At 66.8% G+C, this 43,927-nt stretch carries 44 protein-coding genes; 18 read left to right on the top strand and 26 right to left on the bottom strand.

The features are described from left to right. Positions 1 to 154: 154 nt before the first annotated feature. Positions 155 to 577: a hypothetical protein gene (locus ACF8LI_RS11605; RefSeq protein ID WP_016453927.1), complete on the bottom strand. Its 423-nt coding sequence runs from the start codon at positions 575 to 577 to the stop codon at positions 155 to 157. A gap of 131 nt (positions 578 to 708) precedes the next feature. Between ACF8LI_RS11605 and ACF8LI_RS11600 the strand changes: the two genes are divergently transcribed. From ACF8LI_RS11600 to ACF8LI_RS11590, 3 genes are read left to right on the top strand one after another with little or no spacing between them, the layout of a single operon-like run. Next, the gene (locus ACF8LI_RS11600) at positions 709 to 1,539 is read left to right on the top strand and encodes a helix-turn-helix domain-containing protein (protein WP_392412884.1); all 831 of its coding nucleotides are present in this window, start codon (positions 709 to 711) and stop codon (positions 1,537 to 1,539) included. Between the two features lie 43 nt (positions 1,540 to 1,582). Beyond that, on the top strand, positions 1,583 to 2,107 hold the full coding sequence (locus tag ACF8LI_RS11595) for a zeta toxin family protein (RefSeq protein ID WP_012204357.1): 525 nt from the start codon (positions 1,583 to 1,585) through the stop codon (positions 2,105 to 2,107). Further along, entirely contained in the window at positions 2,104 to 2,307 is a 204-nt protein-coding gene (locus ACF8LI_RS11590; protein WP_012204356.1) for a hypothetical protein, read from the top strand. The genes ACF8LI_RS11595 and ACF8LI_RS11590 overlap by 4 nt, the downstream gene beginning before the upstream one ends. A gap of 163 nt (positions 2,308 to 2,470) precedes the next feature. Here ACF8LI_RS11590 and ACF8LI_RS11585 read toward each other — a convergent pair whose 3' ends face one another. The 7 genes from ACF8LI_RS11585 to ACF8LI_RS11555 form a co-directional block, all read right to left on the bottom strand. Then, positions 2,471 to 2,782, bottom strand: a complete 312-nt coding sequence (locus ACF8LI_RS11585; RefSeq protein ID WP_392412881.1) for a type II toxin-antitoxin system RelE/ParE family toxin — start codon at positions 2,780 to 2,782, stop codon at positions 2,471 to 2,473. Then, the gene (locus tag ACF8LI_RS11580; RefSeq protein ID WP_012204354.1) at positions 2,779 to 3,030 is read right to left on the bottom strand and encodes an antitoxin; all 252 of its coding nucleotides are present in this window, start codon (positions 3,028 to 3,030) and stop codon (positions 2,779 to 2,781) included. Before ACF8LI_RS11580 ends, ACF8LI_RS11585 begins: the two co-directional genes overlap by 4 nt. 148 nt (positions 3,031 to 3,178) lie before the next feature. Continuing rightward, the gene (gene acnB, locus ACF8LI_RS11575; protein ID WP_016450204.1) at positions 3,179 to 5,770 is read right to left on the bottom strand and encodes a bifunctional aconitate hydratase 2/2-methylisocitrate dehydratase; all 2,592 of its coding nucleotides are present in this window, start codon (positions 5,768 to 5,770) and stop codon (positions 3,179 to 3,181) included. Between the two features lie 63 nt (positions 5,771 to 5,833). Beyond that, positions 5,834 to 6,415: a hypothetical protein gene (locus tag ACF8LI_RS11570; RefSeq protein WP_016450203.1), complete on the bottom strand. Its 582-nt coding sequence runs from the start codon at positions 6,413 to 6,415 to the stop codon at positions 5,834 to 5,836. A gap of 31 nt (positions 6,416 to 6,446) precedes the next feature. Next, entirely contained in the window at positions 6,447 to 7,466 is a 1,020-nt protein-coding gene (locus ACF8LI_RS11565; protein WP_012204351.1) for a CoA ester lyase, read from the bottom strand. Beyond that, entirely contained in the window at positions 7,463 to 8,269 is an 807-nt protein-coding gene (gene tam, locus ACF8LI_RS11560) for a trans-aconitate 2-methyltransferase (RefSeq protein WP_013803434.1), read from the bottom strand. Before tam ends, ACF8LI_RS11565 begins: the two co-directional genes overlap by 4 nt. A 14-nt stretch (positions 8,270 to 8,283) precedes the next feature. Further along, positions 8,284 to 9,270: a malate dehydrogenase gene (locus tag ACF8LI_RS11555; RefSeq protein ID WP_012204349.1), complete on the bottom strand. Its 987-nt coding sequence runs from the start codon at positions 9,268 to 9,270 to the stop codon at positions 8,284 to 8,286. Positions 9,271 to 9,488: 218 nt separating this feature from the next. On the opposite strand from ACF8LI_RS11555, the gene ACF8LI_RS11550 reads away from it, so the two are divergent. The 10 genes from ACF8LI_RS11550 (at position 9,489) to ACF8LI_RS11505 (ending at position 18,462) form a co-directional block, all read left to right on the top strand. Then, on the top strand, positions 9,489 to 10,277 hold the full coding sequence (locus tag ACF8LI_RS11550; RefSeq protein WP_016450201.1) for a GntR family transcriptional regulator: 789 nt from the start codon (positions 9,489 to 9,491) through the stop codon (positions 10,275 to 10,277). 134 nt (positions 10,278 to 10,411) lie between these two features. Next, positions 10,412 to 10,834, top strand: a complete 423-nt coding sequence (gene sdhC / locus ACF8LI_RS11545) for a succinate dehydrogenase, cytochrome b556 subunit (protein ID WP_016450200.1) — start codon at positions 10,412 to 10,414, stop codon at positions 10,832 to 10,834. Between the two features lie 35 nt (positions 10,835 to 10,869). After that, positions 10,870 to 11,235, top strand: coding sequence for a succinate dehydrogenase, hydrophobic membrane anchor protein (gene sdhD / locus ACF8LI_RS11540; RefSeq protein ID WP_012204346.1), 366 nt, complete (start codon positions 10,870 to 10,872; stop codon positions 11,233 to 11,235). 33 nt (positions 11,236 to 11,268) lie between these two features. Continuing rightward, a complete protein-coding gene (sdhA, locus tag ACF8LI_RS11535; protein WP_016450199.1) occupies positions 11,269 to 13,074 on the top strand; it encodes a succinate dehydrogenase flavoprotein subunit in 1,806 nt (601 codons plus the stop codon). 27 nt (positions 13,075 to 13,101) lie between these two features. Then, positions 13,102 to 13,806 (top strand): succinate dehydrogenase iron-sulfur subunit, encoded by a 705-nt coding sequence (locus ACF8LI_RS11530; RefSeq protein WP_012204344.1) that lies wholly within the window; start codon positions 13,102 to 13,104, stop codon positions 13,804 to 13,806. After that, positions 13,806 to 14,105 (top strand): succinate dehydrogenase assembly factor 2, encoded by a 300-nt coding sequence (locus ACF8LI_RS11525; protein WP_012204343.1) that lies wholly within the window; start codon positions 13,806 to 13,808, stop codon positions 14,103 to 14,105. Before ACF8LI_RS11530 ends, ACF8LI_RS11525 begins: the two co-directional genes overlap by 1 nt. 25 nt (positions 14,106 to 14,130) lie before the next feature. Further along, positions 14,131 to 15,441 (top strand): citrate synthase, encoded by a 1,311-nt coding sequence (locus tag ACF8LI_RS11520; RefSeq protein ID WP_016450198.1) that lies wholly within the window; start codon positions 14,131 to 14,133, stop codon positions 15,439 to 15,441. Positions 15,442 to 15,681: 240 nt separating this feature from the next. After that, positions 15,682 to 16,344, top strand: coding sequence for an N-acetylmuramoyl-L-alanine amidase (locus ACF8LI_RS11515; RefSeq protein WP_392412878.1), 663 nt, complete (start codon positions 15,682 to 15,684; stop codon positions 16,342 to 16,344). Beyond that, a complete protein-coding gene (locus ACF8LI_RS11510; RefSeq protein WP_392412876.1) occupies positions 16,341 to 16,853 on the top strand; it encodes a hypothetical protein in 513 nt (170 codons plus the stop codon). Before ACF8LI_RS11515 ends, ACF8LI_RS11510 begins: the two co-directional genes overlap by 4 nt. Positions 16,854 to 17,145: 292 nt before the next feature. Then, positions 17,146 to 18,462, top strand: a complete 1,317-nt coding sequence (locus ACF8LI_RS11505) for a DEAD/DEAH box helicase (RefSeq protein ID WP_096915707.1) — start codon at positions 17,146 to 17,148, stop codon at positions 18,460 to 18,462. 11 nt (positions 18,463 to 18,473) lie between these two features. Here ACF8LI_RS11505 and ACF8LI_RS11500 read toward each other — a convergent pair whose 3' ends face one another. Next, positions 18,474 to 19,511: a GlxA family transcriptional regulator gene (locus ACF8LI_RS11500; protein WP_141829274.1), complete on the bottom strand. Its 1,038-nt coding sequence runs from the start codon at positions 19,509 to 19,511 to the stop codon at positions 18,474 to 18,476. A gap of 238 nt (positions 19,512 to 19,749) precedes the next feature. Between ACF8LI_RS11500 and ACF8LI_RS11495 the strand changes: the two genes are divergently transcribed. Together ACF8LI_RS11495 and fghA are read left to right on the top strand one after the other, a co-directional pair. Then, entirely contained in the window at positions 19,750 to 20,859 is a 1,110-nt protein-coding gene (locus ACF8LI_RS11495; RefSeq protein ID WP_012204334.1) for an S-(hydroxymethyl)glutathione dehydrogenase/class III alcohol dehydrogenase, read from the top strand. Positions 20,860 to 21,001: 142 nt separating this feature from the next. Further along, positions 21,002 to 21,874, top strand: coding sequence for an S-formylglutathione hydrolase (gene fghA, locus ACF8LI_RS11490; protein ID WP_392412875.1), 873 nt, complete (start codon positions 21,002 to 21,004; stop codon positions 21,872 to 21,874). A gap of 144 nt (positions 21,875 to 22,018) precedes the next feature. Here fghA and phnX read toward each other — a convergent pair whose 3' ends face one another. Genes phnX through phnD form a run of 5 tightly spaced genes read right to left on the bottom strand, consistent with a single transcriptional unit; the run spans position 22,019 to position 26,653 of the window. Continuing rightward, a complete protein-coding gene (gene phnX, locus ACF8LI_RS11485; RefSeq protein ID WP_392412873.1) occupies positions 22,019 to 22,864 on the bottom strand; it encodes a phosphonoacetaldehyde hydrolase in 846 nt (281 codons plus the stop codon). Positions 22,865 to 22,918: 54 nt separating this feature from the next. Further along, a complete protein-coding gene (gene psrA / locus ACF8LI_RS11480) occupies positions 22,919 to 24,007 on the bottom strand; it encodes an iron-containing alcohol dehydrogenase PsrA (RefSeq protein WP_016450191.1) in 1,089 nt (362 codons plus the stop codon). Between the two features lie 47 nt (positions 24,008 to 24,054). Then, entirely contained in the window at positions 24,055 to 24,900 is an 846-nt protein-coding gene (gene phnE / locus ACF8LI_RS11475) for a phosphonate ABC transporter, permease protein PhnE (RefSeq protein ID WP_013803443.1), read from the bottom strand. Further along, a complete protein-coding gene (gene phnC / locus ACF8LI_RS11470) occupies positions 24,900 to 25,778 on the bottom strand; it encodes a phosphonate ABC transporter ATP-binding protein (protein WP_017406122.1) in 879 nt (292 codons plus the stop codon). The genes phnE and phnC overlap by 1 nt, the downstream gene beginning before the upstream one ends. Further along, the gene (phnD, locus tag ACF8LI_RS11465; protein ID WP_043792232.1) at positions 25,775 to 26,653 is read right to left on the bottom strand and encodes a phosphonate ABC transporter substrate-binding protein; all 879 of its coding nucleotides are present in this window, start codon (positions 26,651 to 26,653) and stop codon (positions 25,775 to 25,777) included. Before phnD ends, phnC begins: the two co-directional genes overlap by 4 nt. Positions 26,654 to 26,834: 181 nt before the next feature. On the opposite strand from phnD, the gene ACF8LI_RS11460 reads away from it, so the two are divergent. Beyond that, positions 26,835 to 27,686, top strand: coding sequence for a LysR substrate-binding domain-containing protein (locus tag ACF8LI_RS11460; RefSeq protein WP_016450187.1), 852 nt, complete (start codon positions 26,835 to 26,837; stop codon positions 27,684 to 27,686). Positions 27,687 to 27,702: 16 nt separating this feature from the next. On the opposite strand, the gene ACF8LI_RS11455 is transcribed toward ACF8LI_RS11460, so the two are convergent. After that, a complete protein-coding gene (locus tag ACF8LI_RS11455) occupies positions 27,703 to 28,845 on the bottom strand; it encodes a PA0069 family radical SAM protein (protein ID WP_392412869.1) in 1,143 nt (380 codons plus the stop codon). Positions 28,846 to 29,139: 294 nt separating this feature from the next. On the opposite strand from ACF8LI_RS11455, the gene rnk reads away from it, so the two are divergent. After that, on the top strand, positions 29,140 to 29,544 hold the full coding sequence (rnk, locus tag ACF8LI_RS11450; protein ID WP_026062607.1) for a nucleoside diphosphate kinase regulator: 405 nt from the start codon (positions 29,140 to 29,142) through the stop codon (positions 29,542 to 29,544). 73 nt (positions 29,545 to 29,617) lie between these two features. On the opposite strand, the gene ACF8LI_RS11445 is transcribed toward rnk, so the two are convergent. Further along, a complete protein-coding gene (locus tag ACF8LI_RS11445; RefSeq protein WP_392412867.1) occupies positions 29,618 to 30,775 on the bottom strand; it encodes an acyltransferase family protein in 1,158 nt (385 codons plus the stop codon). Positions 30,776 to 30,964: 189 nt separating this feature from the next. Here ACF8LI_RS11445 and ACF8LI_RS11440 point away from each other — a divergent pair, with 189 nt between their 5' ends. Then, positions 30,965 to 31,561, top strand: a complete 597-nt coding sequence (locus tag ACF8LI_RS11440; protein ID WP_209801075.1) for a GbsR/MarR family transcriptional regulator — start codon at positions 30,965 to 30,967, stop codon at positions 31,559 to 31,561. Between the two features lie 199 nt (positions 31,562 to 31,760). Here the strand turns inward: ACF8LI_RS11440 and cydX are convergent, their stop codons facing one another. From cydX to ACF8LI_RS11390, 10 genes are all read right to left on the bottom strand, one after another. Then, positions 31,761 to 31,886, bottom strand: a complete 126-nt coding sequence (gene cydX / locus ACF8LI_RS11435; RefSeq protein WP_012204319.1) for a cytochrome bd-I oxidase subunit CydX — start codon at positions 31,884 to 31,886, stop codon at positions 31,761 to 31,763. A gap of 50 nt (positions 31,887 to 31,936) precedes the next feature. Further along, positions 31,937 to 33,088: a cytochrome d ubiquinol oxidase subunit II gene (gene cydB, locus ACF8LI_RS11430; RefSeq protein WP_374005715.1), complete on the bottom strand. Its 1,152-nt coding sequence runs from the start codon at positions 33,086 to 33,088 to the stop codon at positions 31,937 to 31,939. An 18-nt stretch (positions 33,089 to 33,106) separates the two neighbouring features. Continuing rightward, positions 33,107 to 34,693 (bottom strand): cytochrome ubiquinol oxidase subunit I, encoded by a 1,587-nt coding sequence (locus ACF8LI_RS11425; protein WP_034391473.1) that lies wholly within the window; start codon positions 34,691 to 34,693, stop codon positions 33,107 to 33,109. A 41-nt stretch (positions 34,694 to 34,734) separates the two neighbouring features. Next, the gene (locus ACF8LI_RS11420) at positions 34,735 to 36,420 is read right to left on the bottom strand and encodes an amino acid ABC transporter ATP-binding/permease protein (protein WP_257762455.1); all 1,686 of its coding nucleotides are present in this window, start codon (positions 36,418 to 36,420) and stop codon (positions 34,735 to 34,737) included. Next, positions 36,417 to 38,057 (bottom strand): thiol reductant ABC exporter subunit CydD, encoded by a 1,641-nt coding sequence (gene cydD, locus ACF8LI_RS11415; RefSeq protein ID WP_392412886.1) that lies wholly within the window; start codon positions 38,055 to 38,057, stop codon positions 36,417 to 36,419. Before cydD ends, ACF8LI_RS11420 begins: the two co-directional genes overlap by 4 nt. 292 nt (positions 38,058 to 38,349) lie before the next feature. Continuing rightward, positions 38,350 to 39,309 (bottom strand): NAD(P)H-dependent flavin oxidoreductase, encoded by a 960-nt coding sequence (locus tag ACF8LI_RS11410; protein WP_392412864.1) that lies wholly within the window; start codon positions 39,307 to 39,309, stop codon positions 38,350 to 38,352. 60 nt (positions 39,310 to 39,369) lie between these two features. Next, complete coding sequence (locus ACF8LI_RS11405; protein WP_272207132.1) at positions 39,370 to 41,160, bottom strand: acyl-CoA dehydrogenase; 1,791 nt, start codon at positions 41,158 to 41,160, stop codon at positions 39,370 to 39,372. Positions 41,161 to 41,257: 97 nt separating this feature from the next. Continuing rightward, positions 41,258 to 42,400, bottom strand: coding sequence for an ABC transporter substrate-binding protein (locus tag ACF8LI_RS11400; RefSeq protein ID WP_392412861.1), 1,143 nt, complete (start codon positions 42,398 to 42,400; stop codon positions 41,258 to 41,260). Between the two features lie 155 nt (positions 42,401 to 42,555). Next, positions 42,556 to 43,488, bottom strand: a complete 933-nt coding sequence (locus ACF8LI_RS11395; protein WP_392412859.1) for an electron transfer flavoprotein subunit alpha/FixB family protein — start codon at positions 43,486 to 43,488, stop codon at positions 42,556 to 42,558. A 13-nt stretch (positions 43,489 to 43,501) separates the two neighbouring features. Then, positions 43,502 to 43,927: electron transfer flavoprotein subunit beta/FixA family protein (locus ACF8LI_RS11390; protein ID WP_392412721.1), on the bottom strand; the 426-nt coding region annotated here is incomplete at its 5' end.

Here is a 43,927-nt window from a genome sequence, read left to right as displayed (position 1 = left end):
TTGTACTGATGTGTCACCTATGAGTGTGAGTCGTACCGGCCGCCTTCTTTGATCTGACCTTTCTTGGCGAATCAAGAAAGGGCCGTCGGCTGCCGGGCCGAGACCCGGCCTCGAAAAACAACGGCCCGGCAGGGTCAAAACAAGCCCGCTGTAGTCATGACATGGCAACACGCGCACCGCCAGCCACATCGCGCGTGCGCCGCAACCCAGTCCACTGCAACTCAGCCAACACCACAACCACCAACGCCTGAGCCAACACCCACGCCACCCCCCAGGCAGACAACCCCAACCCACCAAACGCCAACAGCGCAACACAGCCCACAGCCCACCCCAAATTCCCCACAACCACCAGCCCGATCAACCGCCGCGGCACAGGCGAGCGCGCCGCCATCCACGCAGCCAGCAGCGCATAGCCCAGCAAAAACCAGCCTGTGGACTGCAGCAGCGCCAGAGGCAACCCCGTCACATCCGACAGCGGCTGCCCCGCCACCAGTTGCAAGGCGCCCGAGGCGGCGCAGGAAGCAGCATCGGCCCACATCACGCGGGGCAGGAAACGGGGGGAAGCGAACATCGACATGGCGAACTCCTTGAGAGCAACAGGCACACACCGTGCATGCCATGGACTGCATGGTCCGCCGCAGGCTGCACAGGGTCGATAACCTCGCAGGTCATGGCCGCCACGCCGGCCCCGCCGCTACGATGCGGACCATGACCTCCACCGCCCATCCACCGTCCGCGCGCTCGCCCTTCGGCGACCATCTGCGCCACTGGCGCCAGCACCGCCGCCTGAGCCAGCAGGGCCTGGCACTGGAGGCCGAGATCTCCACGCGCCACCTGAGCTATGTGGAAACCGGCCGCGCCCAGCCCAGCCGCGAGATGGTGCTGCGCCTGGTCGAGCGCCTGGGCGTGCCGCTGCGCGAGCGCAACGCGCTGCTGGTGGCCGCAGGCTATGCGCCCATGTACCAGGCCCGGCCGCTGGACCACCCGGATCTGGCCGCCGCGCGCCAGGCCGTGGACCTGGTGCTCAAGGGCCACGAGCCCAATCCGGCCCTGGCCGTGAACCGTCACTGGAACCTGGTGGCCGCCAACGCCATCGTGCCGCTGCTGCTGGCCGGCGTGGCGCCCTGGCTGCTGGAGCCGCCCGTCAATGTGCTGCGCCTGAGCCTGCACCCCGAAGGCCTGGGCCCGCGCCTGGCCAATGCAGCCCATTGGCGCGCGCATCTGCTGCACCGCCTGCAGCAGCAGATTGCCGCCACGTCGGATGCGCAGTTGCAGGCGCTGCACGACGAGATTGCCGCCTACCCGTTCAAGGAAGATGAAGCGGACTCACATGGCGCAGCACCTGCCAGCCACATCGCCGTGCCCTTCGCGCTGGACACCGACCATGGCCGGCTGAACTTCATCAGCACCATCACCATCTTCGGCACGCCGGTGGATGTGACGCTGCAGGAGCTGGCCGTGGAGTCGTTCTTTCCGGCGGATACCGCAACCCAAGTGTTGCTGAGCCAATTGAGATCAGGAACTGCAACGCACCCGTGAAAGAGCCCGCTTTCGCCGCAGGGGCGAGGTGGAGCGAAAGACCATGCCTATGGACAAGAAAATCATCATCATTGCGGGCCCCAACGGTGCGGGTAAAACCACGTTCGCCCGCTCTTTCCTGCCACAGGAGGCTCAGTGCCCCCGCTTCATCAATGCAGACCTGATCGCGGCTGGACTATCCCCCTTCGCACCAGAGACGGCCGCCATCAAGGCAGGACGCTTGATGCTGGACGAAATGGCCGCTTGCGCTGATCGTGGTGACAGCTTTGCTTTCGAGACCACTCTTTCAGGCCTGGGCTACCTGCGGCATATCGACCATTGGCGCTCGCAGGGCTACCGCGTTGATCTGTACTTTCTGGCCTTGCCCAACGCGCAGGCCGCTGTGGATCGCGTTGCGGAGCGTGTGAGCCAGGGCGGGCATGACATCCCAGAGCCAGTCATCCGCCGCCGTTTTGCCGCCGGACGTTCCAATTTCGACCAGCACTACAAAGCCAAAGTCGATACATGGGCTTTGTACGACAATGCGGGAGCCATGCCAGTGCTGCTCGAATGGAGAGAGAACACATGAAGACACCCGACATTTCCACAGCCAAGAACCCCGACCTGCGCGCATCGATGGCTGCGTTGCAGCGCGCCGCTGCGCTGGCCCGCAAGACAGCCATCCAGACGGATACCGGCATCGTCATCGTGCGTGATGGGCAAATCGTGCACGTATCGGCGCAGGAGCTGCGGCAGAGCGCCGAAAGCACGGAAAAGCACCCGGGCTGAATCCACTCAGCCGGCTAGTGCGATGGGCACGGCAAGGCCACAGTCACCAAAAAGCCCGCCAAGGCGGGCTTTGCTCATGGAGCCGGATCAGGCTGGACTCAGGCGCTCACGCCCTTGGCCACGTCCGCGTACTCTTGGAATCGAGACTCCAGCGTGCACTGCCTCAAGGCTTGAGCCTGTCGGCAAGCCGCGTCATCAAATCCATGCGCTCGTGCAGTATGGCGACCACCAAGGCGGGCGCATCTTCGCGCAGCAGACAAAACACATGGTGATGTTCGCAACGAGCCACGCGCAAACCGGGGAAGACTTCGCCGAGGTCCTTGACGCTAGCCTTTCCTGCCACCAGGCCGGCAATCCCCCGCTCCAATGCACCGATGTATTGCCTTACCTGTTCATCGCCCCATTGCCTGCGCGTATGGCGGATGATGTCGCGCAGGTCGGCTTCTGCCGCAGCGGTGAGCCGGTAATGTCTCAACGCCGCCCCTCGCCCAGCTCTTCATCAAGAATCTCTCCAATGCTCTTGCCGGAGACCTTGCCAGCAAGTCCTTCATTGATGCGCTCTCCCAGCACGGCCGCCAGTTCCTGCCACGCCTGACCGGCATCCGCGTCGCCGGGAAACAGTCGCTCAAGCGTGTATTGCTCGATCGTTTTGCCCTGCAAAGCGGCAGACGCCTGGAGGCTTTGGTGCTGCTGCGGGGTCATATCGATGGTCAGGCGGCTCATGGCGAGGCTCCACTGGTTCACTTGGTTTCCACGTTAGCACATGGTCAAAAGCATGCTTGCAGACATGCCAGATGCCCAGACAGACCCATCGCAAAAAGACAAAGCCCGCCGAAGCGGGCTTTGCTCATGGAGCCGGATCAGGCCGGACTCAGGCGCTCACGCCCTTGGCCACGTCCGCGTACTCTTCGATCTGGTCGAAGTTCATGTAGCGGTAGACGCTGGACTTGTCGGCATCGATCACGCCCATTTCCTTGAGGTATTCCTCCTTGGTGGGCAGCTTGCCCAGGCGCGATGCGATGGCGGCCAGCTCGGCCGAGCCCAGGAACACGTTGGTGTTCTTGCCCAGGCGGTTGGGGAAGTTGCGGGTCGAGGTGGAGATCACCGTAGCGCCTTCGCGGACCTGGGCCTGGTTGCCCATGCACAGCGAGCAGCCCGGCATTTCGGTGCGGGCACCGGCCGTGCCGAAGGCGGCGTAGTGGCCTTCCTTGATCAGCTCGTTCTGGTCCATCTTGGTGGGCGGAGCCACCCACAGCTTGACGGGGATGTCGCGCTGGCCGCCCAGCAGCTTGGCTGCTGCGCGGAAGTGGCCGATGTTGGTCATGCACGAACCGATGAAGGCTTCATCGATCTTGGTGCCGGCCACTTCGGACAGGAACTTGGCGTCATCGGGATCGTTGGGGCAGCAGACGATGGGTTCCTTGATGTCGGCCAGGTCGATCTCGAACACGGCAGCGTATTCGGCGTCCTTGTCGGCTTCGAGCAGGTCGGGCTTGGCCAGCCAGGCTTCGACCTTCTCGATGCGGCGCTGCAGCGTCTTGGCGTCGGCGTAGCCGTCGGCGATCATGTTCTTCATCAGAACGATGTTCGAGGTCAGGTACTCCTTGATCGGCTCGGGGTTGAGCTTGATCGTGCAGCCGGCAGCCGAGCGCTCGGCCGAGGCGTCGGACAGCTCGAAAGCTTGCTCGACCTTGAGGTCGGGCAGGCCTTCGATTTCGAGGATGCGGCCCGAGAAGATGTTCTTCTTGCCGGCCTTGGCCACGGTCAGCGCGCCTGCCTTGATGGCGTACAGGGGAATGGCATGCACCAGGTCACGCAGGGTGACGCCAGGCTGCATTTCGCCCTTGAAGCGCACGAGCACGGACTCGGGCATGTCCAGGGGCATCACGCCCGTGGCGGCGCCGAAGGCCACCAGGCCGGAACCTGCGGGGAAGGAGATGCCGATGGGGAAGCGCGTGTGCGAGTCGCCGCCCGTGCCCACGGTGTCGGGCAGCAGCAGGCGGTTGAGCCAGGAGTGGATCACGCCGTCACCGGGACGCAGGGCCACGCCGCCGCGGTTGCTGATGAAGGCAGGCAGCTCACGGTGGGTCTTGACGTCCACGGGCTTGGGGTAGGCAGCCGTGTGGCAGAAGGACTGCATGACCATGTCGGCCGAGAAGCCCAGGCAGGCCAGGTCCTTGAGCTCGTCGCGGGTCATGGGGCCGGTGGTGTCCTGCGAACCCACGGTGGTCATGCGCGGCTCGCAGTAGGTACCGGGGCGCACGCCCTGGCCTTCCGGCAGGCCGACGGCGCGGCCGACCATCTTCTGGGCCAGCGTGAAGCCGGCGTTCGAAGCAGCGGGCGCCTGGGGCAGGCGGAACACGGTGGAGGCAGACAGGCCCAGGAATTCGCGGGCCTTGGCGGTCAGCGAACGGCCGATGATCAGGTTGATGCGGCCGCCGGCGCGCACTTCGTCGAACAGCACGTCGCTCTTGAGCTGGAACTCGGCGACGGTCTCGCCGTTCTTGACCAGCTTGCCGTCATAGGGCAGCACGTCGATGACGTCGCCCATCTCCAGCTTGGAGACGTCCACTTCGATGGGCAGCGAGCCGGAGTCTTCCTGCGTGTTGAAGAAGATGGGGGCGATCTTGCCGCCCAGGGTCACGCCGCCGAAGCGCTTGTTGGGCACGAAGGGGATGTCCTGGCCCGTGGCCCAGACGATGGAGTTGGTGGCCGACTTGCGCGAGGAGCCGGTGCCGACCACGTCGCCCACGTAGGCGACCAGGTGACCCTTCTTCTTGAGGTCGTCGATGAACTGCATCGGGCCGCGCTTGCCGTCTTCCTCGGGCTTGAAGGCCGCGTCGGGACGGGTGTTCTTGAGCATGGCCAGGTAGTGCAGCGGGATGTCCGGACGGCTCCAGGCATCGGGTGCAGGCGACAGGTCGTCGGTGTTGGTCTCGCCGGGCACCTTGAAGACGGTGACGGTGATCTTCTTGTCCACTTCGGGGCGCGAGGTGAACCACTCGGCGTCGGCCCAGCTCTGCATGACTTCCTGGGCCTTGGCGTTGCCGGCCTTGGCCTTGGTGGCCACGTCGTTGAAGAAGTCGAACATCAGCAGCGTCTTCTTCAGCGCGTCGGCAGCGACGCCGGCGACTTCGGCATCGTCCAGCAGCTCGATCAGGGGGTGCACGTTGTAGCCGCCCACCATGGTGCCCAGCAGCTCGGTGGCCTTGGCCTTGGAGATGAGAGCCACCTGGATGTCACCGTGGGCCACGGCTGCCAGGAAGCTGGCCTTGACCTTGGCGGCATCGTCCACGCCCGGAGGAACGCGGTGCGTGAGCAGGTCGAGCAGGAAGGCGTCCTCGCCAGCGGGCGGGTTCTTGATCAGCTCGATCAGTTCGGCAACCTGCTTGGCATCCAGCGGCAGCGGGGGGATACCGAGCGCGGCGCGTTCGGCCACGTGGTCACGGTAGGCTTTCAACATGATTCTCTCTCCATGGTTTTCTAAAGTGGGGCTGCTTGCGGGACGCTCAGGTCCGGGCCTGGATTACTGGCCGGCGGGCTTGGGTGCTTCCAGCAGGCTGGGAGGCGGGTTCTTCTTGATGGCCTCGGCCACCTGAAGCTGGTCAGGGCTCATGCATTCGTCGGCCAGGCGCTGGCCGACCTTCTGGTTCATGAGCATGGACTTGTTGGCGATCTGCAGCCAGACGGCGCCGGCATGCTTGTCTTCCAGGCGCACGGTGCCGGTCGAGGTCTTGACGGGCGCCATGTGGTACTTGAAGCCCTTGCCGTCGATGTTGAAGTAGCCGGGGTTGGACTGGTCGGCCGTCACATTGACGAAGGCGCCCAGCTCGCAGGGAATGCGGCCGGTGTGCACGCGCTCCGAGATGGCCAGGTCTTCGGCGGACAGCGGCTGCTGGGCAGCAGCTGCCACGGCCGCCGCACCGCCGACTGCGGCAGCGCCGGCAGCGGCCTTGGCCGCAGTGGCCTTCTTGGCGGGAGCCTTCTTGACCGCAGGCTTGGCGGCGGCCTTGGCCGGAGCCTTCTTGGCAGGTTCGGCGGCGCTGGCGCCCAGGCCCATGGCCAGCAAGGGGGCTGCGATCAGGATGGAGGCGATAGCTGTCTTCATACGTTGGGCTCCTGCAAATTCCCGGTGTGGGCTAAGCAAGTGATTCTGATGCAAACCAGGGCTGCACCTGCGGGGGCAGCGCCTGGCCGGTCTGGTGGGCACGTGTGAGCAACTGCCAGAAATAGCGGTAGCTCGCCCGGTCATGTAATACACCATCCACGCTGACGGGCGCCCAGTCGGCGGCCTCGGCGGCGGTAAGTATTTGTGCGGCCTGCGCCACTTCGTCGGCCTGGGGCGCGAACGCGGCGAGGATGGGACGGATCTGGTCCGGGTGGATGCTCCACATGCGGGTATAGCCGAGCCGCCGTGACGCCTGTGTGGCAGCGGCCTGCAGCGCCTGTGGATTCCTGAACTCGGTGACCACGCAGTGCGAAGGCACCTTGCCGTGCGCGTGGCAGGCAGCTGCGATCTCCAGCTTGGCACGCACGACCAGCGGATGGTCGAACTGGCCGGCCGAGCCCATGGCCGAGGCGGGAATCGCGCCGCCATGGGCCGAGACGAAGTCCATCAGGCCGAAGGAAATGCTCTGCACGCGCGGGTGTGCGGCGATGTCGAAGGCACGGTGCACCGCGGCGGGCGATTCGATGAGCACATGCAGCGGCAGTTCGCGGCAGCCCAGTCGGCCCAGATGCCGCTCAGCCAGCAGCACGTCGTCCACGCTTTCCACCTTGGGCAGCATGAGGTGGCACAGGCGGTCGCCGGCCTCGCCGACGATGATGTCCAGGTCCTGCGCGAAGCTGGCGTGGTCCACGGCATGCACGCGCGCAGCCACGCGGGCGCCGGGCGCGGCATCACGCGCCAGCGAGGCCACCAGGCGCGCATGGGCTGCCTCCTGGCCCACGGGGGCGCCGTCCTCGCAGTCCAGCGTGACGTCGAACACGCAGGTGCCGAACTCGGCCATCATCTCGGCCTGCAACTGCAGGCTCTTGCGCATGCGCACTTCCACGCCGCTGTAGTGGTCACAGACGGGCAGGTGCAGGGCACCGCCCTGCGCATCGAGCAGCACCTGGGCCGGGTGTGCGCGAGAGGGTGTGGACGTGGCGGCGGTCATGGCTTGCGCTGGGCGACGATGAACAGGCGGGGGAAGGCCAGCAGGCGCCGGCCGTCGGCGCGCACGCCGTAGGCGGCGTCCACGCGGTTTTCGTATTCGGTGAGGAAGTCGGCCTGCAGGGCTTCGGGCAGGCCCTCGACGAAGGGCTTGAGGCCGGTGCCGCGCAGCCACTGGACGATGGCGCCGGCCGAGTCCATCGGATGCTGGTAGACGGTGTGCCAGACATCGACGGCGCCGGCCTCGACGCCGGCCTGCTCCTGCGGTCCGGCCAGCAGGTCGTAGTAGCTGCGGATGGGCAGGATGTCGGCCCGCACCTTGGCGGCATCGCCGATGTAGGCGGCAAACTTGGGCAGGCTGGCAATCTCGCGCATCACGCGGTGCGTGGCTTCCTGCCGGTTGTCGGGCATCTGTATCGCCAGCACGCCCCCTGGCGCCAGTTGGGCGAACAGGCGGGGTATCAGCGTTTCATGCTCCCCCACCCACTGGAGGGAGGCATTGGCATAAATCAGGTCGGGAGCGCTCTCGCCGGGGGCGGGCGTCCAGGAAGCAATGTCGGCCAGCGCGAAGCGGGCCTCAGGCAGATGCTGGCGCGCGGTGGCCAGCATCGCCTGGGAGTTGTCTATGCCGGTGATCGTGGCACCGGCATAGCGCTGTGCAAGCAGCTCGGTGGAATTGCCCGGCCCGCATCCCAGGTCCACCACATGGCGGGCCTGGGCCAAGGGCACACGCGCCAGCAGCTCGGCTGCGGGGCGCGTACGCTCATTGGCGAAACGCAGGTAAAGCGCGGGATTCCAGTCGAGCATGGCTTGCCGGCGGCTTACAGCAGGTGCTTGACGCCGTCCTGTTCGCCTTGCAGCTCGGCCAGGGTCTTGTCGATGCACTCTTGCGAGAAGGCGTCGATTTCCAGGCCTTCGACGATCTTGTACTCGCCGTTCTCGGTGGTGACCGGGAAGCCGAAGACGATGCCGGCGGGGATGCCGTATTCGCCGTTGGAGGGCACGCCCATGGTGACCCATTCGCCACCCGAGCCCAGGGCCCAGTCGCGCATGTGGTCGATGGCAGCGTTGGCAGCCGAGGCAGCCGAGGACAGGCCGCGCGCTGCAATGATGGCGGCGCCACGCTTGCCGACGGTGGGCAGGAACACGTCCTTGTTCCAGGCCTGGTCGTTGATCTTGGCCTTGACGCTTTCACCGTTGACGGTGGCGAAGCGGTAGTCGGCGTACATCGTGGGCGAGTGGTTGCCCCAGACGGTCAGCTTGCGGATGTCGCCGACCTTGAAACCGGCCTTGGCAGCCAGCTGCGATGCAGCGCGGTTGTGGTCCAGGCGCAGCATGGCGGTGAAGTTCTTGGCCGGCAGGTCCGGAGCCGACTTCATGGCGATGTAGGCGTTGGTGTTGGCGGGGTTGCCGACGACCAGCACCTTCACGTTGCGCGAGGCCACGGCGTTCAGCGCCTTGCCCTGGGCCGTGAAGATCTGTGCGTTGGCAGCCAGCAGGTCGGCACGTTCCATGCCGGGGCCGCGGGGACGCGCGCCGACCAGCAGGGCGTAGTCGGTGTCCTTGAAGGCTTGCAGGGGGTCGGAGTGGGCTTCGATGCCGGCCAGCAGGGGGAAGGCGCAGTCTTCGAGTTCCATGATCACGCCCTTGAGCGCGTTCTGGGCCTTCTCGTCGGGAATCTCCAGCAGTTGCAGAATGACGGGCTGGTCCTTACCCAGCATTTCGCCGGAGGCGATGCGAAACAGCAGGGCGTAACCAATTTGACCGGCGGCACCGGTGACGGCGACACGAACGGGCTTCTTGCTCATGATGAAACTCCAGGGATGGGGAAAAAATCAGGTGTTATCGGCGCCAGGTCGCACCAGCGTCAGAAACCAGCAGCCCGTGCTCCGCAAACAACGCGAAAGTGTACTCCCGATTTCGGAGCCCGGTCAATTTGTCTTATGTCTTATATAAGATATGATCGACGTCTGTTTCCAAGTCTTTCATCTGCGTCGCCGGGAGCCTCCCCACCCCGAACTTTCCCATGCCAGCCCTGCCTCCCCTCGCCTCTGAAACCGCCGCTGCCACCATCGGCGCGGGCGCATCGACCCCGGCCTTCAGCCCGCTGTACCAGCAGATCAAGGGACTGATACTGCAAAGCCTTGAAGCAGGCGAATGGCGGCCCGGCGAGCTGATCCCCAGCGAGATGGAGCTGGCGGCGCGCTTTCGCGTGAGCCAGGGCACGGTGCGCAAGGCCATCGACGAGCTGGCCGCGGAGAACCTGGTGATGCGCCGCCAGGGCAAGGGCACCTTCGTGGCCACCCACGCGGCCCAGCATGTGCAGTACCGCTTCCTCAAGCTGCAGCCCGACGCCGGCGACCAGCAGGGCGAGGGCCGTGCCGAGCGCCGCATCATCGACTGCCGGCGCCTGCGCGCATCGGCCGACGTGGCGCGCGGCCTGGCGCTGCGCAGCGGCGATGCCGTGATGCATGTGCGCCGCGTGCTGTCGTTCTCCGCAATCCCGACCATTTTGGAAGACATCTGGCTGCCGGGCCACGCCTTCAAGGGCCTGACCGCCGAGCAGATGTCCGCCTACCAGGGCCCCACCTACGCCATGTTCGAGCTGGACTACGGCGTGCGCATGGTGCGCGCCGACGAAAAGATCCGCGCCGTCCTGCCAGAGGCAGAACAGGCCCTGCTGCTGGATGTCCCCAGCACCACGCCCCTGCTGAGCGTGGAGCGCACCGCTTACACATACAACGATGTTCCCATGGAGTTACGCCGTGGCCTGTACCGCACCGACACCCATCACTACCGCAACGCGCTGAGCTGAACGATCCGTTCCCCAGAGAAGCGGGCGAAAATACGCAATTCCCAGCAAAGCTGTTTTTATTGCATTGCAATAGAATTTTGCATCGCCGCCCCTGAGCGATTACGAAGCAGTTACATCCACGAAAGTACCCTGCCATGACTGAGCAAGCCAAAAAGCGGCCAGAGTTCCGCAACATCAACTTCTTCAAGGACCTCCCCACCTACCGGTTGCCGCCGGCCGGCATCGTGTCCATCCTGCACCGCATCAGCGGCCTGCTGATGTTCATCCTGCTGCCTTTCATCCTGTGGATGATGGACATGTCGCTGACTTCGGAGATCTCCTTCGACGGCTTCACCTCGGTTTTCGCGGGTCCCTTCGGATGGTTCCTCAAGCTCGTGTGCCTGGCATTGATCTGGGCCTACCTGCACCACTTCTGCGCCGGCCTGCGCCACCTGTTCATGGACGTGAACCACCATGCGGTCAACAAGCAGTTCGGCAAGACCTCCGCCCTGGTGGTGCTGGTGCTGAGCGTGGGCCTGACCCTGATCCTGGGCGCCAAGCTGTTCGGCCTGTACTGATAGACGATCTCCCCTCACGATAAGGAAAAAGAACCATGTCCGTGAATTACGGCTCCAAGCGCACCGTGGTCGGTGCGCACTACGGCATCCGCGACTGGATGGTGCAGCGCGTCACCGGCGTGCTGATGGCACTGTTCACCATCGTGCTGCTGGCCAAGCTGATCTTCAGCACCGGCTCCGTCGGCTATGACCTGTGGGCCGGCATCTTTGCCCCGCAGTGGATGAAGTTCCTGACCTTCGCCGTGATCGTCTCGCTGGCCTGGCACGTCTGGGTCGGCGTGCGCGACATCTGGATGGACTACGTCAAGCCCGTGGGCCTGCGCCTGGTGCTGAACGTTTTCACCCTGGTCTGGCTGGTCGGCTGCGCCGGCTGGGGCATCCAGATCCTGTGGCGTATCTGATAGAGACGCGGTCTCCACGATTGAAGGTTAAGAATGAGCTACTCCAAAGCAAACATCACCAAGCGCAAGTTTGACGTCGTCATCGTCGGCGCTGGCGGCTCCGGCCTGCGTGCCGCGCTGGAACTGTCGCGCGCCGGCCTGTCCGTGGCCTCGCTGTCCAAGGTCTTCCCCACGCGCTCGCACACCGTGGCCGCGCAAGGCGGCGTGTCCGCTTCGCTGGGCAACATGAGCGAGGACAACTGGCACTACCACTTCTACGACACCATCAAGGGCTCCGACTGGCTCGGCGACCAGGATGCGATCGAGTTCATGTGCCGCGAAGCGCCCAACGTCGTGATCGAGCTGGAACACTTCGGCATGCCGTTCGACCGCAACCCCGACGGCACCATCTACCAGCGCCCCTTCGGCGGCCACACGGCCAACTACGGTGAAAAGCCCGTGCAGCGCGCCTGCGCCGCGGCCGACCGTACTGGCCACGCCATGCTGCACACGCTGTACCAGCAGAACGTCAAGTCCAAGACCAACTTCTTCGTGGAGTGGATGGCGCTGGACCTGATCCGCAACACCCAGGGCGACGTGGTCGGCGTGACCGCCATCGAACTGGAAACCGGCGACCTGTACGAGCTGCACGCCAAGGCCGTGCTGCTGGCCACGGGTGGCGCTGGCCGCATCTTCCAGGCATCGACCAATGCCTTCATCAACACCGGCGACGGCCTGGGCATGGCTGCACGCGCAGGCATCCCGCTGCAGGACATGGAGTTCTGGCAGTTCCACCCCACCGGCGTGGCCGGCGCGGGCGTGCTGCTGACCGAAGGCTGCCGTGGCGAAGGCGCCATCCTGCTCAACAGCGAAGGCGAACGCTTCATGGAGCGCTACGCTCCCACGCTGAAGGATCTGGCACCGCGTGACTTCGTGTCCCGCTCCATGGACCAGGAAATCAAGGAAGGCCGTGGCTGTGGTCCCAACAAGGATTACATCCTGATGAAGCTGGACCACCTGGGCGCCGACACCATCCGCAAGCGCCTGCCTTCGGTGGAAGAGATCGGCCACAACTTCGCCAACGTGGACATCACCAAGGAACCGATTCCCGTGGTGCCCACCATCCACTACCAGATGGGCGGCATTCCCACCAACATCAACGGCCAGGTCGTGGTGTGGGACGGCCAGCAGAACAACGTGGTCAATGGCCTGTACGCCGTGGGCGAATGCTCGTGCGTGTCGGTGCACGGCGCCAACCGCCTGGGCACGAACTCGCTGCTGGACCTGCTGGTCTTCGGCAAGTCGGCCGGCAAGCACATCGTGCAGTTCGTCAACGGCTTCGGCGACCACAAGCCCGTGCCGGCCGATGGCTCCGAGCGCACGCTCACGCGCCTGAACCAGCTCGACGACTCCAAGGAAGGCACCTACGCCCAGGACCTGGCTGGCGACATCCGCGCCACCATGCAGCAGCATGCCGGCGTGTTCCGCACGCAAAAGAGCATGGACGAAGGCGAAGTCAAGATCAACGCCATCCGCGAACGCGTGGGCTCCGTGACCCTCAAGGACAAGTCCAAGGTCTGGAACACCGCCCGCATGGAAGCGCTGGAAGTGGACAACCTGATCGAAGTGGCCCAGGCCACCATGATCTCGGCCGCTGCCCGCCACGAATGCCGCGGCGCCCACACCGTGTACGACTACGAGCATCCTGCCGACCACGCCGAGTTCCCGCTGGGCCGCAATGACAAGGAATGGCTCAAGCACACCCTGTGGTACAGCGCCACCAACAGCCTGGACTACAAGCCCGTGAACCTGAAGCCCCTCACGGTGGACAGCGTGCCGCCCAAGGTCCGCACGTTCTAATCCAGCAGCCCACGAGAGAACAGACAAATGAAGCGCACTTTCAAGATCTACCGCTACGACCCGGACAAGGATGCCAAGCCCTACATGCAGACCGTCGAGGTCGAGCTGGACGGCCACGAGCGCATGCTGCTGGACGCCCTGGTCAAGCTCAAGGAGATGGACCCCTCCATCTCGTTCCGCCGCTCCTGCCGCGAAGGCGTGTGCGGCTCGGACGCGATGAACATCAATGGCAAGAACGGCCTGGCCTGCCTGACGAACATGAAGACCCTGCAGGGCGACATCGTTCTCAAGCCCCTGCCCGGCCTGCCCGTGATCCGCGACCTGATCGTGGACATGACGCAGTTCTTCAAGCAGTACCACTCGATCAAGCCGTACCTGCAGAACGACAGCTTCGCGTCTCCCACCAAGGAGCGCCTGCAGTCGCCTGAAGAGCGCGAAGAGCTCAACGGCCTGTACGAGTGCATTCTGTGCGCCAGCTGCTCCACCAGCTGCCCCAGCTTCTGGTGGAACCCCGACAAGTTCGTGGGCCCGGCCGGCCTGCTGCAGGCCTACCGCTTCATCGCGGACAGCCGCGACGAGGCCACGGGTGACCGCCTTGACAACCTGGAAGATCCGTACCGCCTCTTCCGTTGCCACACCATCATGAACTGCGTGGACGTGTGCCCCAAGCACCTGAACCCCACGCAGGCCATTGGCAAGATCAAGGAACTGATGGTCCGCCGGGCCATCTGATGACCATGACGAATACTCTGCTCGACGAACGCGAGCGAGACCTGCTGCGCTGGCGCTGCCGGCGCGGCCTGGTCGAGAACGACCTGTTCATCGCGCAGTTCTTCGCCACCTACGGAGACCAGCTCACGCGGAGACACGCGAGCGGTCTGTCTGCCTTGATGGACCTGGCAGACAACGACCTGATGGACCTCTTCTTGCGCCGCAAGGAGCCTGAAGGTGAACTCGATACCCAAGAAATCAGGGAAGTTCTGGAACTGGTGCGCAAGCGCAAGCCCGGTTCTCTCCCGCTAGTAGGCTAGGCAATCTAGAGAAGGAAGTTTGGAAATGAAACTCGCAGACAACAAAGCAACGCTGTCTTTCAGCAACGGCGCCCCCAGCGTCGAGCTGCCCGTCTACCAGGGCAACGTCGGTCCCGACGTGGTGGACATCCGCAAGCTGTACGCGCAGACCGGCATGTTCACCTATGACCCGGGCTTCCTCTCTACCGCCTCGTGCCAGTCCGCCATCACCTACATCGATGGCGACAAGGGCGAGCTGCTGTACCGCGGCTACCCCATCGAGCAGCTGGCCAAGAACTGCGACTACCTCGAGACCTGCTACCTGCTGCTGTACGGCGAGCTGCCCAACGAGTCGCAGAAGGCCGACTTCGTCGAGCGCGTGACCAAGCACACCATGGTCAACGAGCAGATGCAGTTCTTCCTGCGTGGTTTCCGCCGTGACGCCCACCCCATGGCCGTCCTGACGGGTCTGGTCGGCGGCATGTCGGCCTTCTACCACGACAACATGGACATCAACAACGCCGAGCACCGCGACATCGCCGCGATCCGCCTGATCGCCAAGATGCCCACGCTGGTCTCCATGGCCTACAAGTACGGCATCGGTGCGCCGTACATGTACCCCAAGAACGACCTGAGCTACGCCGGCAACTTCATGCGCATGATGTTCGGCAACCCCTGCGAGGAGTTCAAGGTGAACCCCGTGGTCGAGCGCGCGCTGGACCGCATCTTCATCCTGCACGCAGACCACGAGCAAAACGCCTCCACCTCCACCGTGCGCCTGTGCGGCTCGTCGGGCACCAACCCCTTCGCCGCCATCTCGGCCGGCGTGGCCTGCCTGTGGGGCCCTGCCCACGGCGGCGCCAACGAAGCCTGCCTGAACATGCTGGAATACCTGCAGGCCAACGGCGGCGTTGCCAAGGTCGGCGAGTTCATGGAACAGGTCAAGGACAAGAACAGCGGCGTCAAGCTGATGGGCTTCGGCCACCGCGTCTACAAGAACTACGACCCCCGCGCCAAGCTCATGCAGGAAACCTGCAATGAAGTGCTGGCCGAACTGGGCCTGGAAAAGGACCCCCTGTTCGCCCTGGCCAAGGAAGTCGAGAAGATCGCCCTGGAAGACGACTACTTCGTGCAGCGCAAGCTCTACCCGAACGTGGACTTCTACTCCGGCATCGTGCAGCGCGCCATCGGCGTGCCCGTGAACCTGTTCACCGGCATCTTCGCCCTGGCCCGCACCGTGGGCTGGATCGCCCAGCTCAACGAGCAGATGGCCGACCCCGAGTACAAGATCGGCCGTCCCCGCCAGCTGTTCACGGGCTCCGTGTCCCGCGACGTCAAGCCGATCGGCCAGCGCTGATCGCAGGTCCGGGCCTCAGCGGCCCGGCACCCAAAAGCCCCATGCCTTTGCATGGGGCTTTTTTCATGGGCGAGTCCACCGTTCCAGAAGGCCACGCCACTCCTAGGAACACCATTCTGGCTATCGTGGCATGGATCTCGATTGATCACATCTACCCTAAGGTGACCGTTGACCCTCCCTGAAACGGGATGGAGGCGCAGCGCAATGCCCGCTGCCGTTCAACGCAACCCCGGGACTCACATGCTTGTCGAAATCACCAAGGACGGAATGCTCATCCATGCGCGCGTCAAGAATGCGCGCAGCCCCGCCATCGAGAGAGGAAAGCGGACCGCCGCCATCACTGGCATCGTCGTGCACCAGACCGATGCCAACACGGCCCAGTCTTCGCTCAACAGCTACAGGAACCCGAAGGCCAATGGGGCGCACTTCCTGATCGACAAGGACGGCACCATCTACCAGACTGCTGCCATCTATCAGCTTGCCAACCATGTGGGGCCGCTGAAGGCAAGATGCCTGCTTGTGGGGAAATGCAGGGCCAAGGACTATGAAGGACTGAAGGCAAAAGGGGTACACCGCATCGAGATGATGAAGGCTCCTGGTGAACGCTATCCGAGCAATATGGAGGCCATCGGTATCGAGATGGTGGGCCGGGCGGAGTTGCCGAAGGGGTTCAAACCTTCCTCCAACGAAGCGGATTTGCCCCCCGAGAGATTGCGAGGAGAGCGCGGCCTCTATCCCGCCCCGACCCAAGCTCAGAACCGGTCACTGACATGGCTTGTTGAAGCACTGCAGGACTCCATGCAACTGTCGCCCGGTGAAGTCTTCAAACATCCCGAGGTAAGTTGGAAAAATCTGACCGAAGCAGAAGGTGCAAACTGGAACCTTCCTACGAACACACCATGAAGTACCACCAATTTTTTTGGGCAATAACTTCAGCGATGGTCATGGCCTCGCCGATTCATGCTGCTGACGCCCGGTATTCTGCAAAGAACATCCAGAAAATCAATATCTTCGCCCCCTCATCAAGCAACCCCGCTTGGGAGGATAAAAAATGGCTCGATTGCGACGATGTGATCCTGACCGAGGAGGATGTGCGATATGCATTGCAGCATATACGCCGAATTTCGGAAAAAGCCTATTTCAGCGAAGAAAACATGGATAGATCCGGATGCTCCGGAGGTGCGTCCGTCACGTTCAAGAGCGGAAAGATCATCGTCATGGATATCGAGCCAACAGGGCGAATCAGAATCTTCGAGGCGAACAGGAAGCTTGAACCCCTTGGAGTGCCCTCACGCTACTACGACTGCGCTCCTTGCAACAAACGCAAGATGCACCTGCTGCAAGACGCCTTGGACCGCGCCACGGAAAGGCGGCTCAAGGAGCTGAAGAGGCTGGGCCGGCTCCCGCCTTGAGTCACGGTCTGGTCTTCTCTTGCGCGCCGGTTTTGGCAATGGCTCTGACGCTTTACTCAACGCTTCGTGCGGCCGATGCCAGATAGCCGCTCAGGCACGCTCCACCGGCCCGGCTGCAACGGCTGGCGGCCTGGAGAACGACCTGCTGGCTGGCCGCGCCGCCTGGCCTGAGCGCCGGGGCCAAGCCCCCTGCTTCACGCAGCGGCGCGGTTTCGCCGACAATGCCCCCCCGGCCCTCGTGGCCGGGCCTTTCTTGCGCCGGGGTTCCGGCCCCAGCCACTCCCTGCACACCATGAACTTTGCCTCCCTCGGCCTGAGCCCGGCGCTGGTCTCCAGCCTCCAAGACCTGGGCCTGGTCGATCCCACGCCCATACAGACCCAGTCCATCGCCCCCGTGCTTGCGGGCCGCGACCTCTGGGCCTGTGCGCCCACGGGCTCGGGCAAGACGGCCGCCTACCTGCTGCCGCTGCTGCAGCGCTGGATGGATGGCGGCAAGGCCCAGGGTGCCCAGGGCGGCTTTGTGCGAACCCTGACCACGCTGATCGTGGTGCCCACGCGCGAGCTGGCCCAGCAGGTGGGCGAGACGCTGTCCGACCTGGGCCGCGCGCTCAAGCAGCCGCCGCGCATCGGCGTGGTCTATGGCGGCGTGTCCATCAACCCGCAGATGATGATGCTGCGCGGCAGTGCCGATTTCCTGGTGGCCACGCCGGGCCGCCTGCTGGACCTGGTGGAGCACAACGCCGTGCGCCTGTCCGCCGTGCGCCACCTGGTGCTGGACGAGGCCGACCGCCTGCTGGACCTGGGCTTTCAGGAAGAGCTGCAACGCGTGCTGGCCCTGCTGCCGAAGCAACGCCAGACCCTGCTGTTCTCAGCCACCTACCCCGACGCCGTGCAATCGCTGGCCACGGGCCTGCTGCACGATCCCGTTCAGGCCCGCGTCGATGCCGCCGAAGGCCAGGATGCCGCCAGCCCGCAAAGCATCACCCAGCGCGCCATTGCCGTGGACCGCGCGCGCCGCACGCAATTGCTGCGCCAGCTGGTGCAGGGCGACACCGCTGCGGGCACCGACCCTGTCACGCTCGAACGTGCCCTGGTCTTCGTGGCCACGCGGCACACGGCCGAACTGGTGGCTGAAAAGCTCTACAAGGCCGGCATCTTCGCCACGGCCTTCCATGGCGACCTGAGCCAGGGCGCACGCAAGGAAGCGCTGGCCGACTTCAAGGCCAAGCGCTGGCAAGTGATGATCACCACCGACCTGGCGGCGCGCGGCATCGACATCACCCAGCTGCCCCTGGTCGTCAACTACGACCTGCCGCGCTCGGCCACCGACTATGTGCACCGCATCGGCCGCACGGGCCGCGCGGGCGAGGACGGCACGGCCATCAGCTTCGTGACGCCGGCCGACCAGGCGCACTGGGCGCTGATCTGCAAGCGCAACCAGCTGGACCTTGAACTGGAGCAGCTGCCGGGCTTCGAGCCCACCGAGCCCGTGCCGCCGCCTCCGGTGGCCCAGGACGGCAACGGCGGCATCAAGGGCCGCCGCCCCAGCAAGAAGGACAAGCTGCGCGCCGCGGCCGCCGAAGCAGCCGAGACCGCAAAAAAGAACTGAGCGTTTCCGGTTCAGCCCGCGCCGCCTCGCCCGCCAAAGCGATCCCGGTACGCCACCGGGGTAATGCCCAGGTGGCGCACGAACAGGTGGCGCAGCGCCTGCTCCGAGCCCAGGCCCACGCGCGCGGCCACGGTCTTGAGCGGCAGATGGGCCTGGCTTTCCAGCAGTTGCTTGGCCGCCTCCAGCCGCGCGCTCTCCACAAAGGCCGTGGGGCTTTGCCCGGTTTCCTGCTGGAACACGCGGCGCAGGTGCCGCTCGCTCATATGGGCCTGCTCGGCCATCTGCGCAAGGGTCAGGGGATCGGCCAGATGGGTCATCACCCACTGCTGCACGGCCTGCACGCCGCCGTGCTGCGCGGCCTGGGCCGCCAGCGGCACGCTGAACTGCGACTGCCCGCCGGGGCGCTTGAGGTACATGACCAGGTCGCGCGCCACCTCCAGCGCCAGCGCGTGGCCGAAATCCTCTTCCACCACGGCCAGGGCCAGGTCAATGCCGGCCGTCACGCCGGCCGAGGTCCACAGCTGGCGGCTGCCTGCGCCATCGCGGATCTCCTCGCGCAGGTAGATGGCATCGGCATCGACCTGCACGCGCGGATGGCGCTGGGCCAGTTGCGCCGTCACGCTCCAGTGCGTGGCCGCGCGCCGGCCGTCCAGCAAGCCCGCCTCGGCCAGGAAGAAGCTGCCCGAGCACAGCGCAATCAGCCGCTGCACGCGCGGCGCCACGCGGCCCAGCCAGGCGACCAGCTCGGCCGAGCCGCCCAGCACCTGCTCGATATGGCGCGAGCCCACGACGACCACGGTGCAGCCCATGCCTGCAGCCTCCAGCCCGGCCAGCGTATGCGTGGCCTCCAGCGACATCAGCGTGTCCGAGCGCACGGGCCCTTGCCGCTGCGAGACCACGCGCACCTCGTAGCCGTCGCTCTGGCCCCGCGCGCGCAGGTGCACGTTGGCATAGTCGAACACCGACATGGGCCCTATGGCCTCCAGCGCCTTGAAGCCGGGGTAGACGACAAGATCGATGCGGTGGGCGCTGGCGTGGCGGTGGTCCATGGGAAACGGCGGGCTCGGAGGCGGTCAGGGTGGAAAGAATGGGGCGGACTATACGAAAAGACGCAAGCACCCACGGCCAGCAGGCCCGGCCGAAGCCGGCCACACCCCTCAGATTCGGACATATCACCTGGGGCTGCGGCCATGATGCGGCCGGGCCGCCCGGCCATGGCCTACATTCAAGGCTTCGCGGAGCGCGCGCACTGCCGTTCCTGAGCCACCCCGACAGAAAGACACGCCCATGAAATCCAAAGCCGCCGTCGCCTTCAAGGCTGGAGAACCCCTGCAGATCGTCGAGATCGACGTGGCCCCCCCGAAAAAGGGCGAGGTCCTGATCAAGATCACCCACACCGGCGTCTGCCACACCGACGCGTTCACGCTGTCGGGCGACGACCCTGAAGGCATCTTCCCCGCCGTGCTCGGCCATGAAGGCGCGGGCATCGTCGTCGAGGTCGGCGAAGGCGTGACCAGCGTCAAGCCCGGCGACCACGTGATCCCGCTGTACACGGCCGAATGCGGCGAATGCCTGTTCTGCAAGAGCGGCAAGACCAACCTGTGCGTTTCCGTGCGCGCCACCCAGGGCAAGGGCGTGATGCCCGACGGCACCACGCGCTTTTCGTACAACGGCGAGCCCATCTACCACTACATGGGCTGCTCCACCTTCAGCGAATACACCGTGGTCGCCGAAGTCTCGCTGGCCAAGATCCACCCCGATGCCAACCCCGAGCAGGTCTGCCTGCTGGGTTGCGGCGTGACCACGGGCCTGGGTGCCGTCAAGAACACCGCCAAGGTCCAGGAAGGCGACACCGTGGCCGTGTTCGGCCTGGGCGGCATCGGCCTGGCCGTGATCCAGGGCGCCAAGCTGGCCAAGGCCGGCCGCATCATCGCAGTGGACACCAACCCCTCCAAGTTCGACCTGGCCCGCACCTTCGGCGCCACCGACTGCGTGAATCCCAAGGATTTCGACAAGCCCATCCAGCAGGTCATCGTCGAGATGACGGGCTGGGGCGTGGACCACAGCTTCGAGTGCATCGGCAACGTCAACGTGATGCGTGCCGCCCTGGAATGCGCCCACCGCGGCTGGGGCCAGTCGGTCATCATCGGCGTGGCCGGCGCGGGCCAGGAAATCTCCACACGCCCCTTCCAGCTGGTGACGGGCCGCAAGTGGCTGGGCACGGCCTTCGGCGGCGTCAAGGGCCGCAGCGAGCTGCCCGGCATGGTCGAGCAGGCCATGAGCGGCGAGATCCAGCTGGCCCCCTTCGTCACGCACACCATGGGCCTGCCGGAGATCAACGAGGCTTTTGACCTGATGCACGAAGGCAAGTCCATCCGCTCCGTCGTCGTGTACTGAAGCTCCCCCTGAGGCGCTGCGCGCCTGGGCAGCGCCAGTTTCATGGGCCGTTGACCGTGTATAGCGTATCAACCCCCAGCTTTGAATGCTGCACGCACCGCTTGCCAAGGTGCCCGTAGCATTTTTCTTTTTGAGGAACACCATGTCCGCAATGCCGCCCCTGGAACTCAAGAACGCCCATGCCTGCTTCGGCGGCGCACAGCGTTTCTACGAGCATTTCTCCGCCGAGATCGGCCTGAACATGAAGTTCTCCGTCTTCCTGCCGCCCAAGGCCGTGGCCGGCGAGAAGGTGCCCGCCGTGCTCTACCTGGCCGGGCTGACCTGCACCGAAGAGACCTTCATGACCAAGGCCGGCGCCCAGCGCCTGGCCGCCGAGCTGGGCATCGCCCTGATCGCGCCCGACACCAGCCCGCGCGGCGCAGGCCTGCCCGGCGAGGCCGATGCCTGGGACTTCGGCGTGGGCGCGGGCTTCTACCTGGACGCCACCACCAAGCCCTGGGCACTGCACTGGCGCATGGAAAGCTATCTGCTGGGCGAGCTGCTGCCGCTGATCGCCGCACGCCTGCCCATCGACGCGCAGCGGCTGGGCATCTTCGGCCACTCCATGGGCGGCCACGGCGCGCTCACGCTGGCGCTGCGCCATCCGGGCCGCTTCAAGAGCCTGTCGGCGTTCGCGCCCATCGCCAACCCCGTCAACTGCCCCTGGGGCCAGAAAGCCTTCTCAGGCTATCTGGGTGATGACCGCAAGGCCTGGGAAGTCCATGACGCCAGCTGCCTGATGGCCGCCCAGACCCAGGCGCCCTACCCGGCCGGCATCCTCGTGGACCAGGGCCTGGCCGACAAGTTCCTGATCGAAAAGCAGCTGCTGCCCGAAGCCTTCGAGGCCGCCTGCGCCCAGGCCGGCCAGCCGCTGACGCTGCGCCGCCACGGGGGCTACGACCACGGCTACTACTTCATCCAGAGCTTCATTGATGACCATCTGCGCCATCATGCAGAGCAGTTGAGTACCCCCTGAGGCGCTTCGCGCCTTCCCCCTCTCTCGCTTCGCGGGAGGGGGACGACGCCATCGCCGCGAGGCGGCTCTTGCTCGGCGTCCCTGTTTTTTGGTCGCGCCAGTTTCAAAGATTAGGCGCAAGGCAAAAAATAGAACGGGCTCATCTCATCCAGGCATGCGTCCCGCGCGCATGTCCTGCGCAATACGCTCCAGAACCTGCGGCAGCTCCTTCACGCTGGCGATCACGTGGTGGGCGCCGGCTGCGCGCAGCTTGGCTTCGGCGCGGGCCACGCGCTCGCGCACTTCTTCGGCGGGGGCGGCGGCCAGTTCGGCGGGGGAGTAGCCGACTTCGTTGCCGGACAGGGTCAGGCCCACGGTCCACATGCCGGCGTTGCGGCCTTCCTCGATGCCGGGCACGGTGTCGTCCACCTTCACGCAGGCACGCACGTCGCCGATGCCCAGCGCCAGCACATTGGCCAGCGCCATGAAGGGGCCGGGGCGGCCTCCTGCGGCCATTTCATCGCCGGCCACCACATGGTCGGGAGCCAGGCCGTTGGCCGCTGCCTGGGGCAGCAGCTGGTTCAGGACTTCACGCGGATAGCCCGAGCACGAGCCCACCTTCAGGCCCTGCGCGCGCAGCCAGCCCAGCAATTCAGGCGCGCCTTCGATGGGTGCCGAGAACTCGCCGACCTTGGCGATCTGCATGGGCATGAAGCGGGCGTAGATGGCATCCACGTCGGCGTCGCCAGGCGGCTGGCCGAAGGCCTTGTGCCATTGCGCGCGGATGCCCTCGTCCTGCAGCAGCTCGTGGATGTGCTGCCACTTGGACAGTCCCATGGGACCGCGCGCCTGGGCCAGGGTGATGGTGATGCCGAAGCTGGCAAAGGCCTCGACAAAGATCTGCGTGGGTGCCAGCGAGCCGAAATCGACCAGGGTGCCGGCCCAGTCGAAGATGACGGCCTGCAGCGGCGACAGATCGGCGGCGGCGGTGGAGACGGTGGTGTGGTTCATGGTGCTTTTTGACAAGGAAAGAGGTTCAAACAGAAGGGGGCCGCGCGCGCCTGTTCATTCCAGCGTGCGGATGAAATTGCGCCCGCGCGGGCCGGATGCGGCCGACTGCAGCAGCTGCTGCCACTCATCCCCAGGCACGCCGTAGTGGGCGGGATCGGTGGCCACGCCCAGGCCTTCGAGGAAGTTGCGCAGGCGCTGCACGGCCAGCTCGCCCGTGGCGGCATCGAAGATGGACAGCAGGGCCGCATCGGCCTCATCGTCAGCGCCCAGGGCCATCTCCAGCACCAGCGGCAGGCTGAACGAGCAGGCAATGCCGTGGGCCACGCCATGGCGCAGCGTGATGTCGTAGGACAGCGAATGCGCCAGCGCCGTGCGGGTGTTGGAGAAGGCCAGGCCGGCCATCAGGGCGGCCTCGGCCATGCGGCTTCGCAGCGGCAGGCTGCCCAGGTCCTGCATCAGCGCGGGCAGCGTGGCCAGGGTGCGGCGCGCGGCGCCCACGGCCAAGGTGGTGGAGACGGGATTGCGGTGCCGGTTCCAGATGGACTCCAGCGCATGCGACAGCGCATCCAGCCCCGAGGCCAGCGTGGCGCCGGCCGGCAGGCTTTGCATGAGCTGCGCGTCGATGATGGCGGCCTCGGGCCAGGTCCAGTGCTGGTGCAGCGAGTGCTTGCGGCCAGCGGCCTGGTCCCAGATCGTGGCCCAGGGCGTGACCTCGCTGCCCGTGCCGGCCGTGGTGGGAATGGCGATCAGCGCCTTGTGGCCTGCGGCCGGCAGGGCCAGCCCCTGCTCCAGGGCCTGCAGCAGTTCGCCGAAACGCCGCGTGGGCGTGGCGCACATCAGCGCCTTGGCCGAGTCGATGGCGCTGCCGCCGCCCAGGGCCACGATGCACGGGACCTCGGCGTATTCGCGGTGCACGCGGTCATACAGCGGGGCCAGCCACTGCACATCGGGATTGGGCGCAATGCCGTCCACCACGCCGCACAGCTGGCTGCCCAGCCGTTGGCGCAGCTGCTGCACCAGGCCCAGGGATTCGGCCTCGGGAAACGTCACCAGCAGGCAGTCGCGCCCGGCCAGCAGCTCGGGCAGGCGGTCCAGGCGGCCGGGGCCGGCATGGATGGCAACGGGGTTGTGATAGGTCCACACAAATCGGTCCTTTGAATGAAACGGGGGCGCCAGGAAAAGCGCTGCCCTCAATGGCGGGTGCCCTGCTGGATGCGGCGGCGCAGCCAGTGGGAGACGAGATCGGCCGCGATCACCATCACGGTGATGACCACGATGCAGGTGGCCGTCTCCTGGTAGCGGAACAGCTTGAGGCTGCCGACCAGCTCGAACCCCAGCCCGCCCGCGCCCACCATGCCCAGCACCGTGGCCGAGCGCAGATTGACCTCGAAGCGGTAGAGCACGACCGCGATCCAGGCCGTGATGGCCTGCGGTATCACGCCGAAGACGATGAGCTGCAATTGCGTGGCGCCTGCGCTGCGCAGGGCCTGCAGCGGGCCGTCGTCGATCTCTTCGATGCTCTCGGCGAAGAACTTGCCCAGCATGCCCATGCCATGCAGGGCCAGGGCCAGCACGCCGGGAAACGGCCCCAGGCCCACGGCCGAGACAAAGACCAGCGCCAGGATCAGCTCGTTGATGCTGCGCACCACGTTCAGGAACTGACGCGTGATGCGCCGCAGCCAGTGCCAGCCATGCAGGTTGCTGGCGGCGATGAAGGACAGCGGCAGCGCCAGCACCACGGACAGCAGCGTGCCCCAGATGGCGATCTGCACCGTCTCCAGCGCGGGCGCCATCAGGCGCGGCAGCATGCTCCAGTCCGGCGGCACGGAGCGCGCCACGAAATCCGCGATCTGGGGCATGCCTGCCGCCAGTTCGCCCCAGCTCATCTGCGCGCCGCCCGCGCTCCAGTGCAGCACCCAGGCGATGGCCAGGGCCGCAGCCGCATAGCCGGTCCAGCCCAGGGCACCGTGGGGGCGCGGCGCGGTCCATTGCCAGCGGTCGCGCGGCTCGGGGCTCCAGGAATTGGCGCTGGTCATCACAGTCCTCCTGCGGGCGCGCTGGCCCGCATCCACGAGGCAGGCACCGGCGCCTGCGCATGCAGGCCGGCAGGCCCTATGGCCTGCGCGCCCGGTGGTGTGTCCGGCTCTGCGCCCTGCCCTGCGCCTTGCCCTGCAGTGGGCTGCGCATGGTAGATGGCCTGCAGCGCGGCCTCGTCCAGCGCCTGCGGCGATCCGTCATAGACCATGCGGCCCTGGGCCAGGCCCAGCACGCGGTCGCCGAACTCCCGCGCGTAGTCCACCTGGTGCAGGTTGCAGACCACGGCAATTCCCAGCTCGCGCGTGGCATCACGCAGGTACTGCAGCACGCTGCGCGCGGTCTTGGGGTCCAGGCTGGCCACGGGCTCGTCGGCCAGGATAACCTGGGGCTGCTGGGCCAGCGCGCGGGCAATGCCCACGCGCTGCATCTGCCCGCCCGACAGCGCCTCGGTGCGCTCCAGCGCCTTGTGGGCCAGGCCCACGCGCTCCAGGCACTGGTCGGCCAGGCGGATATCGCTTTCGCGGAACAGCTGCAGCACCGAGGCCAGGGTGCCGGTCTGGCCCAGGCGCCCGGTCAGCACGTTCTTGCGCACCGACAGGCGCGGCACCAGGTTGTGGTGCTGGAAGACCATGGCCACGTGGCGAGCCAGCTCGCGCCGGCTGTGCCTGCCGCCTCCCAGCATCAGGTCCATGCCGCCCACCTCCAGCGTGCCGCTGTCGGCGCGGGCCAGGCCGTTCATGCAGCGCAGCAGCGTGGACTTGCCGGCCCCCGACAGGCCCAGCATGACGACGAACTCGCCGGGCTGCACATCCAGGTCGATGCCATGCAGCACGTGGTTGCTGCCATAGCTCTTGCGCAATTGGCGGATGCGGATCATTTCATGCTCCCGAGGTCCAGCTTCAGGGCCTTGGCCGTCTGGCGCACCACGTCGTAGGCCTTGTCATCCGTGGCCGCGAAGCCGTCGAGCACGCCCTGGTCACCCCAGGGCAGGTCCTTGACCTCGGCCAGGGCCGCAGCCACCTTCTGCTTGGTGCCGGCGTCCAGGTTCTTGCGCCAGGTCATGGGCGACTCGGGGATGGGCTGGGAGCGCCAGACGATCTGGAAGTCCTCGCGCTTGACCAGGCCCTTGTTCACGGCGGAGTCGAAGATGCGGTCGGCCACGGCCGCCGCATCCACCTTGCCGTTGGCCACGGCCATGATGCTGGCGTCGTGCGAGCCCGAGAAGATCACGCGCGAAAAGCCCTTGTCCGCATCGAAGCCCTCGGCCATCAACCCCGCCTTGGGAAACAGGTGGCCCGACGCCGAGGTCGGGTCCACAAAGGCAAAGCTGCGGCCCTTGAGATCGGCCACGCTGGCCGGGCCCTTGTCCTTGCGGGAGATCACCATGCTGTGGTAAGCGCTCTTGCCCGTCTTCTTGGTCACGGCCACGGCAAAGGCCTCGGCGCCTGCCACCTGGTTGGCCAGCACGTACGAGAACGGGCCGAGGAAGGCGATGTCGATCTTGTTGGAGCGCAGCGCCTCGATCACGCCGTTGTAGTCATTGGCCACGAAGGGCCGCACCTTCATGCCGGTGCGGGTGGCCAGCTGGTCCATGACCTGCTGGCTGGCGCGGATCATGGCCTGCGCGTCCTCCGAGGGGATCAGGCCCACGCGCAGCTCGGCGCTCTGGGCAAAGGCGGCAGTGGTAGCGGTGGAGGCCAGGGCCAGCACGGCGCCGGCATGGCGCAGCCAGGTCTTGCGGTTCATCTTCATGGGAGCGTTCCTTTGCATCAGGTCAGGCACATCGGCGGATCGGTGGATCCGTGAATCGCCGGTCAAATCGCCAGGCGGGTGGGTATGGCTGAATGCTAGGAGCGACATATTTCTGCCATGTGAAAGTTTCAGAATCGGTTTTGACAGCATCCATAGACAAAACCTTGAGATACCGACTTTCGTGAGCAACGCCCGCTACCGCGCCTTCATCGCCGTCGCCCACCATGGCAGCCTCAGCGCCGCCGCCCGCGCACTGGGCGTGAGCCAGCCCACCATCTCCACCCAGATCGCCACGCTGGAGCGCCAAAGCCAGATCGAGCTGTTCCACCGCCGCGGCTACCGCATGACGCTCACGGGCGCAGGCGCCAGACTGCTGCCCATGGCGCAGAAAATCATGGCGCTGGAGGCCGAGGCCGAATTCTTCCTGCGCGACTCGGGGCAGTTGCACCAGGGCGAGCTCAAGATCGGCGCCGTGGGGCCCTTCCATGTGATCGAGATGGTGGCCGCCTACCGCGCACGGCACCCGGGCATGCAGCTGTCCATCCGCATGGGCAACTCGCAGCAGGTGCTGGCCGACCTGGAACGCTACGACACCGACGTGGCCGTGCTCGCCGGCCTCTACGACCGCCCGGAGCTGCTGGCGCGCGAGTACGCGCGCCACGCCATCATCCTGTTCGCCCATGTCGCCCATCCCTTCGCGCGGCGCAGCGAAATCGCGCTGTCCGAACTGCAGGGCCAGCCTCTGCTGCTGCGCGAGCACGGCTCGACCACGCGCACCGCGCTGGAATCGGTGCTGCAGGCCGCCGGGGTGCAGCCGCGCACCGAACTGGAGATCGGCAGCCGCGAAGCCATACGCGAAGCCGTGGCGCGCGGCCTGGGACTGGGCGCCGTGTCCGAAGCCGAATTCATCCCCGACCCGCGCTTTCGCCCGCTGCGCATCGCGGGCGACCCGGCCAGCACCACCACCTATGTCTATTGCATGCGCGAGCGCAGCGACAGCCTGCTGGTGAGGTCGTTTCTGGAGGCGGTTTGAGCCTGCCGGTCCGCGCTCAGAACAGACTGCGTTGCGCCAGCAGCAGCGACGGATGGTAGAGGCTGCAATCGAGCCGCAGCGGCTCGCGGTTGAATCCGTACCGACGGCAGGCCAGGGCGAAGCGCTGGCGCAGCAGCTCGGCCCAGTGGCCAGTACCTTTCATGCGCTGGCCGAACTCGGCGTTGTACACGCGGCCGGCCTCGCGCTGCTCGCCCTGGATGCCGTGCAGGTCGCGCACGCGCTCCATCACGCGGCGGGCGCGGTCGGGGTAGTGCACCTGCAGCCATTGCTCGAACAGCGGCGCCACTTCCCAGGGCAGGCGCAGCACGGCATAGAAGGCGTGGCGCGCACCTGCGTCGGCGGCCGCCTCCAGCACCTTCTCCAGGTCTTCGTTGATGAAGGGAATCTGCGGTGCCAGGCTCACGCCCACGGGCACGCCCGCCTCGGTCAGCGCGCGGATGCTGCGCAGCCGGCGGTACGGCGCGGCAGCGCGCGGCTCCAGGTGGCGTGCCAGGTCTGCGTCCAGCGTGGTCAGCGTGATGTGCACCGAGGCCAGGCCCTGGCGCGCCAGCGGGGCCAGCAGGTCCAGGTCACGCTCCACCCCGCTGCCCTTGGTGACGATGGAAAACGGGTGGCGCGCCTCGGCCAGCACTTCGATCAGGCGGCGCGTCAGCCCCAGCTCGCGCTCTATGGGCTGGTAGCAGTCGGTGACCGAGCCCAGCATCACGGGCGCGGCCACATGGCTGGCGCGCGACAGCTCGGCGCGCAGCAGCTCGGGCAGGTTCTGCTTGGCGATGAGCCGGGTCTCGAAGTCCAGCCCTGGCGACCAGCCCAGGTAGCTGTGCGTGGGCCGGGCATAGCAGTAGATGCAGCCATGCTCGCAGCCCCGGTAGGGATTGAGCCCCATGTGAAACGGCAGGTCGGGCGACTGGTGGCGGCTCAGCGCCGAGCGGGCCTGCTCCCAGCGCAGTTCGGTGCGCAGCGGAGCGGCTTCCTCGCCTTCGGCCGGCGCCTCAAGGCTGCCCCAGCCGTCATCGAAGGCCTCGCGCGGGTCGGTGGTGAAGCGGTGTGCCAGTTGGCTGGCTGCGCCCCGGCCCTTGATGGCGTGCAGGGGCACCCGGGCCGTGTCGTGATCAGGCGTGGGAGGACTGGAAAGCATGAAGCAACTGTATAAAAATACAGTCATACCAACAAGCACTCCCCGCATGCCTGCGGTTGCGAAGTGGGTTTTGCCGGCTTGGCAAGTGCCCGCGCCAATCCGCACCGCACCGTGCGGGTTCGCTTGGCAGAACGCGCACGGGCCTGCACAATGGCCTCATCGCACCAACTTGGTGCTTTTCTCTTTTCTGAAGATGCCTTGGCCCGGACAACCGCGTTGCCCGGGCTTTTGTCCGTTTGGGCGCCGCTGCCCTTCACTGCAGCCACGGCGCAAGCACACAAGGGAGCCAACACCATGGAGCGCAAGCCCCACATCATTCTTTCGTCCCTGGACCTGGAACGCATCGAGGCCCTGCTGGACAAGCAGCCCGCCTTTCCCGGCCGCGAGGCGCTCGAGGCCGAGCTGGACCGTGCCGACGTGCTCGAGCCCAAGGAAATGCCGCCCAACGTGGTGACCATGAATTCCACGGTGCGCTTCACGCTGCTGGAGTCGGGCAAGACCAATACGCTGACCCTGGTCTATCCCAAGGAGATGGATGGCAGCGCCGACAAGGTGTCGGTGTTCGCGCCCGTGGGCATTGCCCTGCTGGGCCTGAGCGTGGGCGACCAGTCCCGCATGCCCGGCCCCTCGGGCCAGGTCACCGTGCGCGTGGATGCCATCGAGTTCCAGCCGGAAAGCGCAGGCGAGCTGCACCGTTGAACGCCGACCGGCGTGAAGCGAAAAAGGCAGCCCACCGGCTGCCTTTGTTGTTTGTGGACTGACGCACCGCACCTCAGCGCAGGCCCGCCACAAATGCCGCGATCAGGCCGGTGCCCACCAGGCCGGCCTGCCAGCGCAGCGCCATGTGCCAGCTGGGAACGTGGCGCTCCACGCGCTCGTACAGCAGATGACCGGCCGCAATCGACAGCACAAAGGCCGTGCACATGCCCAGCAGGGCGGCGGGAATGGACTGCGGCCAGAAATGGCTTTCCACGGCATTGACCAGCAGGCAGACCGAGAAGTGCACGAGAAACACCGAGTACGAAATCTTGCCCAGCCGGCGCAGCGGCGCCCAGCCTTGTGCCTGGGCAAACGCGGGGCTGCGCATGGCCGCGACCAGGACCAGCGCCGTGGCACCGGCCAGTGCGATGCGGTCGCGCCACTCCAGTGCCAGCGCCGCCACGACCAGGGCCACGATCAGCAGGGACCAGCTCCAGGCCGTCGAGGACTTGTCCGCATGCGCGGCCCAGTAGGCCAGCATGCCCAGGCCGTAGGCGCCAAAGAAGTACGGCGCCCACACATCCCATTGCGCATCCAGATTGAAGCCCAGCAGCGAGGCCGCCACGCCGATCATCACCAGCGCCTGCGCCACGCTCAGCGTCCAGGGCCAGCAGCGCGACAGCGCCTGGCCACCGAAGCGGCGGCGCAGCAAGGCGCCGCCCCAGCGCGTGCCGGCCAGCAGCAGCGCCGTCAGCGCAAACAGCTGGAAGTCGATGGACACGTACCAGACGCCGGCGGACAGCGACTCCTCGCCCACGATGTTCTGCAGCAGCAGCGCATGCGCCACCAGCTGCCAGAGATCGGGCTCGCCGGAGACAGAGGCATGGTCGAACCAGGGCCGCACGGCCGCCGAGACGACGACGGCCACGACCAGGGCCACGGCATAGGGCACGACCAGGCGCACGAAGCGGCGCCCGATGCGCGACCACGGATCGCTGTGCTGGCCGTGGCCTTGCGGCGCCATGCTGGCTGCCGCCAGGTAGCCGCCCAGCACCAGGAAGATCTGCACGGCCATGCGCGCATATTCATAGAGCCAGTCGATGAGGTCCGGCGCGGCCGGATGGGCGATATCGGACATGGGGCCGTAGAAGGCCAGGTGGTGCCAGACGATGGCGGCACAGGCCAGGCCCTTGGTGCAGTCGATCAGCGCACTGCGGCTAGCGTGGGACATGGGGCAATCTGCAATCTGCGAACGGGTCGGGAAGCGGGAAGCGGGAAGCGGGAAGCGGGAGGCGCTGGGCCCGGGCCGCCTGGCCGCAAGCCCGCAAAGGCGCCATTGTGCGCCTTTTGACCGCGTCTTGCAGAAAGCTGACGCACCGCTTTCCAAGCCGCACAGGACATGCCGGCACGCGAGGGCACAATGCATGCCATGACGCAACCCAAACCTCTTCCGGCGTTGAACCGGCAGTTCGTCTCGCACTTCGGCGAGATGGGCAGCCGCTGGGGCATCAACCGCACGGTAGGCCAGATCTACGCTCTGCTGTTTCTTTCGCCCGAGCCGCTCAATGCCGACCAGATCGCCGAGACGCTGGAGTTCTCGCGCTCCAACGTGAGCATGGGGCTCAAGGAATTGCAGGCCTGGCGCCTGGTGCAATTGCGCCACCTGCCCGGCGACCGGCGCGAGTATTTCGAGGCGCCGCAGGATGTCTGGGAAATCTTCCGCCGCTTGGCCGAGGAACGCCGCCGCCGCGAGATCGAGCCCACCCAGTCCATGCTGCGCGCCGCCATGCTGGAGGAAGTCACCACCGAAGAGGAACGCTACGCCCAGCAGCGCATGCGCGACATGTACGAGCTGATCGACCGGCTCATGAACTGGTTCGACGACGTGCAGCGCCTGTCGCCCGAGACCGCCATGCAGCTCATGGGCATGGGCACGGCCGTGACGCGGCTGCTGGACCTGAAGGACCGCATCACGGGCGGCAAGGGCCGCGCCAAGGCGGATGACACCGACGATTGAACCTGGCAAGCCTGCGTACAAAAATGAGCTCCCGAGGGAGCTCATTGTGTTTACAGCAATGCTTCATTGGCGGTAAGCGCGTGCAAAAACTGGCGTAGCCCAAAGCGAGGAACACCGAGCAAGGGCCGCCCCCGCAGCGAGGGTGTCGTCCCCCTCTCGAAGAGAGAGGGGGAAGGCGCGAAGCGCCTCAGGGGGAGCTTTATTTCTCCCGGGCCAGGAGTTCGCGGCGCGTGGCCTCGTCGTCCATCAGTTCGTACCACATCGCGTTGAGCACCGCGAAGGCGGCCGCCAGCGGCAGGCCGAGCAACCAGGCGAAGTACCACATGGTGTTGTGTCCTTTTCTTGACGTTGAATGTCGTTGCTTGATTCGGTGGATCAGTACGAGTGGCCGCGGCCCTCGATGATGGCCATCGGGTCGACCTTGCCGCGCAGCACGCTGTAGACCCAGCTGGTGTAGGCCACGATGAGGGGCACGAAGATCAGCGCGCACACCAGCATGATGAACAGCGTCACATGGCTGGACGAAGAGTCCCAGACCGTGAGGCTGTGCTGCGGGTTCAGCGACGAGGGCAGGATGAACGGGAACATGGACGCCCCCACGCTGGCGATGATGCCGGCAATGCCCAGGCCGCTGGACAGCAGGGCCAGCCACTCGCGGCGCAGCCACAGGCCCAGCGCCGCCATCAGCGGCATCAGCAGGCCGATGGCCGGCACGGCCCAGAGCACGGGCCGGGCCTGGTAGTTGGCGAACCAGGCGCCCGCCTGCAGCGCAGCCGTCTTGAACAGCGGGTTGGACGGTCCGGTGGTGTTGATCTCGCTGGTGATGCGGTAGCCGTTGAGCGCGGCCAGCCACACGCCGGCCGCCGCGAACAGCACCGTGGTGGCGACGGCAGCCACCATGCCGAGGCGGCGCGCGCGCGCGGCCACATCGCCCTCGGTCTTGAACACCAGCCAGGACGCACCATGCATGAGCAGCATGCACAGCGAGACCAGGCCGGCCAGCAGCGCAAACGGGTTGAGCAGGCCGAAGAACGTGCCCTCGTAGTAGATGCGCATGTCGGGCGCCAGGCGGAAGGGCACGCCCTGCAGCACATTGCCAAGGGCCACGCCGAAGATCAGCGCAGGCACCACGCCGGCCATGCACAGCACGGCATCCCAGCGCGCGCGCCAGGCCGGCTCCTCGCGCTTGCTGCGGAACTTGAAGGCCACGGGCCGCAGGATCAGCGCCACCAGGGCCGCGAACATGGCCAGGTAAAAGCCCGAGAACGACACGGCATACAGCTGCGGCCAGGCCGCAAAGATGGCGCCACCGCCCAGGATGAGCCAGACCTGGTTGCCTTCCCAGACCGGGCCCAGAGAGTTGATGACGACGCGGCGCTCCACGTCGGTCCTGGCCGCCAGCGGCAGCAGCGCGGCAGCACCCAGGTCAAAGCCATCGGTGACGGCAAAGGCGATGAGCAGCACGCCCAGCAGGCCCCACCACAGCAGGCGCAGGACGTCGTAGCTGATCAGTTCGTGAAGAATCATGGTGACAATCTCCCTTGGTCATTGCCCGCGGGCGAGTTTTTGCATCAGAGGGAAGTAGGTGGTCAGGTGCGGTGCGCTTTCCTCCTGCGGTCCCTTGCGGATGGCCTTCACCATGAGCTTCATCTCGATGACGAAGAGCACGGAGTAGATGGCGATGAAGCCTGCAATCGTCAGCAGCAGCGTGCCCGCGCCCAGGTTGGAGACGGCCAGCGCCGTGGGCAGCACGCCTTCGATGATCCAGGGCTGGCGGCCCACCTCGGCCACGATCCAGCCGCACTCGGCCGCGATCCAGGGCAGGGGAATGGCGATCACGGCCAGCTTGAGCATCCACGGATGGGCGTCCAGCCTGCGCCGCACCGACAGCCAGAAGAACGCGGCCGTGAGCGCGATGAAGAACATGCCCAGCCCCACCATGATGCGGAAGGCCCAGAACAGCGGCCCCACGGCCGGCACGGTGTCCCAGGCGGCCTGGGCGATCTGCGCGTCCGTGGCCTGGCGCGGGTCGTCCACGTAGCGCTTGAGCAGCAGCGCGTAGCCCAGTTGCCCGCCCTTGTCCTCGAAGACTGCCTTGGCCTCGGCCGGCACCTGGCCCGTGGGGCCGGCGGCGCGGATGGCCTCCAGCGCGCCATAGGCCTCGATGCCGTTGCGGATGTACTGCTCGGTGCGCTGGACCAGGTCGTTGATGCCGGGGATCTCGGTGGTCAGCGAGCGCGTGCCGATCAGGCCCATGACCCAGGGAATGTGCACGGCATAGTGCGTCTCGCGTGCGGCCTTGTCGGGGAAACCGAAGGCCGTGAAGGCGGCCGGTGCGGGCTCGGTATCCCACATGGCCTCGATGGCGGCCAGCTTCATCTTCTGGTGCTCCGACGACAGGTAGCCGCTTTCATCGCCCAGCACCACCACCGACAGCGCGGCGGCCAGGCCGAACGAGGTGGCCACCGTCATGGAGCGGCGCGCCAGCTGGATGTGCCGGCCCTTGAGCAGATACCAGGCCGAGACGCCCAGCACGAAGATGGCCGCCGTCACGTAGCCGGCCGAGACCGTGTGCACGAACTTGGCCTGGGCCACGGGGTTGGTGAGCACCGCGAAGAAGTCGGTGACCTCCATGCGCATGGTCTGCGGGTTGAACGCCGCGCCCACGGGGTTTTGCATCCAGCCGTTGGCGATCAGGATCCATAGCGCCGAGAAGTTCGAGCCCAGGGCCACGCACCAGGTGGTCACCAGGTGACCGACCTTGCTCAGGCGGTCCCAGCCGAAGAAGAACAGGCCCACGAAGGTGGCTTCGAGGAAGAAGGCCATCAGCCCCTCGATGGCCAGCGGCGCGCCGAAGATGTCGCCCACGTAGTGGCTGTAGTAGCTCCAGTTCATGCCGAACTGGAACTCCATCACGATGCCTGTGGCCACGCCCATGGCGAAGTTGATGCCGAACAACGTGCCCCAGAACTTCGTCATGTCGCGCCAGATGGTGCGGCCCGTCATCACGTAGACGGTCTCCATGATGGCGATGATCACGGCCAGGCCGATGGTCAGCGGCACGAACAGGAAGTGGTAGAGCGCCGTTACCGCGAACTGCAGCCGCGATAGATCGACGATGTCGAGGTCCATGGTGAGATCCTTTCTCTCGGGGTACTTGGTGAAATCCTTGATCAGCCGTCCTGCCGCAGGCGCGCCAGGGCCGCCTCGAACGGCGGTGTGCCGCGCAGCGCCTCGGACACCACGCGGCCCTGCTCCATCCACAGCAGCCGGTCGGCCAGTTGCGCCTCCCGCAGCTTGTGGGTGGCCAGCACCAGGGTGCGGCCCCGGGCTGCACTGTCCAGCCGCACCAGCAGGTCGGCGGCCGTGCGTGCATCCAGGCCTTCGGTCACTTCGTCCAGCAGCCAGCAGCGCGCGGGGCTCAGCAGCAGCCGCGCCAGCGCCAGGCGCCGTGCCTGGCCGCCGGACAGGCCCAGCCCGCCCTCGCCCAGCCGCGTGTCCAGGCCCTGCGCCATGGCGCGCACATCGCCGGCCAGCCCGGCGACTTCCAGCGCCGCCCACAGCGTGTCCTCGGCGGCCTGGGGGCAGGCCAGCAAAAGGTTGTCGCGCAGGCTGTCCTCGAACAGTTCGGTGCGCTGCGTCATCCAGGTGCAGCGCCGGGCACGCACGGCGCCGGCCAGCGGCTGGAGCTCGCCGGCCATCAGGGACAGCAGCGTGGTCTTGCCCGCGCCGCTGGCGCCCAGCAGGGCGACACGCTCGCCTTCGGCGATACGGATGTCCTGGACCAGCACGGCGGCACGGGGTGCCACGACCTGCTCCAGCTCAACCGCCAAGCCCTGCCTGGGCACAGCCGGTTCGCAGGCGCCTTGCGCAGCGCCATCGCGCAGGGCGGGCGCCAGCCGGCGCGCGGCCAGCCAGCTGCGGCCGGCCTCCAGCGCGCCACGGCGCAATGCCGCAAAGGGCTCCATGGCCGTCAGCGCCAGCAACAGGGCCAGCGCAGCCACGGGGGCGCCCAGCAGGCCGGCCTCGGCCAGCCAGCCTACGCCCAGCAGCACACCGGCCAGGGCCAGGGCGCCGCACAGGCCTTGCACGAAGGAAGTTCGGGCCTCCAGGCCGTGGAGCTCGGCATCGGCCTCGGCCACGCGGGCGTCCAGGGCGGCAATGCGTTCGCAATGCGCGGCCAGGGTGTCGGCCATGGCCAGCTCCGCCTGCCCGGCCACCAGGTCGGCCGTGCGGGCGCGCAGGGACTCCAGCGCCAGCGCGCGGCGCACGGCGGGCCGGCGCGCACGGCCGGCCAGCCACAGGGCGCTGCCCAGGCCCGTGGCCAGCAGCCACGCAGCCAAGGCCAGGCCCAGCCACCAGCGCATCAGACCCAGCGCCAGGGCGGCCACCAGCGTGGCACCCGTGGCGGCCAGCAAGGGCACGAACAGGCGCAGGTACAGGCTGTCCAGCGCATCCACGTCGGCCGTCAGCCGCTGCAGCAGGCGTGCGGGCCGCAGGCGCAGGCTCAGGGCGGCGGCGGGCGTGGCCCAGCTGCGCAGCAGCCGCTCGCGCAGGGCGGCCAGCACGGCCAGGGTGGCGTCATGGGTGACCAGCCGTTCGGCATAGCGCGTGCCCGTGCGGCCCAGGGCCAGCAGGCGGATGCCGGCCGAGGGCATGAAGACGTCGAAGACGATGGCCGTGGCCGGCAGCAGCCCGGCCAGCGCCGTGGCCGTGATGAACCAGCCCGACAGGCCCAGCAGCGCCATGCCCATGAGCACCGTGAGCAGGGCCAGCAGCGCGCCGCCCAGCCACAGGCGGCGGGGCGCCATGCGCGCCAGGGCGGCAAGCACGGGCCGGAGGGTGGAGCGGGGCTTCATGCGGCCAGCTCCTGCGGGGCGGCATGGCCCGCCAGCTCCACCACGCGGTGCATGGCGGCGGCCAGCTCGGCATCGTGGGTGGCGACGATCAGCGTGCGCCCGCGTGCCAGCTGCAGCAGGGCATCGGTGACCTGGGCGGCCGTGGCCGGGTCCAGGTGGGCCGTGGGTTCATCGACCAGCAGCAGGCCTGCATCGCGCGACAGGGCCAGGCGCGCCAGGGCCAGGCGCACGATCTCCCCACCCGACAGGCCGGCTCCGCCCTCGCCCAGCGTGGCGCCGGCACGGGCCTCGGCCAGCTTGCCCAGACCGGCCAGCCGCAAGGCCTGGCGCAGTTCGCCGAAGGTGAATCCCGGGCGGCCCAGCCGGAGGTTTTCGGCCACCGAGCCGGCGAACACATGGGGGCTCTGCCCCATCCAGGCCATGCGCGCGCGCAGCCGGCCGGCCGATTCGCCGTCGAGCAGCTGGCCGTCGATATGGATGCGCCCAGGCTCGGCCACCGGCAGCAGGCCGGCAATCTGCGCCAGCAGCAGCGACTTGCCGCTGCCGCTGGGGCTCCACAACGCCACATGCTCGCCAGGCCGTACGTCCAGCGTGAGCGCCGGCAGCGTGACCGCGCCGCCTGGCGCCTGGGGCCGCACCTGCTCCAGGTGCAGGGCGCAGGCCTGGCCGGCCGCCCTGCCGGGCGCAGCCAGCGCGCCGGGCAGCGGCTGCGCATCGCGGCCCAGCTCGCCCAGGGCCTGCAGTGCGGCCTCGCCGCTGGCGCGGTCGTGCCAGACGGCAGACAGCTCACGCAGGGGATCGAAGAAGCTGGGCGCCAGCAGCAGCACGAACAGCGCCTGGCCCAGGCTCAGTGTCTGGCCCCAGCTGCCAAAGGGCAGATGGCCCAGCAGGTGAAAGCCCACGTAGACGGCCACCATGGCCACGCCCAGGGCCGAGAACAGCTCCAGCACCGCAGAGGACAGAAAGGCGATGCGCAGCACGCGCATGCTGCGTTCGCGCAGGGATTCGGCATTGGCGCGCAGCCGCTGCGCCGTGGCATCCACCGCGCCCAGGGAGCGCAGGGTGGACAGGCCGCGCAGCCGGTCAAGCAGGAAGGCGTTCATGCCGCCCAGCTCCACCATCTGCGCCTGGCTGGCCGCCTTGGTGCGCCAGCCGACGATGGCCATGAACAGCGGGATCAGCGGCGCGGCCACCACCAGGATCAGCGCCACCACCCAGCTCTGGCTGGCCACGGCCAGCGCAATCACCAGCGGCACGGTGCGCACGCGCCACATGGCGGTCTGGTAGCGCGACAGCCAGGGCACGATGGCCTCGGCCTGCTCGGCCATGGCGCTGGCCGCCTGGCCCGAGGCCGCGCGCTGGCGGTCCAGCGGCGAGGTGCCCGCCAGCGTGCGCAGCACCTGCGCGCGCAGCGCGCTCACCAGGCTGCGCGCCTGCAGATTCGCACGGCGCGTGCCGCTGGCATCGCACCAGGCGCGCAACCCGCCCAGCAGTGCCACGCCGGCCGCAAGCTGCCACAGTGGCCACAGCGGCTCCACGCCTGCGCCATCGGCCATGGACTGCACGGCCAGCGCCAGCAGCGCCGCCTGGGGCAGCCACAGCAGCGAGGCCAGCACCAGGCGCCCCGTACCCGCCATCGGACGACGCGCCAGCTGGTGGAACTCAGGCAATGACGGGGTACAAGGTTTGTTCATTTATTCTGTAATTTCAGTATTTACTGAAATTACGCAAAGAATTCTAAACAAACTTGCTCCAGGCAAGTCGCTCGTAGGGGGAAGCCGAGTGAAGCAGTCAAGCGTGCGCAAGGGGTTTTGCGCAAACAACTTCGAGGACCGGACCCGCACAGCGTGGGTAATACCCAAAGAAAACGGCGCCCGAAGGCGCCGTCTGGCAGAGTAGGAGAAGAGCCCGTCCTGGGCTCTGCCAACCTTACGGGGTGGACAGCAGGCGGTCGCGCGCCTGGTTGTATTCACGCTTGAGACGTTCCACCAGCTCGCCCGCACCCGTGACTTCGCGAATGGCGCCAATGCCCTGGCCGCAGCCCCAGATGTCCTTCCAGGCCTTCTTGGCGTCGCCGCCGAAGTTCATCTTGCTGGGGTCCGACTCGGGCAGGTTGTCGGGGTCCAGGCCAGCCGCGCGGATGGACGGCGCCAGGTAGTTGCCGTGCACGCCCGTGAACAGGTTGCTGTAGACGATGTCGTCGGACGTGCCGTCCACGATGGCCTGCTTGTAGGCGTCGTGCGCACGCGCCTCATGCGTGGCGATGAAGGCCGAGCCGATATAGGCGAAGTCCGCACCCATGGCCTGGGCCGCGAGGATGGCACCGCCCGAGGCGATGGAGCCCGACAGCGCCACGGGGCCGTCGAACCATTCGCGGATTTCCTGGATCAGCGCGAACGGGCTCTTGACGCCCGCATGGCCTCCCGCGCCCGCCGCCACGGCGATCAGGCCGTTGGCCCCCTTTTCGATGGCCTTGTGCGCGAACTTGTTGTTGATGATGTCGTGCAGCACCACGCCGCCCCAGCTGTGCACGGCCTGGTTCACGTCCTCGCGCGCACCCAGGCTGGTGATGACGATGGGCACCTTGTACTTGGCGCACATCTGCATGTCGTGCTCGAGCCGGTCATTGCTCTTGTGCACGATCTGGTTGATGGCGAACGGCGCCGAGGGCCGGTCCGGATGGGCCTTGTCCCAGGCGGCCAGGGTCTCGGTGATCTCGGCCAGCCAGTCTTCGAGCTGCTCGGCCGGGCGCGCGTTGAGCGCGGGCATGGAACCCACGATGCCGGCCTGGCACTGGGCGATCACGAGCTTGGGGTTGCTGATGATGAACAGCGGCGAGCCGATCACTGGCAGGGCCAGTTTCTTCAGCGCCGGGGGAAGCTTGGACATGCGTTGTCTCCGTTGGTTCTCGGTGTCTCTGTCTGCGTTGTGCCGTGCGGGAGCGCCGGGTCAGAAGGCGTCCATGGGCAGTGCCATCACGCTGCCTGCGCCGTGCACGATGGCATCGCGCAGGCCCGCCGCCTTGACGAGGATGTGCTCGGCATAAAAGCGCGCCGTCGCAATCTTCGCGCGCATGAAGGCCTCGTCCTGTCCCTTGTGCAACAGCTGCTCGGCCGCCAGCAGGGCGCGGCCCATCTGCCAGCCTGCCACCAGGTTGCCCGCCAGCATCAGGTAGGGAACGCTGCCGGCGTACACGGCATTGGGCTCGGCCTTGGCCTGGCCCGAGACGAAGTGCACCGCCTCCGCGAAAGCCTGGCGCGCGGCGGCCAGCTGGCGGGCCACGGCCAGTGCCTCGGGCGTGCCGCTGGCGGCCAGCTCGGCCTCGGTCTTCTCGATCTGGCCCGCAATGGCCAGCGCGGTCTGGCCGCCATCGCGCGCCGTCTTGCGGCCCACCAGGTCATTGGCCTGGATGGCGGTCGTGCCTTCGTAGATGGTCAGGATCTTGGCGTCGCGGTAGTACTGGGCGGCGCCCGTCTCCTCGATGAAGCCCATGCCGCCGTGCACCTGCACGCCCAGGCTGGTGACTTCCAGGCTCATCTCGGTGCTGTAGCCCTTGACCAGGGGAACCATGAATTCATAGAAGGCCGCATTGGCCTCGCGCACCTGGGCATCGGCATGGTGGTGGGATGCGTCGTAGGCCGCGGCGGCCGTGGCCGCCATGGCGCGGCAGCCCTCGGTGTAGGCGCGCATGGTCATGAGCATGCGGCGCACATCGGGGTGGTGGATGATGGTGGCGCTGGCCTTGACGCTGCCGTCCACGGGGCGGCTTTGCACGCGCTCGCGGGCATAGGCCACGGCATGCTGGTAGGAGCGCTCGGCCACGGCAATGCCCTGCACGCCCACGGCGTAGCGGGCCGCGTTCATCATGATGAACATGTATTCGAGGCCACGGTTTTCCTCGCCCACCAGGTAACCGATGGCCCCCCCGTTGTCGCCGTACTGCAGCACGGCCGTGGGCGAGGCCTTGATGCCCATCTTGTGCTCGATGCTCACGCAGTGCACATCGTTGCGCGCGCCCAGCGAGCCATCCTTGTTGACCAGGAACTTTGGCACCACGAACAGGCTGATGCCCTTGACACCCTCGGGCGCCCCGGCCACGCGGGCCAGCACCAGATGGACGATGTTCTCGGCCATGTCGTGCTCGCCATAGGTGATGAAGATCTTGGTGCCGAAGACCTTGTAGCTGCCATCGGGCTGCGGATCGGCCTTGGTGCGCACCAGGGCCAGGTCGGAGCCGGCCTGGGGCTCGGTCAGGTTCATGGTGCCGGTCCACTCGCCGGTCACCAGCTTCTCGAGATAGGTGGCCTTGAGCTCATCGCTGCCCGCCGTCAGCAGGGCCTCGATGGCGCCGTCGGTCAGCAGCGGGCACAGCGCAAAGCTCAGGTTGGCACTGTTGAGCATTTCCACGCAGGCCGCGCCAATCGTCTTGGGCAGGCCCTGGCCTCCAAAATCCTGCGGATGCTGCAGGCCCTGCCAGCCGCCTTCGGCGTACTGGCGAAAGGCCTGCTTGAAGCCCGCCGTGGTGGTGACCACGCCGTCCTTGAGGCTGGAAGGCGCCACGTCGCCCGGCAGGTTCAGCGGCGCCACCACGCCTTCGCACAGCTTGGCGCATTCCTCCAGCACGGCCTGGGCGGTCTCGAGGCCAGCCTCCTCGAAACCGGGCAACTGCGCCACCTGGTCGATCTGGGCCAGATGCTCCATGGCGAACAGCATGTCTTTGAGGGGAGCCGAGTAAGTCATTGTTGAACCTTCCTGAACAGAGCCTGGACCGCCGGCGCGCAGCGCGCGGCGACCTGGGACAGCGGGCGCGCCGCCACGGCACTACTGCATTGCTGCGTTATTGCGTGACGCGGCCCGATGCGTTGACGATGGACAAATCCACGAATTTCGAGCCCGCCTGCGAGCCCGGACGATAGGTAACCCAGTAGCCGCCCAGATCGAAGGCGTCCAGGCCGCGCAGCGAAGCGGCCAGCTTCTCGCGCGTCAGCGGCTGGGTGCGGCGCATGGCCTCCACGATGACGCGGGCGTTCACATAGCCTTCCATCATGGCGTAGCTGACCGGCACGGTCAGCGACTTGCCGGCAGCGGTGGCCGCGTCCCTGAACTCCTTGTTCAGGCGCATGGTCACCTTGTAGGGACTGGGCACGACCTGGGCAATGGACAGGCCGCTCATGAACTCCACGGGCAGGCGCTTGGCCAGCTGCTCGATATCGGCTTCCGATGTCGCGTAGATCTGGGCCGTGCCGCCCGCCATGCGGTACGCCTCGACGAAGGCCGAGGTCACGGGGCTGGAGGCCACCACCATCACGGCCTGCGCCGAAGGCTGGGCCTTTTGCAACTGGGACACGGCCTTGTCCATGGCACCCTTGCCCGTGCTCAGCGAGGCGCTGACCACCAGCTTGGCCTTGGAAGGCGCAATCGCCTTGTCCACGAGTTCCGCCACGGCCTTGGCATCCGGGCGCTCGTCATGCAGCAGGGCCAGGCGCGTGATGCCCACGGTGGCCAGGTGCGAGGCGATCTTGGCCATTTCCTCGGGCAGGTTGGCGCGGGTGCTGAAGATCTGGGGATGGCTCAGCACACGCGTGTCCGTGCTCTGGTAACCGACCAGGGAGATCTGGGACTGGTCGAGCAGCTTGCTGTCCAGCAGCGAAGCCATGTTGCGGTTGCCGAAGTAGCCGGCCAGCACCACGGGCTTGGACTCGTCCAGCAGCTTGCGGGTCTTGTCCACGGTTTCATCGGGGTGGCCCACATCGTCCACCGTGACCAGTTGCACGGTCTGGCCCTGCACGCCGCCGGCCTTGTTGATCTGGTCAAAGTACAGGCGCATGCCCTGGGCATAGGCCCGGCCCTGCGTCGCGCCGGCTCCCGACATGGGTGCCACCTGCCCCACCACCCAGGCATTGGCCTCGGCGGCCAGCGCCATGGCGCCACAGACAAAGGCCACGGCCGTGCGGGCCAGGCGCAAGCGCATCATCTTCATTTCAATCTCCCTCTCGGTTCATGCCATTGCCAGCACCCGCTGGCGGCCAAAGCCGTTGTTGTAGTCGTTGCCGCGAACCATGACCAGCGGGCCATCCCGGCATCCGTGACGGAAAAAGAGGGGCCTTGTGCCCCTCATTTTTCAGCTTTGGTCGCTTACAGCGACTGCACCAGCTCGGGCACGGCCTGGAACAGGTCGGCTTCCAGGCCGTAGTCGGCCACCGAGAAGATCGGTGCCTCGGGGTCCTTGTTGATCGCCACGATCACCTTGGAGTCCTTCATGCCGGCCAAGTGCTGGATGGCGCCCGAGATGCCCAGGGCGATGTACAGCTGCGGCGCCACGATCTTGCCGGTCTGGCCGACCTGCAGGTCGTTGGGCGCATAGCCCGCATCCACCGCTGCGCGGCTAGCACCGATGGCGGCGCCCAGCTTGTCGGCCAGGGGCGTGATGACTTCCTGGAACTTCTCGCTGCTGCCCAGCGCGCGGCCGCCGGAGACGATGATCTTGGCGGCCGTCAGCTCGGGGCGGTCGCTCTTGGTCACTTCACGGCCCACGAAGCTGCTCTTGCCGCTGTCGCCAGCGGCCGCCAGCTGCTCCACCTGGGCGCTGCCGCCCGTGGTGGCCGCTGCGTCAAAGCCCGTGCCGCGCACGGTGATGACCTTGACCTTGTCGCTGCTTTGCACCGTGGCAATGGCGTTGCCCGCGTAGATGGGGCGCTCGAAGGTGTCGGCGCTGTCCACCTTGGTGATGTCGCTGATCTGGGCCACGTCCAGCTTGGCGGCCACGCGCGGCGCGGCGTTCTTGCCGCTGGCGGTGGCGGGGAACAGGATGTGGCTGTAGTTCGAAGCAATCGCCAGCACTTGCGCCGCAATGTTCTCGGCCAGGCCGTCCTTCAGGCTGGCGCCATCGGCGTGGATGACCTTGGACACGCCAGCGATCTGGGCAGCGGCCTGCGCGGCGGCGCCGGCATTCTCGCCCGCCACCAGCACATGCACGTCGCCGCCGCAGGCCAGGGCCGCAGTGACGGTGTTGAGCGTGGCGCTCTTGATGGAAGCGTTGTCGTGTTCTGCAATAACGAGGGATGTCATGTCGCTGTCTTCCTTAGATCACTTTGGCTTCGTTCTTGAGCTTGGACACCAGCGTGGCAACGTCCGGCACCTTGACACCGGCACCGCGCTTGGCGGGCTCGGCCACCTTGAGCGTCTTCAGGCGCGGGGCCACATCGACGCCCAGCTCTTCAGGCTTGACCGTGTCCAGCTGCTTTTTCTTGGCCTTCATGATGTTGGGCAGCGTGACGTAGCGCGGCTCGTTCAGGCGCAGGTCGGTGGTGATGACGGCCGGCAGGCTCAGGGCCAGGGTTTCCAGGCCGCCGTCCACTTCACGCGTGACATTCACCTTGTCGCCAGCGACTTCGACCTTGGAGGCGAAGGTGGCTTGCGGCAGGTCGGCCAGGGCCGCCAGCATCTGGCCGGTCTGGTTGGCATCGTCGTCGATGGCCTGCTTGCCCAGGATGATCAGGCCGGGCTG

The sequence above is a fragment of the Delftia sp. WSY_12 genome (assembly GCF_043104645.1).
Classification (GTDB): domain Bacteria; phylum Pseudomonadota; class Gammaproteobacteria; order Burkholderiales; family Burkholderiaceae_C; genus Comamonas; species Comamonas tsuruhatensis.
Note: the sequence above shows the minus strand (reverse complement) of the source record. Positions and strands in the feature narration are given on the sequence as shown.

Coding starts and splice junctions, on each gene's coding strand:
- ACF8LI_RS11605 (WP_016453927.1), bottom strand. CDS start 577: ATGTCGATGTTCGCTTCCCCCCGTTTCCTGCCCCGCGTGATGTGGGCC.
- ACF8LI_RS11600 (WP_392412884.1), top strand. CDS start 709: ATGACCTCCACCGCCCATCCACCGTCCGCGCGCTCGCCCTTCGGCGAC.
- ACF8LI_RS11595 (WP_012204357.1), top strand. CDS start 1,583: ATGCCTATGGACAAGAAAATCATCATCATTGCGGGCCCCAACGGTGCG.
- ACF8LI_RS11590 (WP_012204356.1), top strand. CDS start 2,104: ATGAAGACACCCGACATTTCCACAGCCAAGAACCCCGACCTGCGCGCA.
- ACF8LI_RS11580 (WP_012204354.1), bottom strand. CDS start 3,030: ATGAGCCGCCTGACCATCGATATGACCCCGCAGCAGCACCAAAGCCTC.
- acnB (WP_016450204.1), bottom strand. CDS start 5,770: ATGTTGAAAGCCTACCGTGACCACGTGGCCGAACGCGCCGCGCTCGGT.
- ACF8LI_RS11570 (WP_016450203.1), bottom strand. CDS start 6,415: ATGAAGACAGCTATCGCCTCCATCCTGATCGCAGCCCCCTTGCTGGCC.
- ACF8LI_RS11565 (WP_012204351.1), bottom strand. CDS start 7,466: ATGACCGCCGCCACGTCCACACCCTCTCGCGCACACCCGGCCCAGGTG.
- tam (WP_013803434.1), bottom strand. CDS start 8,269: ATGCTCGACTGGAATCCCGCGCTTTACCTGCGTTTCGCCAATGAGCGT.
- ACF8LI_RS11555 (WP_012204349.1), bottom strand. CDS start 9,270: ATGAGCAAGAAGCCCGTTCGTGTCGCCGTCACCGGTGCCGCCGGTCAA.
- ACF8LI_RS11550 (WP_016450201.1), top strand. CDS start 9,489: ATGCCAGCCCTGCCTCCCCTCGCCTCTGAAACCGCCGCTGCCACCATC.
- sdhC (WP_016450200.1), top strand. CDS start 10,412: ATGACTGAGCAAGCCAAAAAGCGGCCAGAGTTCCGCAACATCAACTTC.
- sdhD (WP_012204346.1), top strand. CDS start 10,870: ATGTCCGTGAATTACGGCTCCAAGCGCACCGTGGTCGGTGCGCACTAC.
- sdhA (WP_016450199.1), top strand. CDS start 11,269: ATGAGCTACTCCAAAGCAAACATCACCAAGCGCAAGTTTGACGTCGTC.
- ACF8LI_RS11530 (WP_012204344.1), top strand. CDS start 13,102: ATGAAGCGCACTTTCAAGATCTACCGCTACGACCCGGACAAGGATGCC.
- ACF8LI_RS11525 (WP_012204343.1), top strand. CDS start 13,806: ATGACCATGACGAATACTCTGCTCGACGAACGCGAGCGAGACCTGCTG.
- ACF8LI_RS11520 (WP_016450198.1), top strand. CDS start 14,131: ATGAAACTCGCAGACAACAAAGCAACGCTGTCTTTCAGCAACGGCGCC.
- ACF8LI_RS11515 (WP_392412878.1), top strand. CDS start 15,682: ATGCTTGTCGAAATCACCAAGGACGGAATGCTCATCCATGCGCGCGTC.
- ACF8LI_RS11510 (WP_392412876.1), top strand. CDS start 16,341: ATGAAGTACCACCAATTTTTTTGGGCAATAACTTCAGCGATGGTCATG.
- ACF8LI_RS11505 (WP_096915707.1), top strand. CDS start 17,146: ATGAACTTTGCCTCCCTCGGCCTGAGCCCGGCGCTGGTCTCCAGCCTC.
- ACF8LI_RS11500 (WP_141829274.1), bottom strand. CDS start 19,511: ATGGACCACCGCCACGCCAGCGCCCACCGCATCGATCTTGTCGTCTAC.
- ACF8LI_RS11495 (WP_012204334.1), top strand. CDS start 19,750: ATGAAATCCAAAGCCGCCGTCGCCTTCAAGGCTGGAGAACCCCTGCAG.
- fghA (WP_392412875.1), top strand. CDS start 21,002: ATGTCCGCAATGCCGCCCCTGGAACTCAAGAACGCCCATGCCTGCTTC.
- phnX (WP_392412873.1), bottom strand. CDS start 22,864: ATGAACCACACCACCGTCTCCACCGCCGCCGCCGATCTGTCGCCGCTG.
- phnE (WP_013803443.1), bottom strand. CDS start 24,900: ATGACCAGCGCCAATTCCTGGAGCCCCGAGCCGCGCGACCGCTGGCAA.
- phnC (WP_017406122.1), bottom strand. CDS start 25,778: ATGATCCGCATCCGCCAATTGCGCAAGAGCTATGGCAGCAACCACGTG.
- phnD (WP_043792232.1), bottom strand. CDS start 26,653: ATGAAGATGAACCGCAAGACCTGGCTGCGCCATGCCGGCGCCGTGCTG.
- ACF8LI_RS11455 (WP_392412869.1), bottom strand. CDS start 28,845: ATGCTTTCCAGTCCTCCCACGCCTGATCACGACACGGCCCGGGTGCCC.
- rnk (WP_026062607.1), top strand. CDS start 29,140: ATGGAGCGCAAGCCCCACATCATTCTTTCGTCCCTGGACCTGGAACGC.
- ACF8LI_RS11445 (WP_392412867.1), bottom strand. CDS start 30,775: ATGTCCCACGCTAGCCGCAGTGCGCTGATCGACTGCACCAAGGGCCTG.
- ACF8LI_RS11440 (WP_209801075.1), top strand. CDS start 30,965: ATGCATGCCATGACGCAACCCAAACCTCTTCCGGCGTTGAACCGGCAG.
- cydX (WP_012204319.1), bottom strand. CDS start 31,886: ATGTGGTACTTCGCCTGGTTGCTCGGCCTGCCGCTGGCGGCCGCCTTC.
- cydB (WP_374005715.1), bottom strand. CDS start 33,088: ATGATTCTTCACGAACTGATCAGCTACGACGTCCTGCGCCTGCTGTGG.
- ACF8LI_RS11425 (WP_034391473.1), bottom strand. CDS start 34,693: ATGGACCTCGACATCGTCGATCTATCGCGGCTGCAGTTCGCGGTAACG.
- ACF8LI_RS11420 (WP_257762455.1), bottom strand. CDS start 36,420: ATGAAGCCCCGCTCCACCCTCCGGCCCGTGCTTGCCGCCCTGGCGCGC.
- cydD (WP_392412886.1), bottom strand. CDS start 38,057: ATGGCGGGTACGGGGCGCCTGGTGCTGGCCTCGCTGCTGTGGCTGCCC.
- ACF8LI_RS11410 (WP_392412864.1), bottom strand. CDS start 39,309: ATGTCCAAGCTTCCCCCGGCGCTGAAGAAACTGGCCCTGCCAGTGATC.
- ACF8LI_RS11405 (WP_272207132.1), bottom strand. CDS start 41,160: ATGACTTACTCGGCTCCCCTCAAAGACATGCTGTTCGCCATGGAGCAT.
- ACF8LI_RS11400 (WP_392412861.1), bottom strand. CDS start 42,400: ATGAAGATGATGCGCTTGCGCCTGGCCCGCACGGCCGTGGCCTTTGTC.
- ACF8LI_RS11395 (WP_392412859.1), bottom strand. CDS start 43,488: ATGACATCCCTCGTTATTGCAGAACACGACAACGCTTCCATCAAGAGC.